This is a genomic window from Fructobacillus sp. ChS1-6f1-1-27 (assembly GCF_059579415.1).
The window spans coordinates 57,672-111,220 of the sequence record NZ_JCAOER010000005.1 but is presented as its reverse complement, the minus strand read 5'-3'; the positions used below and the strand labels follow the sequence as shown (position 1 = coordinate 111,220).

General features: G+C 41.2%; 43 protein-coding genes (1 of these 43 only partly in view). 40 read left to right on the top strand and 3 right to left on the bottom strand.

All coding sequences use genetic code 11. The features are described 5' to 3' along the window. Window positions 1–107: 107 nt before the first annotated feature. Complete coding sequence (locus AC5162_RS04090) at window positions 108–1,067, bottom strand: Dyp-type peroxidase (protein ID WP_496533980.1); 960 nt, start codon at window positions 1,065–1,067, stop codon at window positions 108–110. A 121-nt stretch (window positions 1,068–1,188) separates the two neighbouring features. Between AC5162_RS04090 and recX the strand changes: the two genes are divergently transcribed. The 36 genes from recX to AC5162_RS03910 all read left to right on the top strand — a co-directional run bounded on the left by recX (window position 1,189) and on the right by AC5162_RS03910 (window position 48,306). Next, entirely contained in the window at window positions 1,189–1,989 is an 801-nt protein-coding gene (recX, locus tag AC5162_RS04085) for a recombination regulator RecX (protein WP_496533979.1), read from the top strand. A 141-nt stretch (window positions 1,990–2,130) separates the two neighbouring features. Then, entirely contained in the window at window positions 2,131–2,700 is a 570-nt protein-coding gene (gene ntdP, locus AC5162_RS04080) for a nucleoside tri-diphosphate phosphatase (protein ID WP_496533978.1), read from the top strand. A 128-nt stretch (window positions 2,701–2,828) separates the two neighbouring features. Further along, on the top strand, window positions 2,829–6,377 hold the full coding sequence (locus AC5162_RS04075; RefSeq protein ID WP_496533977.1) for a PD-(D/E)XK nuclease family protein: 3,549 nt from the start codon (window positions 2,829–2,831) through the stop codon (window positions 6,375–6,377). Then, window positions 6,377–10,336 carry a helicase-exonuclease AddAB subunit AddA gene (gene addA / locus AC5162_RS04070; protein WP_496533976.1) on the top strand — a complete coding sequence of 1,320 codons (3,960 nt, stop codon included), beginning with the start codon at window positions 6,377–6,379 and terminating at the stop codon, window positions 10,334–10,336. The genes AC5162_RS04075 and addA overlap by 1 nt, the downstream gene beginning before the upstream one ends. Before the next feature lie 166 nt (window positions 10,337–10,502). Beyond that, window positions 10,503–10,742 carry a YqgQ family protein gene (locus AC5162_RS04065; protein ID WP_496533975.1) on the top strand — a complete coding sequence of 80 codons (240 nt, stop codon included), beginning with the start codon at window positions 10,503–10,505 and terminating at the stop codon, window positions 10,740–10,742. A 188-nt stretch (window positions 10,743–10,930) separates the two neighbouring features. Continuing rightward, window positions 10,931–11,914, top strand: a complete 984-nt coding sequence (locus AC5162_RS04060; protein ID WP_496533974.1) for an ROK family glucokinase — start codon at window positions 10,931–10,933, stop codon at window positions 11,912–11,914. A gap of 149 nt (window positions 11,915–12,063) precedes the next feature. Then, window positions 12,064–12,639, top strand: coding sequence for a GTP pyrophosphokinase (locus AC5162_RS04055; protein ID WP_496533973.1), 576 nt, complete (start codon window positions 12,064–12,066; stop codon window positions 12,637–12,639). A 67-nt stretch (window positions 12,640–12,706) separates the two neighbouring features. Then, complete coding sequence (locus tag AC5162_RS04050) at window positions 12,707–13,516, top strand: NAD kinase (protein ID WP_496533972.1); 810 nt, start codon at window positions 12,707–12,709, stop codon at window positions 13,514–13,516. Between the two features lie 201 nt (window positions 13,517–13,717). Beyond that, entirely contained in the window at window positions 13,718–14,623 is a 906-nt protein-coding gene (locus tag AC5162_RS04045) for an RluA family pseudouridine synthase (RefSeq protein WP_496533971.1), read from the top strand. 57 nt (window positions 14,624–14,680) lie between these two features. Beyond that, window positions 14,681–16,054, top strand: a complete 1,374-nt coding sequence (gene mgtE, locus AC5162_RS04040) for a magnesium transporter (protein WP_496533970.1) — start codon at window positions 14,681–14,683, stop codon at window positions 16,052–16,054. Window positions 16,055–16,190: 136 nt separating this feature from the next. Further along, complete coding sequence (locus AC5162_RS04035; protein WP_496533969.1) at window positions 16,191–18,218, top strand: hypothetical protein; 2,028 nt, start codon at window positions 16,191–16,193, stop codon at window positions 18,216–18,218. Between the two features lie 116 nt (window positions 18,219–18,334). After that, the gene (locus AC5162_RS04030) at window positions 18,335–20,473 is read left to right on the top strand and encodes an LTA synthase family protein (RefSeq protein WP_496533968.1); all 2,139 of its coding nucleotides are present in this window, start codon (window positions 18,335–18,337) and stop codon (window positions 20,471–20,473) included. Window positions 20,474–20,710: 237 nt separating this feature from the next. Next, window positions 20,711–21,103: a hypothetical protein gene (locus AC5162_RS04025; RefSeq protein WP_496533967.1), complete on the top strand. Its 393-nt coding sequence runs from the start codon at window positions 20,711–20,713 to the stop codon at window positions 21,101–21,103. 17 nt (window positions 21,104–21,120) lie between these two features. Continuing rightward, window positions 21,121–23,706, top strand: a complete 2,586-nt coding sequence (locus AC5162_RS04020) for a GH25 family lysozyme (protein ID WP_496533966.1) — start codon at window positions 21,121–21,123, stop codon at window positions 23,704–23,706. Between the two features lie 267 nt (window positions 23,707–23,973). After that, on the top strand, window positions 23,974–25,419 hold the full coding sequence (locus AC5162_RS04015; protein WP_496533965.1) for a flippase: 1,446 nt from the start codon (window positions 23,974–23,976) through the stop codon (window positions 25,417–25,419). 61 nt (window positions 25,420–25,480) lie between these two features. After that, the gene (locus AC5162_RS04010) at window positions 25,481–26,113 is read left to right on the top strand and encodes a sugar transferase (RefSeq protein ID WP_496533964.1); all 633 of its coding nucleotides are present in this window, start codon (window positions 25,481–25,483) and stop codon (window positions 26,111–26,113) included. Window positions 26,114–26,135: 22 nt separating this feature from the next. After that, window positions 26,136–26,759: a YveK family protein gene (locus AC5162_RS04005; RefSeq protein WP_496533963.1), complete on the top strand. Its 624-nt coding sequence runs from the start codon at window positions 26,136–26,138 to the stop codon at window positions 26,757–26,759. Window positions 26,760–26,769: 10 nt separating this feature from the next. Further along, window positions 26,770–28,161 carry an O-antigen ligase family protein gene (locus tag AC5162_RS04000; RefSeq protein WP_496533962.1) on the top strand — a complete coding sequence of 464 codons (1,392 nt, stop codon included), beginning with the start codon at window positions 26,770–26,772 and terminating at the stop codon, window positions 28,159–28,161. Next, window positions 28,158–28,928 carry a DUF4422 domain-containing protein gene (locus AC5162_RS03995; RefSeq protein ID WP_496533961.1) on the top strand — a complete coding sequence of 257 codons (771 nt, stop codon included), beginning with the start codon at window positions 28,158–28,160 and terminating at the stop codon, window positions 28,926–28,928. Before AC5162_RS04000 ends, AC5162_RS03995 begins: the two co-directional genes overlap by 4 nt. Next, on the top strand, window positions 28,928–30,118 hold the full coding sequence (gene glf, locus AC5162_RS03990; RefSeq protein WP_496533960.1) for a UDP-galactopyranose mutase: 1,191 nt from the start codon (window positions 28,928–28,930) through the stop codon (window positions 30,116–30,118). Before AC5162_RS03995 ends, glf begins: the two co-directional genes overlap by 1 nt. A 63-nt stretch (window positions 30,119–30,181) precedes the next feature. Next, complete coding sequence (locus AC5162_RS03985; RefSeq protein ID WP_496533959.1) at window positions 30,182–31,123, top strand: glycosyltransferase family 2 protein; 942 nt, start codon at window positions 30,182–30,184, stop codon at window positions 31,121–31,123. A gap of 11 nt (window positions 31,124–31,134) precedes the next feature. After that, a complete protein-coding gene (locus AC5162_RS03980; RefSeq protein WP_496533958.1) occupies window positions 31,135–33,249 on the top strand; it encodes a hypothetical protein in 2,115 nt (704 codons plus the stop codon). After that, window positions 33,224–34,903 carry a putative glycosyltransferase family protein gene (locus tag AC5162_RS03975; RefSeq protein WP_496533957.1) on the top strand — a complete coding sequence of 560 codons (1,680 nt, stop codon included), beginning with the start codon at window positions 33,224–33,226 and terminating at the stop codon, window positions 34,901–34,903. The genes AC5162_RS03980 and AC5162_RS03975 overlap by 26 nt, the downstream gene beginning before the upstream one ends. 3 nt (window positions 34,904–34,906) lie before the next feature. Continuing rightward, window positions 34,907–35,809 (top strand): glycosyltransferase family 2 protein, encoded by a 903-nt coding sequence (locus AC5162_RS03970; RefSeq protein ID WP_496533956.1) that lies wholly within the window; start codon window positions 34,907–34,909, stop codon window positions 35,807–35,809. A 14-nt stretch (window positions 35,810–35,823) separates the two neighbouring features. Then, window positions 35,824–37,344, top strand: coding sequence for a glycoside hydrolase family 68 protein (locus AC5162_RS03965; protein ID WP_496533955.1), 1,521 nt, complete (start codon window positions 35,824–35,826; stop codon window positions 37,342–37,344). Window positions 37,345–37,466: 122 nt separating this feature from the next. After that, entirely contained in the window at window positions 37,467–38,417 is a 951-nt protein-coding gene (locus AC5162_RS03960) for a glycosyltransferase family 2 protein (protein ID WP_496533954.1), read from the top strand. Between the two features lie 75 nt (window positions 38,418–38,492). Beyond that, complete coding sequence (locus AC5162_RS03955) at window positions 38,493–39,509, top strand: acyltransferase (RefSeq protein WP_496533953.1); 1,017 nt, start codon at window positions 38,493–38,495, stop codon at window positions 39,507–39,509. A 156-nt stretch (window positions 39,510–39,665) separates the two neighbouring features. Further along, window positions 39,666–41,318, top strand: a complete 1,653-nt coding sequence (locus AC5162_RS03950; protein ID WP_496533952.1) for a putative glycosyltransferase family protein — start codon at window positions 39,666–39,668, stop codon at window positions 41,316–41,318. A gap of 138 nt (window positions 41,319–41,456) precedes the next feature. After that, on the top strand, window positions 41,457–42,647 hold the full coding sequence (locus tag AC5162_RS03945) for a hypothetical protein (protein ID WP_496533951.1): 1,191 nt from the start codon (window positions 41,457–41,459) through the stop codon (window positions 42,645–42,647). 37 nt (window positions 42,648–42,684) lie between these two features. Beyond that, window positions 42,685–43,125 (top strand): GtrA family protein, encoded by a 441-nt coding sequence (locus AC5162_RS03940; protein ID WP_496533950.1) that lies wholly within the window; start codon window positions 42,685–42,687, stop codon window positions 43,123–43,125. Between the two features lie 195 nt (window positions 43,126–43,320). Then, a complete protein-coding gene (locus AC5162_RS03935; RefSeq protein ID WP_496533949.1) occupies window positions 43,321–43,977 on the top strand; it encodes a hypothetical protein in 657 nt (218 codons plus the stop codon). Between the two features lie 124 nt (window positions 43,978–44,101). Continuing rightward, the gene (locus tag AC5162_RS03930) at window positions 44,102–45,451 is read left to right on the top strand and encodes a DUF3329 domain-containing protein (RefSeq protein ID WP_496533948.1); all 1,350 of its coding nucleotides are present in this window, start codon (window positions 44,102–44,104) and stop codon (window positions 45,449–45,451) included. 175 nt (window positions 45,452–45,626) lie between these two features. Further along, window positions 45,627–46,112 carry a Panacea domain-containing protein gene (locus AC5162_RS03925; RefSeq protein ID WP_496533947.1) on the top strand — a complete coding sequence of 162 codons (486 nt, stop codon included), beginning with the start codon at window positions 45,627–45,629 and terminating at the stop codon, window positions 46,110–46,112. Window positions 46,113–46,114: 2 nt separating this feature from the next. Next, window positions 46,115–46,651: a UU032 domain-containing protein gene (locus tag AC5162_RS03920; protein WP_496533946.1), complete on the top strand. Its 537-nt coding sequence runs from the start codon at window positions 46,115–46,117 to the stop codon at window positions 46,649–46,651. Window positions 46,652–46,917: 266 nt separating this feature from the next. Further along, window positions 46,918–47,940: a C40 family peptidase gene (locus AC5162_RS03915; protein ID WP_496533945.1), complete on the top strand. Its 1,023-nt coding sequence runs from the start codon at window positions 46,918–46,920 to the stop codon at window positions 47,938–47,940. Between the two features lie 192 nt (window positions 47,941–48,132). Then, the gene (locus AC5162_RS03910) at window positions 48,133–48,306 is read left to right on the top strand and encodes a hypothetical protein (protein ID WP_496533944.1); all 174 of its coding nucleotides are present in this window, start codon (window positions 48,133–48,135) and stop codon (window positions 48,304–48,306) included. Between the two features lie 68 nt (window positions 48,307–48,374). Here AC5162_RS03910 and rpsT read toward each other — a convergent pair whose 3' ends face one another. Both rpsT and rpsO read right to left on the bottom strand, forming a co-directional pair. Beyond that, complete coding sequence (rpsT, locus tag AC5162_RS03905; protein WP_496533943.1) at window positions 48,375–48,626, bottom strand: 30S ribosomal protein S20; 252 nt, start codon at window positions 48,624–48,626, stop codon at window positions 48,375–48,377. A 45-nt stretch (window positions 48,627–48,671) separates the two neighbouring features. Beyond that, window positions 48,672–48,941: a 30S ribosomal protein S15 gene (gene rpsO, locus AC5162_RS03900; protein WP_091501309.1), complete on the bottom strand. Its 270-nt coding sequence runs from the start codon at window positions 48,939–48,941 to the stop codon at window positions 48,672–48,674. Between the two features lie 289 nt (window positions 48,942–49,230). On the opposite strand from rpsO, the gene gatC reads away from it, so the two are divergent. The 4 genes from gatC to AC5162_RS03880 all read left to right on the top strand — a co-directional run. Further along, a complete protein-coding gene (gene gatC, locus AC5162_RS03895; protein WP_496533942.1) occupies window positions 49,231–49,533 on the top strand; it encodes an Asp-tRNA(Asn)/Glu-tRNA(Gln) amidotransferase subunit GatC in 303 nt (100 codons plus the stop codon). 6 nt (window positions 49,534–49,539) lie between these two features. Continuing rightward, the gene (gatA, locus tag AC5162_RS03890; protein WP_496533941.1) at window positions 49,540–51,006 is read left to right on the top strand and encodes an Asp-tRNA(Asn)/Glu-tRNA(Gln) amidotransferase subunit GatA; all 1,467 of its coding nucleotides are present in this window, start codon (window positions 49,540–49,542) and stop codon (window positions 51,004–51,006) included. 10 nt (window positions 51,007–51,016) lie between these two features. Continuing rightward, window positions 51,017–52,468 carry an Asp-tRNA(Asn)/Glu-tRNA(Gln) amidotransferase subunit GatB gene (gatB, locus tag AC5162_RS03885; RefSeq protein WP_496533940.1) on the top strand — a complete coding sequence of 484 codons (1,452 nt, stop codon included), beginning with the start codon at window positions 51,017–51,019 and terminating at the stop codon, window positions 52,466–52,468. Between the two features lie 151 nt (window positions 52,469–52,619). Beyond that, window positions 52,620–53,549, top strand: partial view of a diacylglycerol kinase family lipid kinase gene (locus AC5162_RS03880; protein WP_496533939.1) — the 5' portion only. Its footprint extends 132 nt past the window's final position; the window shows 930 of its 1,062 coding nt (coding positions 1–930); it begins with the start codon at window positions 52,620–52,622; the stop codon falls past the right edge of the window.

The window sequence follows — 53,549 nt, the reverse complement described above, 5'->3', positions numbered from 1 at the left end:
GACTGACACCGATTGAATATCGGGTGTCAGTCCTCAAGGCCGCTCAATGACATGTCCTAATTTTGGGGTTCATATCATTAATGGGTGCTTTTTTAATTAATTAGATTTTAGTCGAATTGACCATCAGCAATCTGGTCCAAGGTATCCCGGGAAGGGATAAAGAATAATTGGCCGGATAAAAGTTCTGAAAATGTTAGTAGGAAGTCTGACTGGTCGACCATGTTTTGCAACATGCCCTTGGTTACGTTCCAGTAGCGGGCATAGCCCATGAAGTAAGTCCCGGTATTGCCGGTGGCGGGGTCTGAGTAGGGGACGTTCATCCGAATAATCTTCTGCTCTTCGCCGTCCTTCTTATATTGCGAAGCCTTATTGTGGGCGTTTTCGTACTTGTCCTCGTCTTCGAGTTCGAGGTCAGAGAACTTTTCACGGCCAACGGCCTTTTCTTGGTGCTCGGTCTTCATCTTGTTCCAGAAATCCATGTTGTGTCGCCACTTTTGGGCAAAGGCGTAAGACCCGTTGATAAAGTCTTCGTCTTCGTCGCCAATGATGGCATAGTCGGCAGAGTCTTCTGGGGCCGGGGCTTCGGTCCCATCGATAAAGCCGATGATGGCCCGGCCTTCAAAGTAACGGAAGCCCTGGGTTGAATCAACCACTTCGGTGATATCTTTCAAGAAATTCATAAACTGAGTCTGAGCTTCAACAACGACCGCTTGGTTATTGGCCCGGATGTGGAAGAACAGGTCGCCTTCGGTCGCTGGCATTTCGTACTTGGGGCCTTTAACACCGGTGAAGTCTTCTAATTCTTTCGGTTTCTTTGAATTTGGAAACAAGAGTGACCAAGCATGATTTGAAAAACCGATTGCTACTTTTAATGTTGATGGGGACCCATCAGGTTGACCGTCGCGAATCCGTAACGAGCGGATAATGGCTTGTGACCGGTCGGCAAAGTCTTCAATCGCCTCTTTCAAATCAGGCTGGGGCAGGTCCTTGAACTTCAAGACCGTAAATTGGACAGATTGTCCAATGTCTTTCCAGACATCTTGGGCAGCTTTAGGGTTGATTGACATAAAAAAATTCCTCACTTCTCCTATTAAATTAGTTTGATTATACTCTTTTTATTGAAAATGAGACTGTTTTCTTAAGAAGTTCAACCTAGTAATTTCTTAGCTGACTTCGTAAAATAAGGGTATGAAAAAAATTACGCGGATTGCCACCCAAAAGCGGGCTGGCCGCTACAATCTGGAATTAGATGGCAAGTTTGCCTTTGGCGTGTCCGAAAACGTTTTAGCTAAGTTTGGCTTGATGAAGGGGCGGGAATTAGACGCCCAGACGATTGCCGCCATTAAAGAGGCTGACTTGGTTGACCAGGGCTTAAAGGTTGCCTTGAATTACCTATCGCCTGCCTTGCGGACGGTTAAGCAGGTCAAAGACCGCTTAATTCAAAAAGAAATCGATCCGACCATCATTGACCAGGTGATTGACCGCTTAGTTGACCAAGAGCTTTTGAATGATGCCGTTTATGCCAAACACTATGTGGCGACCAAGCAGGTCTTTAACCCCAAGGGACCCCGGGGGATTGCCCAAGACTTAAAGCAGGCGGGGGTGAAAGAGGAAGTGATTGAAACGGCCTTGGTTGACTACAGTGAGGAAAGCCAATTAGAAGTGGCCACCAAGCTAGCTGAGAAGGCGGCCCGGACCCACAAACGCGATTCAACGGTGATTTTACAGCGCAAGGTGGCCCAAGCCTTAGCTCAAAAGGGCTTTTCCTTTGACTTGGCCGCCCAGGTAGTCAACGACTTACAAATCGAGCAAGATCCGGATGATGAACAAGAAAATGCGAACCGCCAGGCGGAAAAAATTGCCCGCCGCCAGCAAAAATTAACCCCAAAAGACCGGTACTATAAGGTCAAGGCTAGCCTCTATGTCAAGGGCTTCCGGGGCGAAGTGATTGACCAGGCCTTAAACGAATTGCATTTGCTAGAAGACTAAGGCTAAGTGCTCAGGTGCGGCAGCGCCCGGGTATTTTTAGTCTTTGATTTGTTAGTAGAAAAACACTTTCACTCCTTACTAAGAATTCTAAAATATGGTATAATTGAAAAGGAATTTTTTGTCAGAAAAGTAGGACGAGTGATGATTGTAGATAAGCCAAATCGCGGACCACGTGAAGGGGATGTCATCACGATCAAAAGCTATAAGCATGATGGCTCGTTGCATCGGACTTGGCGCGACACGATGGTGTTGAAGACTAGTGAAAATGCGATCATTGGGTTAAATGACCATACTTTAGTGACGGAGGATAACGGTCGGCGCTGGGTGACCAGGGAGCCGGCCATTGTGTACTTTCATAAAAAGTACTGGTTTAATATTATCGCCATGATCCGCGATAACGGAATATCTTATTACTGTAACTTGGCCTCGCCATACACCCTTGATAAGGAAGCCTTGAAGTACATTGATTACGACTTGGATGTGAAGGTCTTCCCGGATGGCGAAAAGCACTTGCTCGATGCTGACGAGTATGCGGCCCACAGTAAAAAATGGCATTACCCCAAGGAAACTGACCAGATTTTAAAGGCTCATGTCAAAATCCTGGTCGATTGGATCAACAACCAAGAGGGACCCTTTTCACAGGGGTACATTGATGTCTGGTATTCCCGTTACCAATATTTGATGCAGCAGCGGTCAAACGATCGTCGTTGACACGAAAAAAGAACCCATCACTGGGTTCTTTTTTATTTTGAAGTTTGGCCAAGTTACGGTCGGACTTCTTTTCTTTTTTATTAGTAATTTTTTGTATAATAAGGGTATTCGATTTAAGGGAGAGTTTCATGGCAGCCACGATTATTTTGAATCCAGGAGAAGTTGATAGCCGGGCAGTCTTGCTTGACCGAGTTAAGCAGGTTTTAGCTGATAACCCAGCCAAACAAGTCTTTTACGTGGTGCCCAACCACGTCAAGTTTGACGGCGAAGTTGATGTCTTAGCCCGGCTCCGGCAAATGCAGGGGCTCGGCGAAAGCGATACCTACGCCCAGTCCAAAATCCAGGTTTATTCATTGACCCGGCTAGCCTGGCGTTTGCTACAGGACCAAGGAAAAATCCAGCCGCCCGTCTTAGGGGAAGCCGGTCTCTTTGTCTTGGTTTCACAAATCCTAAAGGACCATGAAGACCTTTTGCCAACCTTTGCCCGCCTGCAAGCCAAGCGTGGCTTTGTCCAGACCTTGGTGACCCAGTTAGCTGAACTTCGCGGAGCAGAAATTACGCCTCAGGACTTGCTGTCAATCTTAGACCAGGTTTCTGAAACGGGAGCTGCCACCCCCTTACAAGTTAAAACGTTAAGCCAAAAGCTCCGGGACCTAGCGGTTGTCGCGGACGCCTTTAATGAGGCCCTGGCTGACCAATATATCTTAGCCCAGGAGGCTTTGCCTTTCTTTGCTAGTCAAAGTCAGGACTTGGACCTCACTGACACGGTGATTTTCATGGAGGGCTTTACCGGTTTTACGGCTGGTGAATGGGCCGTTGTGAACTTATTAGTGCAAAAAGCCGACGTGACCTTGGCTATGCTTGGGCAAAAGGACCGACTGGGTTCTGTCCAACCAGGTGACGTTTTTGAAAAACCCTTGAAAACGGTGGCGACCCTGACCCAGTGGGCCCAGGCCCATGGGGTCGAGGTTGACTTGGTTGATGGAACAAATTTGGACGTCAAGGTCGAAGCAAATACTCGGGGGGCCTTACTACCAGCCTGGGAGAAGCTGGGCTCTTACCAGGACCCCAGTGTCCAACCAGCTGTAAAGCCTAATTTACAGGCCTTTGTTGCTGGAAACACGGTGACGGAACTAGAAGAAGTTGCTCGCAGAATTCGCCAGGACTTACAGGAAGATCCGGACTTGAAACTCCGTGATATTTTAGTCTTAGCCCGGGACCTGGGTCCTTATTCTAAGCACTTACCGGTGGTGATGGCCCAGTTTAACCTGGCCTACTTTTTAGATAACGATATTAAAATGGGCAACCACCCCTTGGTGGAATTAGTGACCAAACTCCTTGGCCCTAGTAACCAACTCTTTTTGAGCCAAACAATTTTAACGGTCCTGAAGACCGGCTTTTTGCGACCACAAGTGGAGGGGGACTTGGTCGATAGTAGCGAGTACTTCGAGTCAGTGGCCTACCTCGATAACTACCTGGCAGGTCACCACCCATCCAAGCGGGTCTGGCAAGACGATACAATTTCATTTGAGTTGTTTGGAATTTCTGCTGATGAGGAATCACCCCGGTTTGAACACGATGCCAAAATCAACCGGCGGTTAACGGCCATTAAGCGCTTTACCCACCAGGCCTTGGCTGACTTAGAAGCCGGTTTGGAAAAGGCTCAAACGCTAACTGATGGGGCTCGGTTCTTACTGACCTTCTTTGACAAATACAAGGTCACGACCGCCGTCTTGCAACAGCGGGACCAACTGATTGAAGTTGGGGACTTAGTCAAAGCCCAGCAGGTCATGGAAGTTTGGCAACTCTTTGTCAATATTTTGGACCAGGTTGTCCAGGTGGCTGGGGACCAGGCCTTTGACAAAGAGGTCTTTTTGAACGCCTTGCAGGCTGGCTTTGCCGGTGGAAAGTTTACCGGAATTCCCAACCAGTTGGACCAATTGACGGTCTCAGAAGCAGGAATTGTCCAAAGCCAGTCCTATCAGAATGTTTACTTTATTGGTGGAACACGGGCGGCCTTGCCGGCCCAGGCCAAGAATAAGACGGTCTTGACCGACCAGGACCGCTTGCTGGTCCAACCAGCCTTGGCGGACCAGGAAACGCCGCGGTACCTCCGCCCCAGTGCTGGTGAACAAATGGCTGAGGAAAACTTGGTCTTCTACGGGGCCCTGCAGGCTGGGGCTGATAAAGTGACGCTGTCTTACCCACTCTTAGACCATGATGGCAACCAGCAGGAAATCTCACCTTATTACGCCCGGTTGCTAAATTGGTTTGACGTTGAAGTGGCCAAGGTGACGGGTCGACCAGAATCATTGGCCGACTTGGCTGATAACTACCTAGGGTCTGCCCAGGCGACTCTGTCACAATTGGCGAAGATGAGTGAAATCGACCAAAATAGTGCTGACTTCCAGGCAATGTACCAGGCCTTGGTTGGTGCAGGCCTAAAAGACCAGACGGACCGGGTCTTAGCTAGCCGTCGCTACCAAAACCAGGCAGTCGAAGTGAAGCCCGAACTGGCCCGACAGCTCTTTCATTTGCCACTCCAGGTGTCGATTTCGCAGATTGAAACTTACTATAAGAACCCCTACGAGTACTTCTTGAAGTACGGCTTGTCCTTACAAGAACGGCCTTCTGCCGAATTAGATGCGGCTAAGACTGGGATTATCTACCACGATTTGTTTGAAAAAGTGGTCGGGGACTTAATCCAGAATCACCAGTCGCTCAGGGACTTGGATATCGTCCAAATTAACCGCTTAGTTGACCAAGAGTTAGCCAACCTAGTTCAACGGCCAGAGTTTGCCGAATTAGCTGAAGATGGCCATGGCCAGGTGGTTGCGGACTACTTAGGCCAGGTGGCCAAAGACGACTTACTGAACTTGCAAAAGGCTGCCTCTACTAACCAAAGTGCGCCAGGGGCAGTTGAAAAGACCTTTGGCTTTGCTGCCAAGGGTTTGACCGCTCTTACCCTCAAAAACAAGGATGACAGGGTCACCGTCCGCGGAAAGATTGACCGGTTGGACCGCCAGGATGCAACCGGCCAGTACGGGACTTTGGTTGATTACAAGACCAATGGCAAGACCTTTAAGGTCGCGGATGCCTATGCTGGCTTGCAACTCCAGTTGCTAACTTACTGGCAGGCGGCCCAGCAAAATGCTGGCAAGCTTGGCATTAGTCAGGTGGGCGGGGCCTTCTTTGCCCCAATCAACCCGCAAAAGACCGACTTTGAAAAATTCAAGGGCGATGTGGACGACTTGTTGGCTGGTCAGGTGGATAACCAAAACTTCGAGTACCGGGGCTTGGCGATTGCTGACGAAGCTTACTTGGATGAAATTGAGCGTTTGTCTGAAAAGGAAAGTGCCCAGTTCTACCAGTTGAAGAAAAACGCCAACGGGTCGTTGGCAGCGACTTCGGACACTGTTTCAGAGTCTGACTTTAACTTGTTGCTGGCCCATAACGAGAAGCTCTTATTACAAGCTGCTGGGCAAATTAAGGCCGGCCACTTTCCAATTAAGCCGGTCAAAACCGCCTTGCAGTTCTCAGCCTTTACTGATGTGATTCGCTTTGATAAGGCCTTGGGCGACCAGTACCGGCTTTATGACGGCAATAGCAAGCAGGTCTTAAAGAAACTCCAAGACCAGGCCAAGGCAGCTGAAGTGACAAAGGAGGACCAGGACTAATGGCAAGAAATTATACAGAAAACCAGCAAAAAGCGATTAGCCATGCTGGCCACAATATCTTGGTTGCTGCTTCAGCCGGGTCCGGAAAGACGACGGTGTTGATTGAACGGTTGGTCCAGAAAATCTTGGCTGGCACCCGGGTTGACCAGTTTTTGATTGTGACCTTTACCAATGCGGCTGCGGCGGAAATGAAGGAACGACTGGAAGTAGCGATTAACGAGCAAATTCAGCAGGCCACTGGGGCCCAAAAGCGGTTCTTACTCGAACAGTTGGCCTTGCTGCCAGTGGCGAACGTTTCCACAATTGATTCCTTCGCCTTGAAACTGATTGAAACCTATTACTACAAGCTAGGCTTGGACCCCAGCTACCGGCTTTTGGCCGATGAGGCCGAAGTGGCTTTGCTCAAGCAAGAAGTTGTCCAGGGTGTTTTGGCCGATTATTATGACCAGGACCACCCCGACCACCAAGCCTTTTTGGCCCTGGTGAACAACTTTGCCAACCCGAACCACGATGATGACTTGGTGGAAAAGATCTTGAAGTTGGCTGACTTTGTCGTGGCCCGGCCGGATGGGAATGACTGGCTAAAGAGTCTCGGCAAAGATGACGATGGCCAGACAGCGCTAGCTGACCGGCAAGACTTCCAAGCAGTGGTCAAGCCAAATTTGCTAGCGATTTTGACCCAGGCCCAAGAAGCCTTTGGCCAGGTAGCAACCACGATCGAAGGGGTCGAAGAGCTCGGTAAGACCCACTTGTTCTTCTTGGAAACCGAGGAAGCACTAGCCGGGGCGGTCACCGCTGTGGAAAATGGCTTAGAATTCGATGACTTATCCAAACTGGTCAAGGGCCTGATTGAGCCAAAGTTTCCCCAACAAAAGCGGGGCAAGATTAAGGACGACGCTGATTTAGCGACCGCTTTTGACGAAGCCAAAGCGACTTATAACTACTACTTTGCCAAATCAGGGTCGGTTGGCCTACTAACTAAAATTGCCCAAGAACTCTTTATTATGTCAGAAGACCAGTGGCAACTGGTTAATAGTCGAAGCCGGAAAATGCTTAAGACGCTGGCCCAGGTCACCCAGGCCTTCTTGACAGCCTTTGCCGAGAAAAAACGGAGTGAAAACCTGCTGGACTTTGCCGATGCTGAGCAGTTCTCCTTGCAACTCTTAGAAGACGAAGATGTCCGTGACTTGGTCCAAAGTCAGTTCCAAGAAATCCTAGTCGATGAGTACCAGGATGTGAACCGCCTGCAAGAAACTTTCTTGAAGAAGCTGTCTAACGGTCACAATATGTACATGGTGGGGGATGTGAAGCAGAGTATCTATGGCTTCCGTCAGGCCGATCCCTCGCTTTTTACTGGTAAATACTTTGACTTTGCCAAAGACGATAATAACGATGAACGAATCGAACTGGCCGAAAACTTCCGGTCAGAAAATAATGTGACAACCGTTGTGAACCAAATCTTTACCCAGCTGATGGACCAAGACTTGGGTGATATTCCTTACCAGGATTCGGCCAAGTTGATTGCAGCGGCCTCTTACCCAGACCAAGTGCCACCTGTTTTCGAATTGGATATTATCGAGAAAGCCGCTAAAGATAAGGGTGGCCAGCAGCCCGATGCAAATGATCAAGTTGCCGAAGGTAGTGACGAAGACGAGGCCCAACAAGTTGAAAAGCGGTCTGGCCAATACCACTACTTAGTCCAGAAGATGCAGGACTTAATCGAAAATGGCCAGGTCTATGACCAAAAGGCCGGAGTGATGCGGCCGGTTAAGTATTCGGACATGGCAGTCTTGACCCGGTCAAAGACTGGCTTTATTGAAATGGTCCGCTTGATGGGCCAGGCCAATATCCCAGTCCAAACAACCGGGGCCGGGGACTACTACCAGGCGATGGAAGTTTATTTGACCTTAGACCTATTGAAGGTGGTCGATAACCCCCACCAAGATATCCCGCTAGCAGCGGTTTTGCGGTCGCCAATCTTTGGATTTGATGAGAACCTCTTGGCTGAAGTCCGAATTGCTGACCAAGACCACGACTTTTATACGGCCTTACAGGCCTTTGCCAAAGCTGATGGCCGTGGAAACCGGGTCTTAACCTTGTTTGAAAAGTGGCAACGGTTTGCTCGGCAAAATGACTTAATCGGCTTAGTCTTGTCAATTTACCAAGAAACTGGCTGGTTAGACTATGTTGGTGGCCTCCCAGCCGGGGCCCAGCGCCAGGCAAACCTGCACGCCCTGTACGAAAAGGCGGGTGAGGTCCAAGACAACGGTCAGGCTGGCTTATACGCCTTTGTCCGCTATATTGAAGAAGTTCAAAATAACGGCCGTAAAATTGGTGAAGTTCCCCAAGAATCAGCCGAAGAAGCCGTGACGATGATGACGATCCACGGGTCGAAGGGGCTGGAATTCCCAATTGTTTTCTTGGCTGAAATCGACAAAGAGTTCAACTCAGCCGATATGAATGGAGCGATGGTCGTCCAAAAGGATGCTGGGGTCGGGATTGATTACTTAGAGCCCCACGCCCAGGTTAAAATGCCAACCTTTGACAAGTACATCGTTAAGCAAGCAGTTAAAAAGCAAAACTGGTCGGAAGAAATGCGGCTCTTGTATGTCGCCTTGACCCGGGCCAAGCAGCAGCTCTACCTGCTGGCCACCGTGCCAAATCAAACCGACAAGGAAACTTCTTTGAAGGACTTTTACCAGTTGAGTCGGAAGACTTCCGGCCAGTTCTTAGACCAGCAACTGCGGTTGCGGGCCAAAACTTACTTGGACTGGGTCGTGATGGCCTTTGCTCGCTTGCACCTGCCAGTCTTAACGGACTGGTTGGGAGATGTCGATGTGCCACGGGTTCCATCAGAACAGACACCCAAAGAAAGCCAGATTACGGTGAAGGTGGTACCGGAAGAAGAAACTTTGCCTATCCCAGAAAGCTTGATTGATTACCAACCGGCTAGTGGGCAGGAAAACGTCATCGATGCTGAGATACTCCGTGGCCCAGTTAAGCCAGCACCAGCCCAAGTCGATGGTGACTTAGTTGGTCAAAAGCTGGCCTACCAGTACCCAAGTACTCAGGCTACCAAGACGGCCGCCTACCAGTCGGTTTCTGAAATTAAGCACCTCTTTGAAGACCCTGACCAAAGTCAGTTAGCGGCCTTGGTCTTGGATGATGAGGGGCGGGCAACTAAGGTTGACCAAGGACCAGAAGGCGGTGATAACCAGCAAACCACCCAGGGTGAGCAGGCTGAAAGACAATCAGGTCAGTCAACCAATCAAGCCAGTGATACGACTGGTCAGGTTCTAGATGAAAATGCCTACGTTTTGACAACTGATGAACTGCCAATGCCAGCCTTTACCGAGGATAACCAGGCCAAGCCGGCCCCAACAGCGGTTGGAACGGCAACTCACTTGGTCATGCAACTCGTTGACTTTACTAAGTTGCAAACCGCTGAAAGCCTGCAGCAACTCTTGGACGACTTGGTTGACCAGGGGAAGGTTTTGCCGGAAGTGGCTAACTTGGTTGATTTGGACCAGGTCTTGGCCTTCTTACAGTCTGACTTTGCCCAAGAGATTGCCAGGCATAACCAGACCCTCCACCGGGAGGCGACCTTTGCTATGCTGGTGCCTGCCAACCAGGTCTATCCGGACTTAAACGATAACGCCCCCATTTTGATTCACGGGATTATTGACGGGTACTTCGTTGATGATGTCGCCAAAGAATTAACCCTCTTTGACTACAAGACCGACTATGCCCCCCGTAATCAAGGCCCACGGTTGAAGGAGACGTTGGCGAAATTAAAGAAGCGCTATGCCGGCCAGGTCCGCTTGTACCAAACGGCCCTCCACCAAGAATACCCAGACTATACCGTCAAATACGGCCAGTTGGTCTTGTTATCTGGTCAGTGGCTTTTGGAAATTGATGAACAAAAGGGCGTTGACATGGACAAGGTGACTGGTTATTAATCCGTTTTTATCCGTCAACTTTGTTGTCATTGCCGCTTTTACTTGCTAGAAAACAGGCGTATAATGGCGGCAAGCGGGGCGGACGAGTCTTACTCAGATTGTGCTTGGTTAATTTGCCAGGCCTAACCGGGTCATTTCCTCACCCCAACTTGCAAGGAGACTGACAGTGAAAAACTTTTACGATGTTTTACAGTATTTAAAGACCTATGACGTCTTTATCCATGTTGGCAAACGCCTTTGGGATATTGAAATGGCGGCCTTAGAGGTTGATAACCTTTATGAGGCCAAGGTCTTGTCAGACGCAGACTATAAAACAATGAAAACCATCTTGGCCAAGGAACATGAAGATGAGGCCAAGTTAACCGGTGACTTTAGTGGTCAGGGACTGCAGAATTCACAAGCTTAGTTTAATTTTATTTGTAAGTAGTATTTGTAAAATTAGGCACAAACCCTGGTGTGACAGGGGATGAAAAGAATTTCGCTGATTTTTTGTAAACGCTTGCATAACGGTGCAAGACTTTGTTAAAATAACAGTGTAATCTAAGACACAGGAGGAAGGTTTTCTTCCAAGGATGCGGAAGGGACCAAATCAATATGGCAAAAGATAAATTAATCGGTGTTGACCTTGGTGGAACGACCATCAAGTTTGCAATCTTAACTGATGAAGGTGAAGTCCAACAAAAGTGGTCAATCCAGACCAACGTGTTGGAAGACGGGAGCCATATTGTTCCTGACATCATCGAATCAATCAACCACCACTTGCACTTGTACCAATTAGACCCAGAACGGGTAATCGGAATTGGAATGGGTACTCCTGGAACAGTTGACCGCGCGGCCGGCACTGTTAAGGGGGCTTACAACCTCGGTTGGGCCAATGAAGTGGCTGTTAAGGAACCAATCGAACAGGGAACTGGCTTTCCTTTGACGATTGATAACGATGCCAACGTGGCTGCCTTGGGTGAAGCTTGGAAGGGAGCCGGTAACAACGATGCCGACGTTTCCTTCATCACTTTGGGAACTGGTGTTGGTGGCGGCTTGGTTGCCAACCACGAATTGATCCACGGAATCGCTGGTGCCGGTGGTGAAGTCGGCCACATGATTGTGGAACCAAACGGTTACTTGTGTACTTGTGGGAACCATGGTTGCTTGGAACAATACGCTTCCGCTACTGGGGTGGTCCACTTGGCCCAAGACTTCGCTGAACAATACGTCGGTGAATCACGGTTGAAGAAGATGATTGCTAACGGCGAAGAAGTGACTTCAAAGTTGATCTTCGACCTTGCCAAAGATGGTGACTACTTGGCCAACGAAACTGTTGACAAGTTAGCTTACTACTTGGGTTACGCCGCTGCTTCAATTTCAAATATCTTAAACCCATCAGCCATCGTTATCGGTGGTGGGGTGGCCGCTGCCGGTGAATTCTTGCGCCAACGCGTGGAAAAGAACTGGAACGAATTCGCCTTCCCAACTGTTCGGACTTCAACTGTGGTGAAGTTGGCAGAACTTGGTAATGATGCCGGTGTTATTGGTGCCGCTTCATTGGCTAAGAAGGGCGAATTGGCCGAAATGAAGAAGTAATTCATTTTAAAATTTAGCAAATTAATTAACAACCGGGCAAAAATTGTCCGGTTGTTTTTTCGTCGAATTTGCTAGGACATGGTTGAAATTATGGTAAAATAAAAGAGAACTTTGGTCATTTTTGACCAACATTAAAGGGGGAGTCCGTCATGGAATGGGAAAGCTTTTTTAAGCCTTATACCCAAGCCGTCGCAGAGCTACAAGTTAAGTTAGACCACTTAAGTAGCCACTATTCACAGTCTGGCAAGCCCAGCCCAGTTGAATATGTGACCAGCCGGGTGAAGTCCCAGGCTTCAATTGAAGAAAAGATTGTCCGCCGCCACCTCCACGAAGACCGGTTGGCCCTTGATTTGCAAGACATTGCTGGTCTACGAATCATGACCAAGTATATCGACGATATTTACAAGGTGGTCGAGTTATTGCGGAAGCGGACCGACTTTACAATTGTCGAAGAACGGGACTATGTGATGAACGCCAAGCCTTCCGGTTACCGGTCATACCACATGGTGATTGAATACCCGGTTCAGATGCTGGAAGGTGAGCACAAGGTCTTGGCCGAAATCCAAATCCGGACCTTAGCCATGAACTTCTGGTCAACGATTGAGCACGACTTACGCTATAAGCACGGCGAAATTTCAGCAGAAATGGCTGCAGAGTTAACCGAAATCTCAGAGCAAACCTTCTCGCTCGAACAGCGGGTGGCTGAGATTAAGGCCCAAGATTAAAAGATATTGACGAAGCCGGGTTTGTGCCCGGCTTTTCTTACAAAGGACAAGGGAGTTTTATTCTTTAATGAAAGTCGCTTTATACCACAATGACCAGGACCAATCGCTTGCGATTGTGGCCCAATTAGAAGAAAAGTTGGCCCAAAAGGGCTTTGAAATCGACCAAATTAATCCGGACCTCGTGATTTCGGTCGGTGGGGATGGAACCTTACTGGGGGCCTTCCACCACTATATTGAGGGCAAAGACGACCGGCGGTTTATCGGACTTCACACTGGCCACTTAGGCTTTTATACCGACTGGCTGGGTTCCGAAGTTGACGACCTGGTTGATAGTCTCTGCAAGGGGTCTGGCCAAACCGTCTCTTACCCGCTGTTAAAGTTTACGACGGTGGCCAAGGATGGAACTCGCAAGGAGTACCTGGCCTTAAACGAAGCGACGATTAAGCAGCCGGTGGGAACTCTGGTGGCCGACATCTACCTCGGTGACCACCTCTTTGAAGGGTTCCGGGGCGATGGGGTTGCCATTTCGACCCCAACCGGGTCAACTGCCTATAACAAGGCCAATGGCGGAGCAGTCTTACACCCATCTTTGAAGGCGATTCAGATGTCAGAGATTGCTTCGATTAACAACCGGGTCTTCCGGACTCTGGGGTCACCGTTGATTGTGCCGGCCGGTGAAAAAATCACGGTCAAGCCCAAGCGGGATTCATTCTTGATGACCTGCGACCAACTGGAAATCCTGGCTGAAGACGTGGTTGAGGTTGAATTTGAGGTGGCCAAGAAAGAAGTCCACTTCGATTCTTACCGCCACGTTGATTTTTGGACCCGGGTCCAACAGGCCTTTATTTCAGAAACGGGTGAAAAGCGGGATGACTAGGGCTTGGCCCTGAGGACTGGTGGCTGACCTGGTCAGACCTCAGTCCCGTACCGCTGGCTGTCACCGGCGGACGCTGATTTTTAAAGTAAAACGATCGAATTTGAACAAGTAGAAGGGAAGACTGGTGGGCTTGCATTTGCCAAAGGGGCCTGATTGAAGCAGCGCCTAGGTGAAGGCTAAGGGCCACTAGCCAAGATATTAATGAAATTTTCATGGACATACGAGGGGGACGAAGACCGCAAGGTCCGGACCTTCCTGCAGGGACACGGTGTTTCGCACCGGATGTTTTCCCAGATGAAGCATAATGGTGGGGCAATCTTAGTGAACGACCACCAGGTTTATACTTCTGATTACGTTAAAGCTGGCGACGTGGTCACGATTATTATGCCGGTTGAAGAGGGCAATGACTTGGTCACCCCTGACTTTACCCCACTTGATATTATTTATGAAGACGACCACTTTTTGGCAGTAGATAAGCCCTATGGGGTTACGACCGTCCCGGGTCATGCTGACCGCTTACATACCCTGGTGAACCGGGTTAAAGGTCACTTGATTGACCAAGAGGCCGAGGACTTGGTCCCTCACGTAGTAACACGGTTGGACCGCGATACGTCCGGGATTGTCTTGCTGGCTAAGCACCGCTTCGCCCATGCCGTTTTGGACCAGCAGCTTCAAGACCACTCGGTTGAAAAGTTCTATACTGCCTATGTGTCGGGCCACTTGCCAGACGACCACGGGATGATCGAAGAGCCAATTGGCCGCTTGGAAGGAGACTTTATCAAGCGGACGGTCACACCAGATGGTAAGCCATCCAAGACCGAATACTGGGTCGAACACCGGTACACCAATAACGCTGACCAGCCAATGACCCGGGTCAAGGTCCAGCTTCACACCGGCCGGACCCATCAAATCCGAGTTCATTTTGCTCACATTGGCTTTCCGTTGGTGGGGGATGACCTCTATGGTGGACCACTCTGGTACAGTCTGAAGCGCCAGGCCTTGCATGCCTACCAGATGACCTTCTACGACCCCTTTATTGAAGATTACCGCCACTTGCAGACGGATTTGCCAGAAGACTTGCAGGCTTTGAAGGAGATTGAGGATTAGGTCTTGTCGTTTTACGACTTAGGTGCCAAATCCAAACTTGATTTGAAAGGAAGAACCATGGAATTAGACCATGAACAGCAAATTAACCAGGCCGTCCAATCATTGACCGACCTGTTAGAAAACGGCCAAGACGACGAGTTCATGTCGGCCTTTACGGCCTTGCACGACTTTGAAATGGGCCAGGTCTACGCCGAATTGCCCGTCCATATCCGCGAGGTTGCCTGGCGGGTGATGGATGACGAAACCTTAGCCACGGTCTTTGACAACCTGGAAATCGAAGAAGAAGACCAGGTCGACTTACTCCAAGAACTGCCAACCCAAAAGGGGGCTGATGTCTTAGAGGAGATGTTTGCCGATAACGAAACCGACCTGTTCCAGGCGATGACCAAGGACCAGGCCGACCAGTACCTGGAACTCCTGCCCGATGACCATGCTGGTGAAATTAAAAAGTTGACCCAGTATGGGGATGAGACCGCCGGGGCTTTGATGGCAACTGAGTACTTGGCTGTCACTGCCGGTGAAAAGGTTAAAGACGTTTTGGCTCAGGTCAAAAAGCAGGCCGAAGAAGCCGAGTCAATTATCTATGTCTACGTCGTCGATGAGGCTCACCGCTTGGTCGGCATTGTTTCCCTGCGTGACCTATTGACCCACCCGGATGAGATGGCGATTGATTCAATTACCAATACCCGGGTGATTTCGGTTAATTCCGCCGATGACCAGGAACAGGTCGCCCAGGTCGTCGCCGATTACAACTTCTATTCGATTCCAGTGATTGATAACGTGAAGGACCGACACCTGCTTGGGATTATCACCGTCGATGACATTGTTGATGTGATTGATGAGGAAGCGGTGGAAGATTATTCCGGCCTGGCCGCCGTGGATGTTTCGGAAACCGATGATTCGGCCTGGCATTCCGCTTTGAAGCGGGTGCCGTGGTTGGTCACCTTGCTAGTTCTGGGCTTGACCACTGCCGCCTTAGTAATGGCCTTCGAACATACCATCCGCGAGGCCCCAGTCTTGGCGGCCTTTATCACGGTGGTGGCCGGCACTGCCGGGAACGCCGCCACTCAGTCGCTCGCCCTGGCTGTCCGCCAGGTCGGCGCTGGGTCTGAAAAAACAGTCTTGAAGAACTTCACTTCAGCGGTTTTGTCCGCCTGTGTGCTGGCCTTGGTAGCTGGCCTGATCCTTGGTGGGGTTAGCTGGGTCTGGCTGGGGAGCCAGGACTTATCCTTGGTTTTGGCCATATCAGTTGCTCTGGCAATTGTTTTGGCTTCTAGCCTAGCAAACCTAGTGCCGGTTGCCCTGGCCAAGTTCCAGGTTGATCCAGCCGTTATTAATAGCCCACTGGTCACGACCATCTGTGACTGGATATCTCTCTTGGTTTACCTGACGGTGGCGACGGGGATGTTGGATATGATTGTGGGGAAATAGATTTAGTTTAGAAAGCACTCTTGTTAGGGTGCTTTTTTTATTGCTTACAAATAACCTATAATTAATTTGATATAATATTACTTATTTTGTATTTTTAATAATGGTTGTATACCTTATTTTAGGAGAGAAGATATACATGTTTTTAAAACGAACTTTTCAATTTATTTTTTCGGCTTTTTTGATTGTTTTTATTTTATCCCAGCTAATGAGCCAAAAATTAACAAATACGATTGTGATTTTATTGTTGATGGTATTCGTATATTTCCTAAAAAATTGGAGAGGAATAGGGTTCCAATTTCTTAAAGATAAAAGGATTCAATTGTTTTTTACGGTAGTTTTCATTGCTATCAATATCTCTTTATTACTTTATGTCGCTTTGAATTTTCAAATTAACGATGTGTCGGACCCACTGAATGTTCAAATAAAAGCGACGGAATTGCTGCATGGAAATTATAATTGGCATACAGTTGGTGAAGAGTATTTTTATGTTTATCCACAGGTAGTGTTTTTTACTATTTTGTTGAGCAAAGTTATGTGGATTGGAATTCAATTAGGACTTTCAATTCAACTAACCTTAAGAGTATTTATGTTTTTGATGTTAGCGGGTGTTTCATTATTTTCGTTGTTGACGGTTTGGCAGTTAAATCGGACAAATAAGTCATTATTAATTACCGCAACGATTCTAATGAGTTATCCGGTGATGTATCTTTATCCAGATATGGTTGTTTATACAGATACGGTGTCAATGTTTTTGATGTCAACCTGTCTGTACCTTGTTGCAATAATTATTACGTCGAGTAAACGTTGGTTAAATGCAATTGCTCTGCTAATACTTTTATTCACTTTTAGCCTTTTGTATACGGTTAAGGCTAATATGGTCATTTTGTTACCAGCAGTGATGCTTGTGGCTGTTGTGTCGGCAGTTTGGAAATATAAAAACACTAAAAAGTTAGTATTAGTTGCGGTCGCTTTAATACTTGGCGTGGCCTTTTCAACGATGAATTTGAATCATTTTACTCAGAAGCATAGTTTTGACACGAAACAAATGAAAACAATGGCTTTACCCGTTACACAATGGGTTAATATGGGATTGGACCCTATCAATGGTAATGGTACCTTCTATTCTGAGGGAAGTGGTTCTTATAATTTGAATGATGATAATAATGCTCGCCAAAGTGTTATTGATAATAATCCTGGGTTGATTAAAGAATCAATTAAATACCGGATCAAAACACTTGGAACTGGAGGGCTTTTTAATTTATTTTTGGCAAAGGCCCAAATGCTTTTAGGTACACCACTTTTTGGCTATGGCCGGTATATGTCAGGTTATGAAAAAGCACCAAGTTTCTATCTGAAACACCAATCAATGTTGAACACTTTATTGAGTATTATGGCTACAACGGTTTTGGGGTTGGCCATGTTGAATTTGCTTTTTAAAATTAGGGATTTTGATAATTCATTTAACGAAGGTCAAAAAATATTCTTTCTAATTATATTGGTGGCAAGCATTGCTTTAACATTCTTTCATACCGTGTTATGGGAAGTGGAACCACGGTACTTCTTGCCGTTGCTTTATCCGTTAATTATTTTGAGCGCTGTCGATTTTAAGGTTACATTGCAAAATAAAATTTTGGAGTTCCTTGGTGTCTTTAAAAATACGTCACATTTAATTGGCCTTGGTGTACTAACGGTTATCGTGTTGTCATTGGTGTTGCAAGGTAGTCGTCAAATCATGAGTACTGCTTTTGGTAATATGGAATACCCTGTTCGCATTAATATTCAGGGATCGATTTCTATAGAGAAAAAGGTAAGTTTTACTTTGCCAGTTCCACAAGATATTGATATATTGAAAGTGAATATCCAACCTAGTTCGAATTTGAAAGTTCTGTTAAATGGTCGTGATGAATTTATTGCTCAAAATGGTCAGTACATTTACCAAAATCATCTTAAGGCCGGTAAAGTTAAAGTGACTTTGGAAAATACTGGCGATGAGCCGATAACTGTTGGAATGTACCAACAGATTAGCTTGTTCAAAACGTTGTTCCATGGCTCAGCAGTCATCGATAATGGTCAGCAATATTATTTGCCATATGAGATGGATATTTATGATAAAACACCTGTTCAAACTTGGAATTATAGTTTAGGTATTCCACAAAGTAATTAAAAATTATTAAGATGAAAATTCAACTATGGAAATAGTTGGATTTTTTATTATAAAAGTCTATTAAAAAGCGTGATAGAGCGATTGATAATCTATGTCGACTATTATATTATTAAATAATGGACATTCGGAAACAATTAACAAACTTTTATACAAATTCCTTGGTTCGTATTCGACAAGGAAACCAAAAATTACAGTTATATGCCCTAACTGTAATTTTATTTTGGCTGAAGACAGATGTGGCCTATTGGAAAGAATTTAATGCTTTACACACAGATAACATTCTTCAATACTTAATCTTGTTGGTCACACCATTAAGCTTTTTGATGATTTTCTTTGCAATTCCATTATTTGTAAAAAGAAGAAAACTTTTTTATGGAACGTTAATAGCATGCCAATTGGTACTATCATTCTTTTTGTATGCCTTTATTTTGTATTACCGTAGTTTTTCTGATTTTTTGACGATTAATACAATTTTATATTCTTCTGCTGGTGGTCAACAGGGTGAACTGGCCCAAGCAATTGTTTTTAACCACCATGATGTTGTTTATTTCTTTGATTTTTTTACTTTAGTGGTTGGTATTTGGCTTACTCGTCATAATGAAGAATTCCAAGTAAAGTGGCCAAGTATTACTAAATGGATGGTTGTGGGCCTTGGATTATTTCTTTTGAGTTTTTCTATTTCATTTATTCACCGTCCTAAGTCATATGGTCGTTCCTTTAACCGCGAGTATGTTGTTCGTAATATTGGACTTTTCCCATTTTTAGGCGTTGATGCCTATAACTCTCATCAGTTGAATGAAAAACGCCGCCATGCTAGCTCCAAAGATCTTAATGGCGTTGAACAATATGTTAAGGATAATCAGACCGGTTTGAACATGTCTTATTATGGTAAGGCGAAGGGGAAGAACGTCATCGTAATTCACCTTGAATCGTTCCAGTTATCTTCGATTGATTTGAAGATTAATGGACAAGAAGTAACGCCGTTCTTAAATTCCCTTTACCACAGTAATAGTTCGATTTCTTTTGATAACTTATATAATGAGGTTGGTCAAGGCCGGACTTCTGATGCTGAAAACTTATTTGATACTTCAACCTTTGGTTTGTCACAGGGATCACTCTTTACCCAATTGGGGTCAAGCCAGGTCTTCCAAGCCTTGCCTGCCATTTTGAACCAACGGGCAGGGTATTCCTCAGCGGTCTTTCATGCCAATAACCCACTTTTTTATAACCGTAATAATGTTTATAAAAACATGGGCTATCAAAACTTCATTTCTTCTGATTATTTTGATAATTCTAAGAATAATGTTGCTACCTATGGTTTGAAGGATAAGTTACTCTTTAAGCAGTCAATCCCATATTTGGAACGGTTGCAGCAACCATTCTATGTTAAGTATTTGACAGTTACTAACCACGTTCCTTATACGCTGGCTAAAGAAGACCAAGACTCAAGCTTTAAGACCAGTAATTCTGGTAGTCAAGTAGTTGATAATTACTTTATTACCAATCATTACTTGGATGAAGCGGTCAAGGAGTTCTTTACTTACCTAAAGAAGTCCGGATTGTATGATAATACAATGGTGGTCTTGTATGGCGACCATTATGGTATTACCAGTACTGAATACCAAGCTCTGGCCAAGGCCACTAATAAGAAGGGTTCATGGACGGATTTGGATACTCAAAACCTGCAAAAGGTACCATTTATAATCCATATTCCTGGCATGACCAATGGCGGGATTAACCATACCTATGGTGGTGAAATTGATATTGCACCAACAATTGAGCACTTGCTTGGAATTTCAACCAACCGTTATCTTCAATTGGGACAAGATTTGTTATCTCCAACTCGTTCACAATTAGTGGTGATGCGAAATGGGGATTGGGTGACGCCAACACTGTCTTCGATTTCTAAAAAGATTTGGAATGTGAAGAATGGTAAAGAAATAACAAAGCTTTCGGCAACTCAAAAGAAGCAAGTTAAGGCTGACGAAAAGAAGGCTGAAAAGAAATTAGGTGTTTCTGATAAACTGAATGAGCGGAACCTGTTGCGGTTTTACTATCCAACCGATTTTGAAAAGATTAAGGCTAAGTCTTATAACTATTCGGTTAAGAGCACTGTTAGTCGGTTGAAGAAGTCTTCGACGGAAAAGGGGTCTACTTCTTTGTATGCTGAAAATGGTGGAAAAAGTACCTATTCAGAATATATTACGGATGCACCGGAAATGAGTACGTATAAGTATAAGAATTTGTTTAAGTAATCTTTAATAAAGCTAATTTAGAAACACTTGTTCATATTTTTGAACAAGTGTTTCTTTTTTATAACGAACATAATTTAATAAAGTCAAAAAAAGTATTAAGATGTCTTTTAAATGTGGTAATCTATATGAAATCTTGTACAATAGATAGTTGGAGCACAAATTGTAAATAACAATCTGATTATTCATAGTAACCAGGGAGAAATAAATATGAAAAAAATAGGAATATTGCTTGGGACGTTGCTAGTTGCTATTGTTGCAGTTGGTGGGTACTATTTGATTGTCCATAATGATTCTTCGAATTCGACATCAAGGAAGTTAACCTCAACTAGCACGTCTTCTACAGGGGCGTCTTCTACAAACGCGGCTAATACTGGTTCTAGTGCTTATATTGCATCTGTTTCAAGTGTTAGTGGTGTTAATTCAAAGAACTCTGCAAGTTACGACCCAAACAAAACTGTTAGTGGCCAGTCCGTAACCTCAGATGATATTACAATGGTTACTAACGAGTTAGAGCAAGCTGGTTTGCCTGCTAACGAGTGGGCACCAAGTGATATTCAAAAAATCATTACAGAAGCTTCACAACAAGGAATATCCCCTGTTAATTACGCAAAAGCAAATTATCATTCATAGGACTGATTAGACTAATCATGAAATTTAAACAAGTATTTTTATTTACAATTGTTATATCAATGATGGGAATAGTATCATTTTCTGCCTCTGGCATTAGTGCTGATAGTATTGCCCGTGTTAATGGCGGAGATTCAGGTATTCCTCGGATGGATGTCGTTGATGTTTCGTCAAATAACGGTTACATCTCAACTAATGATTATCAAATCATGAAGAATAATGGGGTTAAGACCATTATTGTTAAATTGACTGAAGGGACCAGTTACCGAAACCCTTATGCTTCGAGTCAGATTAATAATGCGAAGTCGGTTGGATTGCGAGTAGCGGGATACCATTTCTCTCGTTACACTGATTCATCAAGTGCACAGGCTGAGGCAAATAATTTTGCAGACTATGCTAATTCACTGGGGCTGTCTACCGGTAGCTTGATGGTAAATGACTTGGAGGCTAGTGGAACTGGCAATAGTATTGTTTCTTCTAGTTCTCGAGCATTTGATAATCAGTTGCATTCTCGAGGCTTTACGAATACTGGATTATATACGTTTATCTCGTATTATAACTCCACTGGTCTTGATGCTTCTTTTGTTGGAAATAAAAAAATTTGGATGGCCCAGTATCCATACACCCCATCTTCTAATAGTTTATGGAATACTCAATTTGGTATGTGGCAATGGTCTTCTAATGCTGGTTTCTGGGGCGTCAGTGGTACTTTTGATGTTTCAATTGATTATAGTGGGATGGCGACATCAGATCCTACTTATCAGACGCAAATTGATGGTAAATGGTATTTGATTGATTCAACTACCGGACAAAAACTCTATGGTCGTCAATATATTGCTGACCAAAATAAGTGGGTTTTGTATGATCGAACTACTGGTGCAATGCTGTACGGTCAACAATATGATGAAGGCCATTGGTATGACTTCGATCCTAATACGGGCGCTATGCAGTATGGGCGAATACATTTAGCTGATCAGAATAAATGGGTTTTGTACGATCGTAATAGTGGCTATATGTTATACGGCCAGCAGTATGATCAAGGTAACTGGTATTATTTTGATATAAACACAGGAGCCATGCAGTATGGACGTCAATATTTAGCTGATCAGAATAAATGGGTTTTGTACGATCGTAATAGTGGCTATATGTTATACGGTCAACAGTATGATCAAGGTAACTGGTATTTATTTGATCCTAATACGGGTGCTATGCAATATGGGTTCCAGAAGCTGCCACAAGGAACTGTATATTATGATGCTAATAGTGGTTACATGCTTTATGGATGGCAAACAATAAATAGTAAAACTTATTATTTTGATAAAAATTCAGGTAATTACTATATAGGTGAGCAAAAATTTAACGGTAAATGGTATTACTTTGATCCAAATAATGGAAGCATGCAAACTGGATTCCAAAAGATAGATTGGCGAACAGTTTACTATGCGTCAGATGGAACGATGCAATATGGTCAACAGACAATAGATGGTAAATCATACTTATTAGATAGTAATAATGGATCTGTTCAATATGGACGACAATATATAGCAGCTGATAAAAAATGGGTTTTGTACGATCGAACTACTGGTGCAATGCTTTATGGTCAACAATATGATCAAGGTAATTGGTATTTATTTGATGAAAAAACTGGAGCAATGCAGTATGGATTCCAAAAACTTCCACAAGGAACCGTGTATTATGATATTAATACTGGGACAATGAAATACGGATTACAGACAATTAATGGAAAAACTTATTATTTTGATTTGAATTCCGGTGAATATTTAACTGGACAACAAGTAATTGATGGTAAAACGTATCTATTTGACACGGAAGGGGTATTGCAAACTGTAAATTCACAACCAATTCGATATGGTAGTGATGGAAATCTATTAAATGGTGAACAACAAATAAACGGAAAATGGTACTTATTTAATAATGGTGTGATGCAAACTGGATTCCAAAAGATAGATTGGCGAACAGTTTACTATGCGTCAGATGGAACGATGCAATATGGTCAACAGACAATAGATGGTAAATCATACTTATTAGATAGTAATAATGGATCTGTTCAATATGGACGACAATATATAGCAGCTGATAAAAAATGGGTTTTGTACGATCGAACTACTGGTGCAATGCTTTACGGTCAACAATATGATCAGGGTAATTGGTATTATTTTGACCCTAATACCGGGGCTATGCAGTACGGACGTGTATACTTAGCCGATCAGAATAAATGGGTTTTGTACGATCGTAATAGTGGCTATATGCTTTACGGTCAACAATATGATCAGGGTAATTGGTATTATTTTGACCCTAATACCGGGGCTATGCAGTACGGACGTGTATACTTAGCCGATCAGAATAAATGGGTTTTGTACGATCGTAATAGTGGTTATATGCTTTATGGTCAACAATATGATCAAGGACATTGGTATTTGTTTGACTCAAATACAGGGGCTATGAAGTATGGTTTCCAACAGTTGCCGCAAGGAACTGTATATTATGATGTTAATAATGGTTACATGCTTTATGGTAAACAAATCATAAATGGAAAAACTTATAATTTTGATGTTAATTCTGGACAGATAGTGAGTTCAAATTAAACATCGGGGAATTCATTTTATTTATTAAAATCAAAACATTCTTCTAATAATTTGTGAACTATTAGTGGTAAAAAATAAAATCATGGGCTAAACAGAATTGATGATTCTTGATTTTTAGAATTATTCTAACGTTTCCTGTGGTTTTTTATTTTGAGTTCGAATTAAATTACTTTATGATATGTTATTCGCTAGTGAGACTGATTCTTTATTTAATAAGATATGAATGTGTAGTAAAATATTTCTATCAAGAATTTTAGGAATGAAATAATGCAAGTCGCTAAAAATTACCTTTACAACGCAGCTTACCAGCTGCTGAATATTATTACGCCATTGATTACTTTGCCGTACTTAGCCCGTGTCCTTGGCAAGAATGGTGTAGGAATTGCTTCATGGACGAACTCATTGGTTACTTACTTCCTATTAATTGCTAGTTTAGGGATTGTAACTTACGGTTCACGTGAAATTGCCTACGTTCGAGAGAATGAAGAATTACGGCAAAAGAAGTTCTGGGAAATTCAGATTTTGCACTTTTTGGCCGGCTTTGTTGCAATCGCCCTTTATATCTGTTTTATCTACCTTGGTGGTGACTTAAACCACCGTATCCACGAAAATCAGTTATATCTCTGGTACCAAATATGGGTTATCTTTTCCGGTATCTTTGATATTTCTTGGTACTTTATGGGAATGGAAGACTTCAAGAAGACGGTCTTACGGAACATGACGATTAAGCTATTGATGACCGTAATGATTTTTCTCTTGGTGAAGCGGCCAACGGACATTGGCGCTTATATTTTGCTTCTAGCTCTTTCGCAAGTCTTTGGAAACTTGTCAATGTGGTTGTACTTGATTGGTAAGTTCCGATTACCTAAGTTTAAAAATCTGGACCTGAAAGGGCATTGGCATCCAATTATGCTGATGTTTTTGCCAACCATCTTTACTCAGATTTACCTACAGTTGAACAAAACGATGTTGCCCTTTATTACGGGAGCAACGGCCAGTTCAGGAATTTACGATAATGCTGATAAAATCGTGAAAGTCTGCTTGGCCTTGGTGACTTCTGTTGGAATCGTGATGCTACCACGGATGTCAGCTCACTACGCTGCTGGTGAACATGACCAAATGAAAAAGTCGATTCATGCTTCGATGGACTTTGTATCTGCAATTGCTATCCCATTGGCATTCGGAATTGCCGGGGTTGGCCCAACGGCAATGATTTGGTTCTTGGGCCCATCTTGGACGGAAGTTGGTTCCGTTTTGAGTCTATTGGCGCCAATTATTGTCTTTATCGGCTGGTCGGATGTGATTGGAAACCAGTATTTGGTGCCAACAAAACGGCTACATGACTTTACTTGGTCAGTTTCATTTGGGGCGATTGTTAATATTGTATTGAACCTTGTCTTTATCCATCTATGGAGCGTTGATGGAGCGGCCTTTGCAACTGGCGTATCTGAACTTGCTGTTATCGCTTACCAGCTAGTTGTGACGCGCAAAGATATGAATGTCTGGGCCCATTTCCAGGGTGTTTGGCGGTACCTGCTTGCCGGTTTCTTAATGTTTCTTGCTGTCCGTTACTTTGCAGGAACGCATGGGATTAGTATTAAGAGTACTCTGGTTGAAATGTTAGCTGGTATTGTTATTTACCTGTTGGCCTTGCTGATTTTGCAAGCTCCGTTGTTAAAAAGGCTATTACAGGGAGAATTGTTCCGTTCGTAGTCAATATCTGGTATAATTAAGCGTTGTGCACCAAATTTATAAGTAATTGGAGGATGGGGTATTGAAACAGTTTCTGTTTTATCACCTTCCCAAAAGAATTTTAGATATCGTTGTATCTGTAATTGCGATGGTAATCCTATCGCCGGTCTTTCTAATCATTGCAATTATTATTAAGACTCATAAAGGGACGAGCCATATTTTTTATTCGCAAGAGCGAGTTGGACGGTATGGTAAAAAGTTTAAAATTTATAAGTTTCAATCAATGGTTGATAATGCTGATGAGATTTTAAGGTCTAATGAAGCACTTTATCAAAAATTTGTCGATAATGGTTATAAACTACCGACTGAAGAAGATCCGCGTATTACCAAAATAGGAGCACTGCTGAGAAGAACCTCGTTAGATGAATTACCCCAATTCGTAAATACGTTAATCGGTAATATGTCAATTATCGGTCCACGACCTGTTGTCGAAAGTGAATTGATTGAATATGGGAACCAAGACCGGATCGATAAGTTTTTATCGGTTAAGCCGGGTGTGTTTGGCCAGTGGCAAGCTTCAGGACGTTCGAATATTGGCTATCCGGAACGAGCAGAGATTGAGCTCGGTTATGTCGATGAAGCTAATTTGGGATTAGATTTTAAAATTATGTTCCAAACTGTTATTGCGATTTTTAAGGGCGATGGCGCCTTTTAAAAAAATTATTTAGGAGAAAAAAATGGAATTTTCATTTACTGATTTGATGAAACGCTTTTGGAAGTATGCATGGCTTATTGTTTTACTGACAGTTGTTTTTGCGGGAGCTGGTTTTACATACGCAAAATCTGGTAAAGTGATTACAAATTATTCAGCAAGCCGCTCGGTGATTATTGCTAAAGATAATACGGGTGTCCGCGATCCTAATTCGCGAGTACTTGCTGATAAAGCAACTGTTTCAACTTATGAAAAGGTTGCTCAAGATGATGCGATTGTTTCTGAAGTAAAGTCTGAATTACCATTTAACTTATCTAAGTCAGAGATTAATTCTGCCGTTAAAATTCAAAATCCAACTGATACGTTGATGATTACCTTCCAAGCGTCAGGTGAAAATACTTATCGTGCTAAGACTTTGGCTAATATTTATGCGGAAGTCTTTGCTAAGGTGGGACCAACGTTATACTCTGATATGGGCCAGCCTGATGTATTATCAAAGGCCACTGGTTCTGATGTTACTCGTTCTGCATTAAAGAATGCAAAAAAGTTAACAGTCTTCGGTGCACTGTTTGGATTCGTTTTGTCTGTTTTCGTTATTTTAATTTCAGGCATCCGTTCTAACTATCGATTAGCAAAGAAGCAAGGATGATTTAGGAGATATGGTTAATTTTCTTCTCCCAATTACATTTTTCTCAAAAATGTACACATATTCATTAGCTGAGCCAATGACGATGGTAGCATTTCCGTTCTTTGTAATGCTGATTCTAATCCAGCTATTTCGGTATCCAAATCGTGTAAAATCGATCATACCATCAAACAAAGCAATTATTTATGCTTTGTTTTTTTGGGTGATCCAGCTGATTGCGATGCTTGGTTCTTATATGAGCGTTGGGGAAAGTCAAGTCACTTGGGGATTAATTCATTCACCAGTCACATTAGCGGGATGGACAGTCGCGGTTTATATCGCTTGGGCAGTTTTGCAGGTAACTGTGCTAGACGAAAAAGATGAAAAACGGTTTATTAAATCTGGCTTAATCGGATTGATGTTTTACTTACTGTTAGTTATTATTCCACAGATATTTGTGACCTTAAAAGTTCATGGATTTACCGGATATGTTGATCTCTTAGCTAGACTGTTTGAGAGTCATTGGAAGTCGTATGCTGGCTATAATTTCTATGCTAATGGTTCTTACGCCACAACACTTCACCGAGTGAATGGTTTTGAACCGGAGGCCTCCTACTTAGCTAACATGTTAAGTGTGACTTATCTGCCAATTTTAATTGGCCTAACGGTTTCTGGTTATCAAATTTGGAGCCGTTTTTCTGAAAAAAATCGAAATGTAAAATTGAATACGCTGTTTGTTTTCAGTATATTAGTAATATTGTTACTTGCTAAAACAACGACTGGAATCTTAGCTGCTATCGTTGCTTACATTCTTTGGTTTCTTTGGTCTCGCGGAGGCTTACGAAAATCGATTTTCTGGATAGCTATATTTGGAATGTTAGCCTTAACGTTTGGATATTTTGAAGTACATGCAATTCAAAGCATTTTGAACCAATTCCTTTTTGCAAAGCAAGGGACTGATAATCGTTGGGGTGGAACTATAGCTTTAGCTCTCACCTTTATTGGCCACCCATTGATTGGTGTTGGAACAGGGTTTACATCATATTATACGATTCAAAATTTTCCGATGTCATCTGCTAATAATTTCGAATTTCAGCAAATATATTCGCAACACGGTTTCCCAATACTATCTGAATTTTTGGGTTGGATGGCCTCGTTTGGTTTGGTAATCATGGTTCCTGCATTCTTTTTGTTAGGTCGATTAATTATGCGGACCTTCTTAGTACAGGACCGCTTGATGAAACTTTCAGAAACTGAAATTGATAAAACATGGTCACGAACTTTGCATGTTGCCTTTATTTCGATGATTGTTTTGGTAGCATTTTCTTCCATTTTTATTATCCGTGTCTATCTATGGCCCTACCTTCTCATGTTCTTCTTCTACCGGAAGCACGTGATGCGCTTGGAAGAGGAGTTGAAACGATGAAAGTTTATATTGCAACTCATAAACCGTACGAAATGCCACAAGATAACCTTTATCAACCATTAATGGTTGGTTCGGTCTTGCGAGACCAAATTCCGGCTGGCTACCAACATGATGACCAGGGGAAAAATATTTCAGATAAGAATCCCAACTTTAATGAGTTAACCGGGATTTATTGGATGTGGCAAAACTCTGATGAAGAGGTTGTTGGTTTAGTACATTACCGCCGTTACTTCGGTAAGAAAGGTGGTCATGATTTATCTAACCGGATTGACCGAGAGACTTTAGCTAAGTTACTTGAAAGCAATGATGTTTTGCTACCAAAGCAGCGCAATTACTTCATTGAAAATCAGAAGAATCACTACCTTCATGCCCATGCTCATCAACCATATGAGACGATGGCAACGGTGATTCAGAATGATTTCCCTGACTTTTATCCAGCCTTTCAACAAATGGAACAATCAACTAAGGCCCATCTTTTTAACATGTTTATTATGAAAAAAGAAGCCTTTGATGACTATGCCACATTTGTTTTTGGCGTATTGGAAAAGGTTGAGGAACAAACAGACTTGTCCATCTTACACGGACAAGATGCTCGCGTCTTTGGCTTCTTGTCAGAGAGGCTAATGGATACATGGCTTCACACACGTAATTATTCTTATCAAGACTTGCCAGTAATTAGTCTGGAAAAGACGAACTGGTTGGACAAGGGGACTCAGTTCTTAAAGCGGAAGTTTTTACCAAACTCTAAGAAAAAGGTACATTTCTAATGGCAAATAAATTTAATACAAAAAATTATGACTACTTAATCGTTGGTGCTGGTCCCTTTGGGATGACCTTCGCCTATGAAGCAGCTAAGCGCGGCAAGTGCTCATTGGTTGTTGAAAAGCGTGGCTTTGTTGGTGGAAACACCCATACCCACACTGAAAATGGTATTACGGTGCACGATTTTGGTGCCCATATCTTCCACACTGATAACAAAGAAGTTTGGGATTATGTCCGAAACTTTGCCGAATTCAATGGTTTCCAAAACCAAGTGGTTGCTAACTACAATGGTAAGCTCTTTAACCTGCCATTTAACATGAATACGTTCTACCAAATGTGGGGAACTAAGACTCCTGCAGAAGCAAAGGCCAAGATTGAAGAACAAAAGGCTGCTGCCTTGAAGGAATTGGGTGACCGTCAACCACGGAACTTGGAAGAACAAGCAATTTCTTTGATTGGTACTGATATCTATGAAGCCTTGATTAAGGGCTACACTGAAAAGCAGTGGGGTCGTAAGGCGACTGAATTGCCAGCCTTTATTATCAAGCGTTTACCGGTTCGTTTTATCTATGATAATAACTACTTTAATCATCGTTATCAGGGAATCCCAGTTGGCGGTTATACCCAAATCTTTGAAAATATGGTTGACAGGTCAAATGGTTTGATTGATGTTTTGACTGATACGGACTTTTTTGATCACAAAGATGAATTCATGGCTGAATTCTCAAAGATTGTTTATACTGGTATGATTGACCAATTCTTTGACTACAAGTTCGGTGAATTGGAATACCGGTCAGTTCGTTTCGAACACGAAACCCTTGATACTGACAACTACCAAGGTAACGCTGTGATTAACTATACGGATGCTGAAACACCATTTACCCGTCAAATGGAATGGCGTCACTTTGATGGCTTAGCTGATGAAGGCAAGACCATCATCACGCGTGAATACCCACAAAACTGGGACCGGACGAAGGAAGCTTACTACCCAGTTAACGACGAAAAGAACACGGAACTGTACAAGCAATACGTGAAGGCAGCCCATGATGAAGCTCCTGAAGTGCTATTCGGTGGTCGTTTGGGTAAGTACCGTTACTTTGATATGGACCAAGTCTTTAACGATGCTTTGAACACTGTCCGCCAAGAATTCGGGGTGGATGATGACTTTAACTTTGCGCATGATGAGGTAAAGTGAAATTTAGGATATCGGATTGTTACGTTAATTCGATATCATACATATGTATGAGGGAGAAGAACAGTGCAAGATTCTAATCAACCAAGCGTACTTTCTTTAGTAGTACCGGTTCATAATGAACAAGATACTATTCAAATCTTTTATGATGCAATTCAAAAAATTGATGACCAATTAAGTGCTGCGGTTCATTATCATTTTATTGATGATGGGTCGACTGATAAAACACTATCAATTTTGCGAAATTTAGCTGGAAAAGATAAAAACGTTCATTACGTTGCTTTTTCTCGTAATTTTGGTAAAGAAGCCGGTCTTTATGCTGGCCTACAATCCGCTGACGGTGACTATGTTGCCGTAATGGATGTTGATTTGCAAGACCCACCTGAATTACTGCCTAAGATGCTTGCAGGTGTCCAAAGTGGTGAGTATGATGCTGTGGGAACCCGCCGGGCTGATCGAAAGGGTGAAGCCAAGCTTCGTTCATGGTTCTCTGAACAGTTCTATAAATGGATGAATAAGGTTTCTCAAACGCACTTGGTTGATGGTGCCCGTGATTACCGAGTCATGAGTCGACAAATGGTTGAATCAATTTTGTCACTTTCTGAAAGTCAACGGTTTTCAAAGGGAATATTCACTTGGGTAGGTTTCCGAACTAAGTATATTCCATTTGAAAACCGAGAGCGTGTTGCTGGCAATACTTCGTGGTCATTTTGGTCATTATTTAAATACGCTATAGAAGGGATTGTATCTTTCTCAACGATGCCATTAACGATTGTGACATTTATTGGGCTTTTTTCTTTTGGAAGTTCAATAGTTGCCGGATTTTTTATTGTGATTCGTTCGATGTTGTACAAGGCTGCTGTTAACGGTTGGCCATCAATGGTCACGATTATGCTTTTTATTGGTGGATTACAAATGTTGAGTCTTGGCATTATTGGTCGATATTTGGCAGCAGTGTTTATGGAAACAAAAAGACGACCCATTTATATAAAAAAAGAAGAAAAATAAGAATGTAAATCATGAAAAATATACGTATTGAAAAAATAGTTTTAATTATATTGTTGGCTAGTTTAGGATCAATATTTTTTACCGCAAGTATTTTATTTCCTCTTGGTGGAGTTAAGGGTTCACAAACGGCCTTTTTACCCTTTCTATATAGATTGGGGGCTGCAACGGCACTATTCGTTTTTGCAAGTAGTTTGATTAAAAATAATAAGATTAATTGGAAAATATTTACAATTATTTTGATTATAACAGCGTTTATTATTCAACTTGTATTCTTAATCAAATTTTATCGGCCAATATATACTGACACTGGATATGTCATTACTATGGCTGGAAGATTAACTGACGGTAATCATAATTGGTACCATTATTTTTATGTATATCCAAACAATGTCAATGTTGTATTGTGTTGGGAATATATATTTAAAGCGCTGAAATTATTTGGTATAAATAGTGGATTTCTTACTTTAATACCATGGATTCAAATGATTACTTTAGATGCGGGAATTTTATTTTTATTTAGTTGTTTAAAGAGAATCAATAATAAATTTTCAAAAATTTTTCTGCTATTAAGTTTATTCTATACACCATGGTTTATGTTTGTTCTTTTTCCATATAATGATGTATTTTCAATTGCATTAATTATGGTCGTTATTGGACTTTTTGTTAATATATTGACCGCTCAAGAAAAGAAAAAAGAAATATTCAATTTCCTTGTGATGTTTCTTGTAATGGCGTTAGCTGTTTCAATTAGACAGAATGCTGCAATTGTTTTAATAGCTCTTTTACTTACAATTTTATTTAGCAGAAAATATCATTTTACAATTAAATTTGTTCTTATTGCAACTGGGATAGTCTGTGTTATTGGCTCTTCAATATTATTTTCATCAGTTCAGAAACACGAGGGATTTACAAGTGACCCACAGTTAGTGACGCCAGCCATTAGATATGTGAATATGTCCTGGAACCCCAATACTCACGGAGAAATAGAACAAGCTGACTCGGGTTTGTATCAAAATTTACCTAAAAAAGAACGATCAGAAAAAATTACTACTGAGTTGTTTCATCGTTTGAAAGAACTTGGAATTAAAGGCATTGCAGTTCATCTTGTCAAAAAAGAAGCGTTTATGTTTTCTATAGCCTATGCGAATCAGGATATGGGTCGACTACAAATCCGTTCACCGTTATTGTCTTCTGAATGGCAATCACGTTATTTTATTGAATCGGTTGGAAATTTATTTCAACCATTCTATCTCTTGATTATATTCTTTGCGATTGTTGGTAGTTATGTTTCTTTCAAAAATGTGAATAAACTAGCCGAAAAACATTTTGAGGTCATTTTGTTTTCCGCACTGAGTTTTGTAGGTTTTTTTGTTTTCCATATTTTCTTTTGGGAAGTACGCGAACGTTATGCATTACCATTAATTCCATTTTTATTAATTTTTACAGCAATTGGACTTTATTATTTCTATAATAATGATACTTCCTTTGTTAAAAAGTATTTACCAGTTTCAATAAAAAGTATATCCGCAGTATCAATTTCATTGTTGATATTAAGTTTTTTCTTTTCTTTTGGGCACTCTCAACAAAAAACTACGTATTATGGTGCTGTTTATGACTCTGGATTTACTATGTACTCAGAAAATAATTCTGAATTAGTAAAATTAAAACCACATGCAGAGTATAGTAGTAAGATTTTTAAATTGACAGGTGCTGCTAATAATTTTTCTTTGGATTTTTCTGGGCTAACAGCCAAGCAAGCCAATAGCTTGAAATTGGAATTGATCAATACCGATAGTCAACAAAAATGGAATTTGAAAATAAGCAATAGAATGATGAGTTTTGATAGTCGTTATCCTTCTGGTAATTATGTAATTAAGATTAAGAACTCGTCTTATTATTCCTTTAAAACTCCTGCAGTACAAAATCTAGGGACAACAATTATTCAAGGTCCAGATATTAGTGAGAATAATCATTTGAAAAAAGGAGAAAACTTTATATTTGCCTTTTCTGACATTCACCAAGATACATGGATTAATATTTATGTTTATGTTGTTTTGCATCTATTGTTTATATCATTGAGTATGATAGGAATATTGAGTTATGGAAGGAAAAATGATGAAAAGTAGGTCATTTCGTTCTTTTAAAATGAACCAAAGTATATTTATCGATTTATTATTCATATTTATATTGTCGGTAGTTGCAGTTTTACCAGCTTTTACTGGCCATTATTACAATTCTTCATCTGATGGATTTAATCATTTGGACCGTTTTGAAAATATTTTTGAAGCACTGAAAGCGGGTCATTTGCCTTCTTTATTTAATTTTGGATATGCACCTAGTAATAGTGAACCTGGAGCTGCAATAAATGGGCTATATCCATGGTTTCCGGGACTGATTTTTGTTTTACCCCGATTTGTTATTAACGATCCCATTATTTCTTTGGCATTTGGATTTGTAATTTTAAATATGATTACGATGTTTAATGCACGAATCTTAATGAAAGAATTGACCAATAAGCATATTCTTGTATGGCTCGGGATTATTCTTTATGAATTTAATAATTACCACTTAATTGATTTATATTCTCGTTCTGATTTTGGTGAGTCTTTTGCATATGCTTGGCTTCCATTGGTTGCTGTGGGCTTAATACAGATTCATAGTGAGAAAAAATCAGGTGCGTGGTTATTAGGACTAGGAATGGGCTTAATTGCTAATAGTCATGTATTGACACTATTAATGTCTTTTGTGTTTATCATTGTTTTTGAAATATATGAATTTGTTAAGGGCCAAATTAATTTTAAAAAAATTAAAAAAATTGTTTATGCTGGGATTATTTCATTACTCGTTGGATTTTATTCCTTATATAATATTATAATTATTTATGCTAATGCTAAGATTGCGGAACCAGCTCACTATTTATTGGCAGTAGACCCCGTGGTTTTTGTTACATCATTTATTCAGAATGATATGGGCGAAAAAGGGTATTGGGCTTATGGTTTACCAATGCTGCTCGTACAAATTGTATTAACAATATTTTTGTTTAAAGAATCCAAAAAATCGAAATGGCATCCTTGGTTAATTATTGCAGACCTATTAACTATTGGAATTTTAAATTGGTGGCCATGGTTTAAGCTTGAAAAAACCTCTTTATCTTTGATTCAGTTCTTACAAAGAGCAAACTTGTTTATTGTTTTATTCTTGTCAATTGCAGCAGTCTTATACTTTAATCAACAAAAAATAGTCAATACAAAAAAAATATTGTTGATAGCAGTATCCGTTTGTTTATTTTCTTTGGTTGGGGCATACCAAGTTCACGTTCATTATATAGGCCCCCAAACTTATCATGATATTGTGACAAAGGAAAATTACAATAGTATTTTACAAACTAGGTACAGTTTTGGTGAATTCTTACCAATTTCTAAAAAGACAGGTAAGGTGCAATTGGAAGGTAATGATAATAAGACGGTTAAAATTAGTGAAATGTATCGAAAGTCTGATGCCATCAAATATCAGGTAAAGACTTCAAAATCACAATTAGTTTCATTCAATACCGTTATGTATGATCATTTTAAATATTCAATCAAAATAGATGGAAAAGCTTCTGAAAGTGCATCGATTAATCAGGTGCAGGTTTTTGTACCAGAAGGTGAACATACAGTTTCTGTGAAAGCAACTAGTTCAAAAAATGAAATACCATTCTGGACTACAGTATTAGCTATTATATTATCAACTATTAGAATTTTCACTTTTTATAATCGGAAAAATAAGGATAAGGATTAAAAAATGAAGCAAAAAGTATCGGCGGTTGTAGTGACTTATAATCGCTTAGAACTTCTTAAAGAAGTTATTGCTAGCTTACAAGGACAAAAAAGTCCTGTTAACCATATTATTATTGTAGATAACGCCAGTCAGGAAGACACAAAAGAGTACTTAGAATCACTTGGTGACCAGATTGACTATGTCCGTTTGGAAGAAAACCTTGGTGGTGCCGGTGGCTTTAACCGAGGAATCCGTTATTTTATGGAACATACAGATGATGACTTTGTTTGGCTGATGGATGATGACACGGTTACTCATCCTGATACTTTAGAAAACCTATTATCATTTGCTGATGACAAGAAAAACTTTGGTTTCTTAGCATCCGATGTTCGTTGGATTGATGGTCATCGTGCTAAGATGAACCAACCTGCGCCAATGAACCGCTTAAAGCTCATTCCAGAAGATCAAACAGAACCAATTCAGTTGCAAAACGCAACCTTTGTTTCTTTGCTGATAAAGCGTGAAATTGTTGCTAAGATTGGCTTACCGATTACTGATTTCTTTATCTGGGGTGATGATATCGAGTATACGGAACGTGCAGGCCGGGTGGAGCCTGGGTATTTTGTTCCGAGTGCTAAGGTTACCCATAAGATGGGGGCTAACGTTGGTTCAAGTTTGTTGAATGACGGGCCTGAACGAACACAACGTTATTTTTATTCATATCGAAACAAAGGTTATTACATCCGTAAACGTGGTTGGTATCGTAAGAACCGGGCTCGGTTGCGTACAATGGCAGAATATTGGCAAATTAAATTGTCTAAGACGGATCGTAAGGCTGAAAAGCTTGCTGTTATGAAAAAGGGAATGAAGGCTGGTAAGGAGTTTAATCCCATCGTTGAATTTGCTGAGCAAATAAATAAAAAATAAATATATCTATTAATATGAAAAAGATTATCAAAATAATTACTTTTATCTTAATTTTTATAACGATAATAGGTAGCATGTATGGTTATAAACATCGTAATGGCATTCAAAATAGAATTAATCAAATTGGAATTACACGACTTACATGGAAAAACGTCAATTCTATTAAAGCTACGTTAAAGAATAATACTAGCTATCATGCCCCCAAATTTAAAGAAAAGCAGCTGCTTTCGGATGTTCCTAGTGGGGTGGAATATGATTCTAAAACTGGCAAATATGAAAAAGTTATTGTTTGGGACTCTTGGCCGGTTACTAATTCCGATGGTTCAGTAGCCAATTATCACGGTTATAGATTAACAATGGGGTTGACTTCTATTGGTGTACGTAGCGATAATACGATTTGTAAAATTGGATTGTATGCTCAAAAAATTTCTGATAAACAGACGGATATTAGTTCTTGGCAATATTTGGGTAACGTTTTTAATACCTTTGGTGAAGGTCAAAGTATCAAAGAAAAGGACATTTATCTTTCAAAAATGATGGGTGAATGGTCTGGATCAACTACTTTAATTAATAAAAATGATACATCACTACGATTGTTTTATACTAATGCTATTTTAGACAACAATCAATCACAAGCTTTGACTACAGCTAAAATTTCTGTTGTTGCAAAATCTGGTAATGATTGGAATTCTGGTCTTGTAATTGATCATAATAAAAATACTGATAATAAAACGATTTTTGTTGGAGATGGAAAAGTATACCAAAAATGGCAACAAGCAGTAAGCAGAGGTAATATTACCGATTCTTTTGGAATGCGAGATCCACATTTTGTTGTAGACCATGGGCATTATTATTTAATATTTATGGGAAACACAGGAACGAACTATGGATACCAAGGATTGAATAATCTTAAAAATCCAATGTATTTTGGTAGTTTCAGTATTTATCAAAAAGCTAAAAAAGGTATTTTAAATAATACAAACTCTGATATGTATAATCGAACATACCTAGCCAATGCAACTATTGGTAGACTCGAACTCAATAAAGATTTCACTGTTAAAAAAGTTATGAAACCGATGTTAACAGCAAATTCAACTAGTGACATGCTAGAAAGACCGGATGTCTTTAAATATAAAGGAAAATGGTATTTGTTTACTTGTACTTTCAGTGATCGATTATATGGATCAAGTACTAAGACGAACTATAAGACAATTCTTTTGGGTTATGTTTCAAGTGATGGAATTAATGGTCATTATAAGCCACTTAATGGGAATGGTTTAGTTCTTGCTAGTGACATTAATAGTACTGATTCAGATTATACTTATTCTTATCTAGTCGTGAAACCTGATAAAATTAAAGATGATAAATTTATTATTACATCATTCGAAGATAGTCGTACCTTAGCGCCAAGTTTTGTTTTGAAAATTAAAGGCAATAAAACAAAGTTAGAGCAAAATTATGTTCTCGATCAGGGATCTTTGACAACTACAGGAACTAAATATAAGGCGACTGCTCAGACAGGATTTAATTACTAATTTTTGTAAGCTTGAAGATTAACATCAGGATATTTCTTGTGTTAATCTTTTTGTTTTACCTCACTTTTAACGACACAATTTGCTATAATTATATAGATATAAGTAGCTGGAGGATCGAAATTTTGAAACAATTAGCAATCATTGTACCAGCATATAATGAGGAAGAATCATTACCAAAATCTTTAACAATTTTAGATGATGTTTTGAGGGAAATGGTTGATAATCATCAAGTAGCTAAAGACAGTAAAATTGTGGTAGTGAATGATGGTTCAAAGGATAGGACGTGGTCATTGATTGAGGAAATCTCTAAGAAGAATTCTTCAATTTATGGTGTTAACTTTAGTCGCAATTTTGGTCATCAAAATGCTGTAATCGGTGGATTAACAGCGTCACGTAAACATGCTGACGTATTCATCACTATTGATGCTGATCTTCAAGATGATGTTAATGCGATTCCAAAGATGATTGATGCCTTCAATAATGGATATGATATTGTTTATGGTGCACGTAGTGCTCGTAAGACTGATACTAGGTTTAAACGTTGGACGGCTGAAGCCTTCTATAAAATCATGAACAAAATTGGGGTAGAGATGGTTCCCGATGCTGCCGATTTTCGTTTAACTTCTGGACGTGCAGTTGATGAACTTTTAAAGTACGAAGAACGAAACCTATTTTTACGAGGTATTGTACCTAAGATTGGTTTTCCCAGCACAGTTGTTTATTATGAAAGAAAAGAGCGAGAGCAAGGAGAGTCAAAATATCCACTTCGTAAAATGCTTGGCTTAGCTTGGGATGGTATTTCGTCGTTTTCAATTGTTCCAATTCATTTTGTCTTATTTTTAGGCATCACGACCACACTAGTCTCATTTGGAATGGGTGTGTATACAATTATAGAGCATACTTTTGGTCATACGGTAACGGGTTGGCCATCATTAATGGTTTCAATTTGGTTCTTGGGCGGTATTCAATTAATCGGGTTATCTGTTATTGGTGAGTACTTAGGCAAGGTATTTAATGAAACGAAAAAGCGACCACGGTTTATTATTCAAGATAATCTATTAGAGAAAGACTGATATAATGAAAACATTAATGCAAAATAGTGTATTAATGTTTTTTATATGTAAATGAATGCTAAAAAAGGAAGAAAAATGAGTCGAAAACATTTATATTGGGTAGATTTTGCACGAATTATAGGAATTATTTTAGTTATCTTGTGCCATGTAAATGAAAATATTAATGTGAATGGAACTACGAAATATGCGATTTTAGAGTTTGTTGGCCGACTAGGCGTTCCCATCTTTTTAGCATTAACTGGGTATTTAATGCTAAATCGACATTATACACAGGAATATTTAAAAAAATTCAAAAAAAACAATTTAATTAAAATTATTTATTCGTCTTTATTCTGGACTATTTTAATGTCAATTTATGCTTTTTATCGCTTTAATGATCATACACGTATTACACTGTTTAGAACACTGATTTTTGAGCAAAACCCCTTACCCAATTTCTGGTATATTCAAATATTACCGATAATTTATGCGATGATTCCAGTAATTGCTGTTATGAAGTCTTTATTCAGAAAGTATACAATTATGATTTTTGGATTTGGAACGTTCATGCTTTCAATTGGAACAACAATTGCTGTGGAATCACATAACCAATATGTACCTTTTGGATGGAATATGAGCGGTTCTTGGTCGTTAGTTTTTGTGATGATGACGATGATTTTGATTGGTAGCTTTTATGACACTTATAATTTTAAAAATGTGTTAATGATTTGTGCGTTTTTTATTATAATTACCATCTATCTATTTACTTCTGTTCCGAAAACTGTATTCATTAATGGGCTATGGTATGACTTTGCTCCAATTTTCGTTTTAGGGACAGGATTTGGTTTTCTAATTAAAAAAATGTTTGAGCAAGTTGAGTTTCCAACTGGAAGTTTTAGTGACAAGTCAACTCGAAAAATTGCTGCCCTAACTTATGGTGTCTATATTGTTCACTATCCTATTTTGAATGAAATACATAGACATTTTAGGAGTTTGCCTGGTTTAAAAGATACTTTTTTGCTAACCATATTGGTGCTCGTTATCACTTATATGGTTGTCTATCTAATGAGCTTGATTCCAAAATTACCTAAATTTATTTTGTTAACAAAATAGTTTGATTGGTAATTTTTAGTTTATGGATTTTATTCTGTCTGCAGTAGAAAACGGATAGATATTTTTGTTTTATTGAAATATTGTAGTAAATCTCTATTTAAGTGAAGGAAGAAGTTCAAGTAGGGAGTTCACTATATATGAAATTAGGAATCTGATATGTTTAATATTCAAAGGAAAACCATAATTATCAATACTCTTTTGATTGCGATTTTGGCCATCATTGCTATCAGCCCAGCCTTTATTGGAAAATACTATAACCTTTCTCTTGATGGGGCTTTTCATTTAGACCGCTTTGCCAGTGTTGAGTCCTCAATTAAGGCTGGCCACTTACCATCGTTATTCAATTTCATATATGCTCCTAGTAACAGTCAACCCGGTGTTGCGATTAATGCGATGTACCCATGGGTTTCAGGATTGATTTTTATCATTCCGCAGCTACTAGTTAAGGACCAATTTATTGGATTAGCCGTTGGCTTTTTTATTTTGAACTGCTTAACAATGCTTAATGCCAAGAAGTTGATGGAAGAATTCTCAACTAATCAATACGTTGTTTGGTTGGGTGTGATTATTTACGAGTTTAATAACTTTCACTTTATTGACTTGTATACCAGAACAGCAGTTGGCGAAGCACTTGGCTTCGCCTGGATGCCGCTTGTGCTACTCGGCTTGACCCGTATTCAGCGAAATCAGAAAAACGGTTTCTGGATTCTTGGACTTGGGATGGGAATGCTGGCTAATAGTCACGTCTTATCTTTGTTGATGGCCGTGATTTTTGCTGTGATTTACGAATTGGTTCAGTTATACCGGAAGCAGGTGACTGCAAAAAAGATTATCGAGATGGCGAAGGCTGCACTAGTGGCTGCATTAATTGGTGCCTATTCACTATTTAATATTGTAATTTTATCAATTCATTCCAACTTCGTTGGTCCTTATTCTGTTTTACGGACAATTGACCCTGACCTCTTTTTGACTTCGCTGATTCGAAACAACTTGAATGAGCGCCCAGTCTGGACCTATGGCCTGCCACTGTTTGCCTTGCAGGTTATTTTAACTGTCGTGGCATTTAGAACTAGCAAGAAGGCAAAATGGAAGAGCTGGCTGTATGGGGCAGATATCATTACTGCCTTACTATTTAATTGGTTACCGTGGGATAAGTTGCTTCACACACCGGTTGCTGTGATTCAATTCTTGGGTCGGTTGGAATTAATTATTGTTCTGATGTTGGCGGTTGCCGCCGTTATTTACTTTGCTCAAGACCGGTTGACTAAAATTAACTTTAATAGGATTTTATTGATTGAAATTCTAATCATTCTTTTTTCTGTCTTTGGCTTTTACCAAACCCACCGGACTTATATTAATGTTGACCGTCATATTTATTTAACAGCTAAAAACTATGAATACGTTTTGAAGAATACACCAAGTTCACGGGATTACTTACCTAAGTCCAAAAAGACTGGCCGGATTTACGGTGAGTCAATGAAAGATGTTAGTGTTGGTTATTATTCGGAGGGGAAACGAACTGCTGATTCCGTAACTTACAAGGTGAATGCAGGTCGAAACCAAGTGATCACATTGCCAGCGGTTATGTACGATGGCTTTAAGTATAAGATTACAGTTGATGGAAAAACTGTTAAGAGTCAATCGAATAACCAAGTGAAGATTAAGTTGAGTGGGAGCCATCTTGTTAAATTACAGGCTGATAGCTCCAGAAATTACTTCTTATTTATGGTTTCGGTGCTTACGGTGGCGGTTTCATTATTTGGCATATTGGTTGATAAGATTAACTATAGAAAGAAAACTGACGCCTAATACCTATCAGGCTAATTTATGGGCCTGATTGTGATATAATTTTTTGGTGACCAAATTGATATTTTGCGCAGGCGAGATATCCTTTAGTGAAACCAAGAATATGAATGGTTGATTATTTATTAGAGAAAGAGTCAAAAAATGACAAAGGCATCAATTAAAAATTTTACGAATGGTTTGAAGGAAAACCGGCTGTGGAAAGAAATTGCCTGGATTACTCTAATTGCCATCTTGCTAAGATTGGCCGGTTGGGCCGAAATTAGTGGTGATATGCGGGCCTGCCTAACAGTTTGGTATGACCAAATTCGGGCAATGGGTCCGCTTAAGGCATTACATACCCCGGTCGGTAACTATAATATTTTGTACCAGCAGTTTATTATCCTAGCGGTTAATTTGCATATTCCAGCTGTAACGGCTTTTAAATTGTTTTCCGTTGTTTTTGATTTCTTGACGGCAATTGGAATTGGTTGGTTTGCTTATACACTAGCTGATACAAACAAATATAAGTATTTTGTCTATGGTTATGCGGGAACGTTATTATTGCCAACTGTTATCTTGAACTCTGCTTTTTGGGGCCAAGCTGATGCCATCTATTCAGCCTTTGTGGTTCTAGGCCTGGCATACCTTTGGAAAGAAAGAAACTTGGCTGCTTTTGTGATGTTGGGATTTGCTCTAGCTTTTAAGTTACAAGCAATCTTTGTCTTCCCATTTGTCTTTTTGATTTACTTGTTGAAACGCAATTTTTCAATTTGGAACTTTTTGATTATTCCTGCTGTGTCGTATGTCGTTTCGATTCCAAGCTTTTTGTTTGGTCGAAACTTGTTAGACCCGATTACGGTCTATACAACCCAGTTGGATACATTTAAACGAATTACGGCGAACATGCCAAATGTCTGGATGTTTTTGAATGAAAACGTCAGAACCGCTTATGACCAGTACCACACGATTGCTGTGTCTTTGACGATGGTGATTGTACTAGCAGCTTTTGCCTACTTCTTCTTCCAATACCGTGGTAAGACGATGACGAATGAAACCTATGTTTTGATTGCGTTGTGGTTTGTCTGGACTTGCGTGATGTTCTTACCGGCAATGCATGAACGCTATGGCTATGTGGTGGAAGTGTTAATGGTTGCTCTATCAGTTTGGCGTCCTAAGAAATATCTATGGCCAACAGTGTTGATAGAATTCGCTGTTATATTGGCTTATCTTAATTACTTAACCCATACTGCGTTTTTGCCAAAGCCTATTTGGGCTTTGATGTACTTGGTTGCTTATCTGTATGTTACTTACCTTGTGCTTGCTAAGCAAAAGGCCAGTAAGGCTGTGGCTTAAAATAATTTTTATCTAGAAGTGGTTAACTAAATTTATTATGAAAAAATTAATTGAACTTTTTAAACAATACCAGGAAACAATTCTTTACTTGTTCTTTGGTGGGGCAACTTTTGTGGTTAACGTTATCAGTTATGCCCTGTTTTCAACAGGTCTACACTGGAATTATTCGGCAGCCTATATTGCCTCATGGTTTATCGCGGTTTTCTTTGCTTACATCACCAACCGGATTTGGGTCTTTCAGTCAAAGGTTACTGATGCGAAAGGGTTATTCCGTGAAGTTTGGCAGTTTTACCTGGCCCGAATTGTGACGGGTGTAATTGGTTGGTTTATCTTAGCTTTCGGTGTCGATATTCTTCACCAAAACGATTTGATTTGGAATGGTATTCAAAATATCTTTGTGATTATTTCTAATTATGTTTTGAGTAAGCTCTTTATCTTTAAGAAGGTGGAAGAGAAGATTGAGGAACTTGAATCTTGATAGTATTTAGGAAGTGCCTTGGGCACTTCCTTTTTTGTTAAAATTTCTTAGGAAATTGGTGGGCATATTATTGTAATTTATTAATATTTAAGATATATTAGACATATTGAGTTACATTTAATCGACGACGCTTTTTGCTCGAGCCGAGAGGTGATGTGATGCGATAATCTCAAATTACAAGGAGCATGCAGAATCATGGCCAACAAGAAGATTTTGCTAACCATTACAGCAGCGGTGGCCGTGTTGTCAGTTGGAACAACGGCCGTATTTGCTAATTCCGACAATAATATCTTTTTCTTTCCAAAAGTGAGCCAACAAAAGAAGCAGTCTACTAATTCAAGTAAAGTTAGCAGTTCCTCTTTGACTTACAGTGGTTCTGCCACTAATGACGAGACTGATTCAGCGGTCTCATCAAGCAGTAGTTCAAGTTCACAGGCTAGTTCTAGTCAGTCGTCTAACCAACAAAGTACAACGTCTGCTAATACTTTGACTGAAGATGACTTCCGCTCAAGTGACCAAACTGCCTATAGCATGATTGCTTTGTACGGGATGGCTCGTGGTGATAGTAATTGGAAACAACTAGCTAGCCAAAAATCAAAGGGAATCGTGATGACCAAGCAAAGCGGTAGCCAGCCAACCTTTACCGTTAGTGTACAGGGGCAGGGGACTAGTGCTGTCACTGCGACTTACCAGTATATTATGGGCGATAGCCTTGGTTCCATTCAACCATTTAGTTTCAGTAAAGATGGTTCTGGTAGCTACCGGGCTTCCCTGATGGATATTTTGACTTACGTTAATAAGATTGGTGGCCGTCAGGCGGTCGATCAGTTGAATTTGCAATTGAATGACTGATTCATAAAAAGAAGCTAAGTAATTAGCTTCTTTTTATATTGCTAGAAAGTGGAAGTGTTCGATTTTGTGATACAATTAAAAAGTTGTAATAAGAAGTTTTTAATGAAAAGAGATAGAAGTTAACATGTTGAAGACAACCAAGAATTATTTGTACTGGTCGTTGGCAGGGCTATTATCAGTTTTTTTCTTTTTGATTAACGTTGATACTCCGTTGTTTGATGATGATTTGTACATTTCAAAGCACCAAACTTTGACGACTTTGTATAATCAAGCTAAAGGTGATTACCTGAACTGGAACGGCCGGGCCATTGGCCAAACATTATGGCGGATTTTGGCCTCAGGAAACTTGTATGTAACCAGTGTCTTGATTACTTTAGCGTCATTAGCTCTAGTTGCATTAATTACTTACTTGGGTAATTCTAAGAAACAGTTTTCATATAGTTGGATGGTTTTGTTGTTATCATTTAGCTTGTTGATGCTATTTGGTTCAGCCATTGGTCAAACAATGTTTTGGCGGGCTGGTGCCGGGAACTACTTGATGACGACGGTCTTGATTTTGACCTTTGTTTTGCCATTCTACCAATGGTTCCATCAATCGGACGCAGCAGATAGTAAGGTTTGGTACTTGTTGCCGTTGCTTGGGATTTTGGCCGGCTGGTCAAATGAAAATACCTCTGGTGGTGGACTCTTAGTTGTTTTGATTTACTTGGCTTTAGGTCGTTATCAAAAGCAGTTAAAGTGGACAGTTAATCAGTTACTTAGTGTCGTGACCTATGTCATTGGTTATGCTTTCTTGGTGCTGGCACCAGGAAATGCAATCCGGACAAGAGCGACGATGCCAGCTTCATGGTATGAAGAGTCATCTTTCACTCACTTCAAGACTGGCTTTATCGCTACGACTAAGTCACTTTATCACCATTATTTGTTGATTTTGGTTGTGTTGTTTGTCCTGACTGTTTACTATATTTGGCGAGCAGGTTGGAAGGCATCAATCGAAAGTACATTGTGGTTCTTTGCTGGAATGGCAACGATTTACGCTTTGTCATTTTCACCACTTGGCCAAGATGGTGGTCGGTCATTCTTTGGTGGTAGTGTCTTATTAATTATTGCATTGGTTCAATTGATTTTGAATATTGCGCAATTGAATGATGGTCGTATTCAATATGAAAAGTACTTGTTAGTCGCGTTTGCTGCTATCCTGGTCTTGCTTGGTTTAGTTAAGACTGGCTTGGGAACTGTTGATGCATACAAGTCAAATGCAGCGATTAAAGACCGTTATGCATACTTGGATTCTTTGTCTGCTAGTCAGAAAAAGAAGGTTGTTAAGGTACAGCCATTGAGCTATTACCCTAAGCGTTCTTTCTCAATTAGCTCTGGCTTGGAAGAAATTACAGCTGACCAATCAAATGTGTTCCCGAATGCGGGTTATAATGTTCACTTCGGTTTGAAGGGGATTGTGTTGGATAATAAGTAAAATATTGATTTTAAGGCTCACGACGAAGGTTGTGGGTCTTTTGTATTTTATCGTTATAATTATAAAATTTAGATTTAAAATTTTATTGATTTTATGTTAAAATAGTTTTTCGTTCTTTAATATTAGGATGTTATACTTAATTCAAGTACAATATTTATTGTGCAAAGGAGCAAACATGGTAAGAAAAGTATTGGAAGAGAAAAATAATGTTGTGAATTGGTTTCTTGCTAAAAGTTACGAAGAGGAAAAACCAATTTCTCCTAAAAAATTACAAAAATTAATGTATTATGCTTATTCATGGGGAATTGTTTTTTTGAATGAAAATTCTCAAGAATTAGATAATAAATTATTCGAAGCTGAATTTCAGGCTTGGGTTCACGGCCCTGTTAACCCAGATATTTATCAAGAATTCAAACATTTTGGTTATCAAGCCATAGACAGAGATGTTGAAAAAAGTTCTATAAAAGATATTGATGCTTTAAATATTTTGGAAGAAGTTTATGAAGTTTATGGGGATTTAAGTGCTGATCAATTAGAATATTTAACTCACCAAGAAGCTCCTTGGAAAATTGCTCGTGGTAATCACACACCCTTAGTTTCTATGGATGAGGTGATTAATGACAAAATTATTTTTGACTTTTATGGTAGTCAATTAAGTTAACTATGTCTAAAAAGAATAAGATACCAAAAAAAAGTAATCAACAGGTTCCTACTCCAAGAGTTCCCAATCAAAAGGTGATTAATCCAGAATTTACGTTTAAAAGTTATTATAATTGGCTAAATTCAATGAGGGTGGATAACTTTACCAATTTTTATAAAAATTCAGAATCTTTTTCTAAGGTTATCACAGAGATTATTCACGAAATAATCCCTGAAATATATAAGAATGCTGATAAGATATTTAAGGAACAATCCCATGCAACACCGCTAAATCATTCGCATCAGATTGATTCAGCAGGCATGGAAACTGTTAAAAAAATTTTGAAAGATAATTTTAGTGATTATGATAAATTAGATTCTGACTTAACTTGGTGGCAAATAGGCGGCAAACAATCAGTTCGTATTGTTGGGGTTTATGAGAAACCAGATAATGTTTTTTATCCTTTATTTATTGATCATAAACATTTATTATATCCAAGTGTAAAATACAATACGGAAGATTTCATGAAATATAAATTTAGTGTGAATAAAGAAAATTGACTATTTTTTGTTCAAAAGAAGATAAATGTATATTTTTGTAATTTCTTATACATAATGTGAACATCATTTTTACTGAGTGATGACGTATTATAACAATTCGTTTGCCAATCAATCTTTACACTCACTACTATCACTTATCCCCCTTAGCGATAGCATTTCTTAACCAATTCTTATCCTCTCTTTGTCGTTGATATTGCTATGATAGAGTTGTATGGTAATCGGACCATATTTTTATCAATTAGATATCAAAAGAAAGGAAATAGATTATGGAAATTTCAAAAAAAGATCTTTTGAAACGTTCTTTGCTGTTTTCAGCGGGAGCGGCCGTTTCTGTTGTTGGCGCCCAGGGTGTTGCCCATGCTGACTCTATTACGGTTAAGTCTGGTGATACTTTGACTAGTATCGCCAAGGCGCACAACATGACCGTTGATGAGCTGGTTAAGATCAATAATATTTCAAATAAAAATTTGATCCTTGTTGGTCAGACTTTGAGCACCACGTCGACTTCAACAGCTTCAACGAGTACAGCGTCAAGTACTGCAACTAGCGCTACTTCTGCGACTCAGACAGCTGCGACCTATACTGTGAAGTCAGGTGACAACTTGTGGACCATTGCTAAGAATAACAATGTTTCATTAGCTGACCTTATTTCATGGAATAACTTGGATTCATCCAAGTACATCCACCCTGGTCTAGTGCTGCAACTAAGTGCAAGTACTACAACTAGTTCGACCCAGTCAACTAGCTCATCCACTAGTCAAACAGCATCAACGACAAGCTCTCAAAGTGCTTCTACTAGCACATCTCAATCGACAGCTGCTAGTACTAGTGCCAGTGTTAGTGCTAGCCAAAGCACTTCACAGAGTCAGTCAGTTGCTGTTCAAACCACGTCAACGACAACGACTAGCACTACGTCAACCTCAACTGCTTCGACAACGAATTGGTTGACTTTGGCTAAGTCATTGATTGGAACGCCATACGTCTGGGGTGGAAAAGACCCATCTGTTGGTTTTGACTGCTCTGGCTTTGTGGCCTATGTCCTAAACCACTCTGGTCGGACAACCAACTTCCCATCTTATACAGTTGCGGAAGAATCAGCGGTAACGCAGATTCCAGTTAGCCAGGCCCAACCTGGTGACTTACTCTTCTGGGGAAACCATGGCGCAACTTACCACGTTGCCATCTACTTGGGTAACAACCAGTTTATTGCGGCTCCACAAGAAGGGGAAACCGTTCAGATTCAAACCATCTCTAAGGGTTGGGCACCATCCTTTGCAGGACGTGTCTAAAAATAAGAATCTTAAAAGGGCTCAACGATTTGTTGAGCTCTTTTTTTAGTTGGATTTTAACACGAAATTTCACTTATAATATATATTTTAAATAAATGTATAATAAAACGACTTAATTTAAATTATTGTTAATTTTTTATTGATTGGGCCAAAGAGAGTAGTTATTATGAATAGAGAAGAGAGGAAGAGCTTATGACACGTAAAATTTATCAAGGTATAAAGGTTAAGCGATTTACCGAATCAGATTTAGCAAAGTTAAAACAGTCCGCTACGATTAACGAAATGATTCAAGCAACCTATGTTTTACCAGATAGCATGGCTAAAGAGTTAGACAGTCAAAAAGCAGTCAAATCAGTTAACCGATAGGATTTCTTTTCACACAAAAACCCCCGCCACTCATTCGAGTAGCGGGGGTTTCGTTTATCAATTTTGAATTACTTCACGTACTTAGCCAAACGTGACTTTTGACGAGAAGCCTTGTTCTTCTTGATCAAGCCCTTTGAGTAAGCGTGGTCAATTGCTGAAGAAGCTTCCTTGTACAAGTCAGCAGCATCAGCAGAACCAGCTTGAGCAGCCTTCAAGAAGCGCTTAACGGCAGTGCGGTAAGCTGACTTTTGAGGTTCGTTGCGGTCGTGTTGCTTGTTGCTCAAACGAACCCGTTGAATTGATGATTCAATGATAGGCATATGTCTGTCTCCTTAAATTAGATTCCAGTTTTTGAAAAGCAAAGCTTAACGGCGCAAACCTAAGCGCTTGATTAATTCACGGTAACGAGGAACATCCGTACCACGGAGGTAACGGAGCAAGTTACGACGACGACCGATCTTCTTTAAAAGACCACGTTGTGAGTGAAAATCATGCTTGTGCATTTCCATGTGGGCGTTCAATTCGTTAATGTCGGCAGTCAAAACTGCAACTTGAACTTCCACTGAACCAGTATCGCCTTCGTGGCGGGCATATTCCTTCATGATTTCGTTCTTACGTTCTTGTGTAAGGGCCATAATCATTTCCACCTTTCTTAAATGTCTCCAAGTGCTGAGAAAGAAGACGGTGAGACTCCAATCTAAGGACTTGGACAGTTGTTTTGACAACATGCTTAATTATACGGGTTTTTGGCTAAAAAGCAAGGCTGACAAATGAGTCCGACAAAGGGCCTGAATTTGTCCGTGAAATCAGGGGAGATTTTCTGACTTTGACCCAGAAATGACAACTTCATATGGTAGAATAAAATAGTAACTAGATAGGAAAGGATAGCCGTGGTAAAACCGTTTTTACCATGCAGGTGACCTCATGGCAACATCAATTTCAAAAGAAGAAGTCGCTCACGTCGCTGACTTGGCCAAGTTGGAATTTTCCGACAAGGAATTAGAGCACTTCACTGGGCAATTACAGGAAATCGTTTCAATGTGTGAAACGATGGCGGAGGTCGATACGACCAATGTTAAGCCAACTTTTTCAGTCACACCAAACGTCAACCACTTACGCGAAGACGTCGCTGATAATTGGAATGAAAAGAAGGCCCTTTTGGGTCAAGCACCAGACGAAGCAGCTGACTTGATTAAAGTTCCTGCAATTTTGCACGGGGAGGACTAACAGACAATGACTTATAACTACTTTAAGACCAACTTGTCTGACCTTCACCAAGCTTTGGTCGATGGTCAAATTACCTCAGAAGAGTTGACCAAGGAAACCTTGGCCAACATTGCTGCCACTGACGACGACTTGCAAGCCTTTGTTCGTTTGCACGAAGAATCAGCCTTGGCCCAGGCCCGTGAAATTGATGAAAAGGGTGACTTTTCAAACCCATTGGCTGGGATTCCAATGGCTATCAAAGATAACATTTCAACTGAAGGACTGGAAACGACTGGTGCTTCCAAGATTTTGTCTGGCTTTATGCCCGTTTACGATGCGACGGTTACCAAGAAGTTAAAGGCCGCTGGTGCTGTGATTGTTGGAAAAGCCAACATGGATGAATTCGCCATGGGTGGGTCATCTGAAACTTCATACTACAAGCAAACTAAGAATGCCTGGGACTATACCAAGGTTCCTGGTGGGTCATCTGGTGGGTCTGCGGCGGCGGTTGCTGCTGGACAAGTACCATATGCCCTTGGTTCTGATACTGGGGGATCAATCCGCCAGCCAGCCGCCTTTAATGGTTTGGCCGGTATGAAGCCAACTTACGGCCGGGTTTCTCGCTTTGGTCTTTTTGCCATGGCTTCATCATTAGACCAAATTGGTCCGCTCACCCGCAACGTCCGCGATAACGCCTTGGTCCTAAACGCCATTGCCGGTTTTGACGAACGTGACTCCACTTCAGTTGAAGGGGAAGTGCCGGACTTCACTGCCAAATTAGGTCAGGACATCAAGGGTATGAAAGTCGCTGTTCCTGCTGAATTTTTCGAAGAAGGAATTGCAGAAGAAGTCGCTACCCAAGTTAAGGCGGCAGTTGCTCAACTCGAAGGCATGGGTGCCAAGGTTGAAACAGTATCATTGCCACATACTAAGTATGGGATTGCTGCTTACTACATCTTGATGTCGTCAGAAGCCTCTTCAAACTTGCAACGTTATGACGGTATTCGTTACGGTTTCCGAGCTGACGATGCCAAGTCTTTGGAAGAAGTTTATAAGAAGACGCGCACGGAAGGCTTTGGGGACGAAGTCAAGCGCCGGATTATGCTGGGAACTTATTCTCTGTCAGCCGGGGCCTATGATGCTTTCTTCAAGAAGGCCGCTCAAATCCGGACATTGATTATTGAAGACTTCAACAAGGTCTTTGCGGACTACGACATTATCGTCGGTCCAACCACACCAACGCAACCTTATGGCATGGGGGAAGAAATCGACGACCCTAAGACAATGTACTTGGGTGATGCCTTGACCATCCCAACCAACTTGGCTGGTTTGCCATCAATGTCAGTCAACGCTGGCTTTAATGGCGGTTTGCCAATCGGAATGCAGGTAATCGGTAAGGCCTTCGATGAAGCCACTGTTTACCAAGTCGCTTACGCCTTTGAACAGGCTAACAACTTTAACGACCAGCACCCAGCGGTCGCCAGCAAGTATTAAGGAGAAAGTCATGGCAAATCAAAACTTTGAAACAACCATCGGATTAGAAGTCCACGTTGAAATGCAGACCAACTCCAAGTTGCTGTCACCATCACCAGTCCACTACGGCGATGCACCGAACCAAAACACCAACGTGATCGACTGGGGTTACCCAGGGGTCTTGCCGGTTGCCAACAAGGGTGCCATTGATTACGGGATGCGGGTTGCTTTGGCCTTGCACGCTGATATCACTGAAGAAATCCGTTGGGACCGGAAGAACTACGTTTACCCGGATAACCCAAAGTCATACCAGACCACTCAGCAGCAAACTCCACTAGCTCGCAATGGCTACTTGGATGTGAATTTGCCAGATGGGTCTGTTAAGCGGATTGGTATCGAAGAACTCCACGTCGAAGAAGATGCCGGAAAAAACACCCACGGGGATGACGGCTATTCATACGTCGACTTGAACCGGCAGGGAACACCGCTGGTCGAAATTGTTTCCAAGCCGGACTTGGCCTCTCCTGAAGAAGCCTATGCTTATTTGGAGCAACTCCGCCGGGTAATCTTGTTTACTGGTGTTTCGGAAGCCAAGATGCAAGAAGGACAGATGCGGGCCGATGTTAACATTTCCTTGCGTCCTTACGGGTCCGATACCTATGGTACCCGGGTGGAAATGAAGAACATTAACTCATTCCACTACGTCCAATCAGCCTTGCAATTTGAAGAAAAGCGCCAGGCCCAAGTAATCCGTTCTGGTGGTAAGGTCCGTCAAGAAACCCGCCGTTATGACGAACCAACCAAGTCAACAATTTTGATGCGGGTGAAGGAAGTTGCGGATGACTACCGCTACTTCCCAGAACCAGACTTGTCACCAATTCAAATCGACCAGGCTTGGATTGACCGGGTTCAGGAAAACTTGCCTAAGTCAGCCATTGACCGGCAAAAGGCCTATGTGGCCGACCTTGGTTTGGAACAGTATGACGCCGAAGTCTTGACCCAGACTCTGGCAATGGCTAACTTCTTTGATGAAGCGGTGGCTAACGGGGCCGACTCATCAGCCGCTGCTAAGCGGGTTGCCAACTACTTGATTGGTGATGTTAACGCTTATTTGAACAAGAACCAGGTTGAGCTTCAAGATACTAAATTAACCCCAGCCAACTTGGCCGGGATGGTGAAGTTGATTGAAGATGGCACGATTTCAACCAAGCAAGCCAAGAAGGTCTTCGAAGCCATTATGGAAGGTGAAGAACCGGAAGCCTATGCCAAGGACCAAGGTTTGGTTCAGATTTCTGACCCAGCCGTTTTGACCCCTTGGATTAACGAAGTTTTGGATGCTAACCCACAGTCAATTGAAGACTTTAAGGGTGGAAAGGACCGGGCTGTTGGTTTCTTAATCGGACAATTGATGAAGAAGTCCAAGGGCCAGGCCAATCCTGGTGTTTTGAACAAGTTATTGATGGCAGAATTAAACAACCGTTAACCTTGGTTTGATATACGGTTTTTAAAATAGGGGTTAAGCAGGCGTCCTGCTTGCTTAGCTTAGAGTCGCCACCTGAAGTTTAGAGCAGGTGGCGCATACATATAAGAAATTGGGAAGGGGACAAGGGTCAAACCCTGTTTGAAAAAGAGTTATGAGAAGAGCACGAGTTATTTATAATCCAACTTCTGGACGAGAAGCGGCTAAGCGGGAAATGCTGGCCATTTTAGACGTTTATGAACAGGCTGGTTATGAAACCTCGGCCTTTGCCACGACGGCGGAGCCCCTGTCCGCCCAAAAAGAAGCTAGGCGGGCTGCCTTGGATGGCTTTAACTTGATTGTTGCCGTTGGTGGAGATGGGACGATTAACGAAGTTGTCAATGGGATTGCCCCCTTGGATAGTCGCCCTAAGATGGCGATTATTCCGGCCGGAACAACCAATGACTATGCCCGAGCCTTGAAGGTCTCCCGCGATGATCCTTTGGAAGCTGCTAAGGTGATTTTGAAGGGCCAGTCCATCAAAATGGACATTGGTCGGGTTTCCGCTGCTGGTTCAACGGTTGATGAAGACGGCTTAGAAGTAGCGCCAAAAGATGCCCACTACTTTATGAACATTGCCGCTTTGGGAACTTTGTCAGAGGTTACCTATGGCGTCCCATCAGCAATGAAGTCCTTGTATGGTTACCTGGCCTACTTGGTCAAGGGGGCTGAACTCTTGACCCGGTTGGAACAGGTCAAGGCCAAGGTTACTTTTGACGATGGTGAGTACGATGGTGATATTTCAATGATTTTCTTGGCGCTAACCAACTCGGTTGGTGGCTTTGAATCAATCGTTCCCGATGCCAAATTAGATGACGGAAAGTTTACCCTGTTGATTGTAAAGGGGGCCAACCTCTGGCAAATCACTCAGATGGCTGCCCAGGTGCTAAATGGTGGGACTCACATCAACAACCCGCAATTAATTTATAAGAAGACTTCGAAAGTGACGATTACGCCCCAAGATCAGGACCCAATCAAGGTCAACTTGGACGGGGAATATGGGGGCGATGCCCCAATGACCTTTGAAAACCTGGAACGGCACATT

Bases quoted from the DNA above. Each gene is read 5' to 3' on its own strand.
- AC5162_RS03940 (WP_496533950.1), top strand. From the start codon at position 42,685: ATGAAAAAATTAATTGAACTTTTTAAACAATACCAGGAAACAATTCTT.
- recX (WP_496533979.1), top strand. From the start codon at position 1,189: ATGAAAAAAATTACGCGGATTGCCACCCAAAAGCGGGCTGGCCGCTAC.
- gatA (WP_496533941.1), top strand. From the start codon at position 49,540: ATGACTTATAACTACTTTAAGACCAACTTGTCTGACCTTCACCAAGCT.
- AC5162_RS04000 (WP_496533962.1), top strand. From the start codon at position 26,770: ATGGTTAATTTTCTTCTCCCAATTACATTTTTCTCAAAAATGTACACA.
- AC5162_RS04030 (WP_496533968.1), top strand. From the start codon at position 18,335: ATGGACATTCGGAAACAATTAACAAACTTTTATACAAATTCCTTGGTT.
- AC5162_RS04045 (WP_496533971.1), top strand. From the start codon at position 13,718: ATGAAATTTTCATGGACATACGAGGGGGACGAAGACCGCAAGGTCCGG.
- AC5162_RS04015 (WP_496533965.1), top strand. From the start codon at position 23,974: ATGCAAGTCGCTAAAAATTACCTTTACAACGCAGCTTACCAGCTGCTG.
- AC5162_RS03925 (WP_496533947.1), top strand. From the start codon at position 45,627: ATGGTAAGAAAAGTATTGGAAGAGAAAAATAATGTTGTGAATTGGTTT.
- AC5162_RS04090 (WP_496533980.1), bottom strand. From the start codon at position 1,067: ATGTCAATCAACCCTAAAGCTGCCCAAGATGTCTGGAAAGACATTGGA.
- AC5162_RS03975 (WP_496533957.1), top strand. From the start codon at position 33,224: ATGGAAGGAAAAATGATGAAAAGTAGGTCATTTCGTTCTTTTAAAATG.
- AC5162_RS03970 (WP_496533956.1), top strand. From the start codon at position 34,907: ATGAAGCAAAAAGTATCGGCGGTTGTAGTGACTTATAATCGCTTAGAA.
- AC5162_RS04055 (WP_496533973.1), top strand. From the start codon at position 12,064: ATGGAATGGGAAAGCTTTTTTAAGCCTTATACCCAAGCCGTCGCAGAG.
- AC5162_RS04060 (WP_496533974.1), top strand. From the start codon at position 10,931: ATGGCAAAAGATAAATTAATCGGTGTTGACCTTGGTGGAACGACCATC.
- AC5162_RS03965 (WP_496533955.1), top strand. From the start codon at position 35,824: ATGAAAAAGATTATCAAAATAATTACTTTTATCTTAATTTTTATAACG.
- AC5162_RS03930 (WP_496533948.1), top strand. From the start codon at position 44,102: ATGTTGAAGACAACCAAGAATTATTTGTACTGGTCGTTGGCAGGGCTA.
- AC5162_RS03980 (WP_496533958.1), top strand. From the start codon at position 31,135: ATGAAAAATATACGTATTGAAAAAATAGTTTTAATTATATTGTTGGCT.
- AC5162_RS03945 (WP_496533951.1), top strand. From the start codon at position 41,457: ATGACAAAGGCATCAATTAAAAATTTTACGAATGGTTTGAAGGAAAAC.
- AC5162_RS04020 (WP_496533966.1), top strand. From the start codon at position 21,121: ATGAAATTTAAACAAGTATTTTTATTTACAATTGTTATATCAATGATG.
- addA (WP_496533976.1), top strand. From the start codon at position 6,377: ATGGCAAGAAATTATACAGAAAACCAGCAAAAAGCGATTAGCCATGCT.
- AC5162_RS04075 (WP_496533977.1), top strand. From the start codon at position 2,829: ATGGCAGCCACGATTATTTTGAATCCAGGAGAAGTTGATAGCCGGGCA.
- gatC (WP_496533942.1), top strand. From the start codon at position 49,231: ATGGCAACATCAATTTCAAAAGAAGAAGTCGCTCACGTCGCTGACTTG.
- AC5162_RS03935 (WP_496533949.1), top strand. From the start codon at position 43,321: ATGGCCAACAAGAAGATTTTGCTAACCATTACAGCAGCGGTGGCCGTG.
- rpsO (WP_091501309.1), bottom strand. From the start codon at position 48,941: ATGGCCCTTACACAAGAACGTAAGAACGAAATCATGAAGGAATATGCC.
- AC5162_RS03955 (WP_496533953.1), top strand. From the start codon at position 38,493: ATGAGTCGAAAACATTTATATTGGGTAGATTTTGCACGAATTATAGGA.
- AC5162_RS04050 (WP_496533972.1), top strand. From the start codon at position 12,707: ATGAAAGTCGCTTTATACCACAATGACCAGGACCAATCGCTTGCGATT.
- gatB (WP_496533940.1), top strand. From the start codon at position 51,017: ATGGCAAATCAAAACTTTGAAACAACCATCGGATTAGAAGTCCACGTT.
- AC5162_RS03910 (WP_496533944.1), top strand. From the start codon at position 48,133: ATGACACGTAAAATTTATCAAGGTATAAAGGTTAAGCGATTTACCGAA.
- AC5162_RS04005 (WP_496533963.1), top strand. From the start codon at position 26,136: ATGGAATTTTCATTTACTGATTTGATGAAACGCTTTTGGAAGTATGCA.
- AC5162_RS03915 (WP_496533945.1), top strand. From the start codon at position 46,918: ATGGAAATTTCAAAAAAAGATCTTTTGAAACGTTCTTTGCTGTTTTCA.
- AC5162_RS03950 (WP_496533952.1), top strand. From the start codon at position 39,666: ATGTTTAATATTCAAAGGAAAACCATAATTATCAATACTCTTTTGATT.
- mgtE (WP_496533970.1), top strand. From the start codon at position 14,681: ATGGAATTAGACCATGAACAGCAAATTAACCAGGCCGTCCAATCATTG.
- ntdP (WP_496533978.1), top strand. From the start codon at position 2,131: ATGATTGTAGATAAGCCAAATCGCGGACCACGTGAAGGGGATGTCATC.
- AC5162_RS03995 (WP_496533961.1), top strand. From the start codon at position 28,158: ATGAAAGTTTATATTGCAACTCATAAACCGTACGAAATGCCACAAGAT.
- AC5162_RS03920 (WP_496533946.1), top strand. From the start codon at position 46,115: ATGTCTAAAAAGAATAAGATACCAAAAAAAAGTAATCAACAGGTTCCT.
- AC5162_RS04035 (WP_496533969.1), top strand. From the start codon at position 16,191: ATGTTTTTAAAACGAACTTTTCAATTTATTTTTTCGGCTTTTTTGATT.
- rpsT (WP_496533943.1), bottom strand. From the start codon at position 48,626: ATGCCTATCATTGAATCATCAATTCAACGGGTTCGTTTGAGCAACAAG.
- glf (WP_496533960.1), top strand. From the start codon at position 28,928: ATGGCAAATAAATTTAATACAAAAAATTATGACTACTTAATCGTTGGT.